A 55155-nucleotide genomic window follows, 5' to 3' on the forward strand; every position below is an offset into this window, starting at 1 on the left:
GCATCTCTTACCATACGATAGGCAAAAGAATAGACGGGCTTTTCGTATCGGTCATAAAGCTTGGTCAAAGCATCTTCGTCTCTTGCCTCAATAAGCTTCATCAGCTCTTGATCGGGCATTGAATCATTCATGAAGAATCTCCTTTCAATGATTCTCCTCTTATCTATTTATTCGCAAATAAGCTCGCTCTGGATGTATCCCCCAAAATATTTATCAAACATCAGCGCTAGCAAGCCAAAAATAAGCGATTGTATAAGGGGAGATCGTCATTAATGCAATTATAACCTACAATGAAGCCTTCCTTGCCCACTAACAAACCCTTATCTTTTTATTGTAACAAACAGATGTTCGCAATTCAATTTTGTCTAGCCCAAAGAACTATTTTCACTCCTGAAATAATTAATGGTCTATTAAAGTGGTTGTTTTTACCCATTAAAAAAACCTAATAAAAAGGAAAAATATGCTTTTGTTCTCTTCCCATAAATTCATCAGGCAAAATACCTATTTTTTCTAAACTCTTCTTGGGATCTGTCATTTTTTACAACTTAAATTCCCATAATTAGCTATGTTATCATGTGTAAAAGAGATAGATGTTGAAAATAATGGATGGCCGGCCGGCAACCTCTATGTTTCATGCTATCACCCTTGCTACTTGCTCCAACATCATCGATAGCCTAATAACTATCTAATGGAGGTTCCATTCATGCCAACAAAGCTGATTTTCCTAATCGTTGCATTCGCCATCTCTCTTTCTTTATTACCCATGCAAGCTACTGTTGTCAGCGCTGCCGAAATTAAAGTTAATAGCCAGGCTACCTTTGAACCTAATGCTATTATCCTCAGCTCGGTTTCATTCCGGACTCAGCCATCAACCGACTCGCCACGGATTCGCTACTTGGTCAAAGGCGAAAGGGTCGCAGTGTTTGAAAGGGTCAACAGCTATTGGTATAAGGTTACAGATAGCTCCAAAGTCGTCGGATACGTTAGCACGGGATCACAATATATCGATACAACCTACGTTGAAGAGGAAAATCAGCTGGAAGCAGACTTTCCTTCACCTCCCAATGCAACAGCCGTCAGCTCCGTTTCGTTTCGCAAAGGACCAGACACCAATTCAACCCGGATCCGTTATTTGAAGAAAGGGGAGCAGGTGCTAATCCTCAACAAAACAAACCAATATTGGTACAACATCCAGGACCAGAACGGTGTTATCGGCTACGTCAGTACCAGCAGCTCCTACCTGACAACGTCGTATATCGAGCCCTACAAACAGCTAAGCCGGGCAGTCGCCGCGCAAAAAGTAATTGATGCCGGAAGCCGCTACCTGGGTGTTCCCTACGAATTCGCCTCCAGCCGCAATGATACCTCTACCTTCGACTGCTCTGATTTTGTTCGCCAAGCGTTCTTGGATGGGATCAAGCAACAGCTGCCTGGTGATTCAAGAAACCAAGCGGTTCTTGTCAAATCCATAGGCACGACCAGCAGTAATTGGCAGCAACTGAAGAAAGGAGACCTTGTATTCTTCATGGCTTACAAAGGTTATACACCTGCAAGCTATGCTAGTGTGAATAAGGCGACCGAAACCGTGACCCATGTTGGCATTTATCTGGGTGATGGAAGGATGCTGCACACTTATTCACAAGCCTCCGGAGGCGTACGGATCGATACGATTGCCGGCTCACAGTGGGAGCTTCGTTTCCTGTTCGGCGGCTCCACCTACTAGACTAAACATGTGCCAATAGGGCAACTGCCTCAGGTTCGGGGCATTCCTCCCCACTTGGGCATACCAAAAACCTCCATTCCCCTTAACAGGGGTGGAGGTTTTACCTATTTCACTTTATACGTTCACTTGTAGTTGCAGTAAATCGAAGCTATCCCCCGCCTGCGAGGTAATAAAGGGGCTTGGCTGTCCAAGCGAATAAATATGCAGTAAATGCATCGCCCGTGTACATGCCGTATAAAAGAGCTTGCGTTCATTTTCCCGCCGGTACCTCTCAGCCGAACCGTCATAAATAAGCACAGCGTCAAATTCGACGCCTTTGGCCAAGTAAGAAGGAATAATCTGCACACCCTTTTCAAAAGACGACGTTTGCTTCGTCACCAGCAGCAGCGGCAGCCGATGCTGCAACGCGGCATAAACGTCTGCGCTTTCGTTCGCCGTTTTGCAAATAACGGCGATGGAATCATAGTTTTCCGCTATAAGCGTTTGCAGATCGGCAACGATGCCATCGTGCAACCCTTCGCGATCCTCAGCCACCACCACCTGCGGCTTCTCGCCGCTTCGGTTAAACGGCATGATCTCTTCGCCGCCAGCGACCATCCCCCTCGTGAACTCCACGATTTCACGGGTTGAACGGTAGCTGCGCATTAGGCGAATCAGCTCAGTTTCCTCCACACCATACAGCTTGGCGATCGGGTCATTCTCTCCGAGTGCCGAAGCATGGGCATAAATGCCTTGGTTCACGTCGCCAAGTGCCGTCATACGGCAGCGGGGAAACAGGCGTTTGAGAAAATGAAGCTGGAACGGCGAATAGTCCTGCGCTTCATCGATAATGACATGGCGAATGGAGGTATTGGTCTGAAAGCCCTGCACCAGCTCCATTAAATAAAGGAAGGGCGTAGCGTCCTCATAAGCAAGCTCGGACTGCTCCAGCCGACCCGTCGTCTGTTTGCTAATTTCATCCCAATATTCGGGTAGCGCTTGTTCCCCGCCAGCCAAGCTGGCGAATAGCCCTTCCTTCTCGAACAGCTGCCGGTACAATGCACGTATCCCTATAAAGCGGAGCTGCTTGATCCGCCTGCGCATCGGCTTAAGCTTCTCATGCACAACCATCCGTGCTAGGTATTCCTTCTCCACGTCGGCATCGTCAAACGTGATCGATTCATCCTTGTGGACTCGCTGCTGCTCCTTAAAGGCACGCCGATAATCATCCGCATCCAGCAGCTCAATCTCGTCATCGACCCAAGGCATACTGCGTTCTGCCTTCTCAAAAGCAATAACCTCTTTGATCAGCCAATCCCGCAACAGTACAACCCGGTTAGCCAAACGAACCGAAGACTTGTAGGAATAAAATTGCTGCCTGATCTTCCGTGCAGATACGACCTCTCGCCCCTTAAAACGAATCGATAAAAAAATCATGCCCTGCTGCTCCAGCCATAGCTTATAGGCATCCATAACCGCCAAAAAGCTCGTGGATGATTTGTAACGAATTCCGGTAGTTCTGGCTACATAGGCTTCATCCTCGGGCGCGCTTAATACATATTCAATCTGGATGAAAGGATCCTCCAGCTGAAATTCACGGCCCAAGCGGCTCTCCAAATATTGCTGGAATGTCGTTTGCTGCATATTTTCTTCCCCAAGCTCAGGCAGCACCGTCGATACATAGCTATTAAACATCGGATTGGGAGAAAATAAAAGCATCTGGTCCGCTTGCAAAGTTTCCCGGTTTTTATACAACAGGTAAGCTACACGCTGTAGAGCCGAGGAGGTTTTACCGCTGCCTGCTGCCCCTTGGACAATTAGCATGCGGCTGCGGTCATTGCGGATAATTTGATTTTGCTCCTTCTGAATCGTCGCCACAATACTTTTCATCTGCGCATCCGAGCTGCGGCTGAGCACCTGCTGAAGAAGCTCATCACCAATCGTCACCCCAGTATCAAACATCAGGCTGACGCGCCCGTCACGAATCACATACTGCCTCTTAAGCGAGATCTCACCCTTAATTTCGCCGCTGGGTGTATCATAGGCCGCTGGCCCCGGCGGGTAATCATAATAGAGACTGGATACGGGAGCACGCCAATCATAGACCAAAAAGGTTTGGTCATCCTCATCCATGAAAGAAGCGATCCCCAAATAAATCGCCGCCTTGTCTTGGGTTCCCTCTTCTTCGAAATCAATTCTGCCAAAATAAGGAGATTTGACCATCCGAGCCAGCTTCTTAAGCGACGAGTACGCAAGCCTGTGGCTTCGTTCCCGCTCCGATAACATCTCCACCTGCTGCTTCAGGCTCGTATAGGTCTCCCCCATATCATCCGCGGTTCCCATGTATACCTTAACGTCGTCCCAAAAATGGGTTCGGATATCGACAACCTCGGATTTAACATCGCCGACCTCCAAAGAAAGCTGGTGGATTTGTTGATCCATTTTACCAACTACTCCATCCACACGCCGCTGTTCTTCATGCCATTGCTGATCGGTTATGTCCATTCAAGCCGCCCTCTTTCAAATATATGAATAAAGTATGAATATTTAAATAAACTATTGACAAATCGATCTGTTAAGTGGTATATTTATATTGATTTTATTTACATATGTATTATTTTAGATCCATTTCTTATTTTAACAGATATTGCTTCCAAAATCAATAAGGAAGCCTTTTTGCTGTCATTGCGGTAGTTCTTTCTTTTCTACATAAATAAAAGGCTGCGCTTTCCTAATGGGATAGCGTAGCCTTTTTTAAGTGTAAACCACTCGGGTCGGGCTGCTGGGTCGGGCTGCTGTCCAATCAGCATTATTCTCCCCTGCACATGGTTGAGTATGCCTTCTGAAAAGGGGATTTCGAATGAGCGCTGTTGGTAGATTGTACACCAGCACAGGTGTAATTCTTGCATGATTTATCTTGCTTGTAATTGTATCCCGTACTTTCATCCAAGGAATATATGAGCTATATCAAAAAGCCCCAGTCAAGCGATTACTGCTTGACTGGGGCTTTTTTGTGAGTTTTCCAACACGCTGATCCTAGGCGCAATTTACAAGCTGCAAATCGGCTCATTAAGCAGCAGCACTCGAACTAAATCGTCACGAGCGGCGCCCTTGCCACCTGCGGGTATGTATATCAGGCAATCTGCATCCTTGATCGAGGTCATGATGCTGGATTTGTCCTTGCCTGCCGGGTTTACATATACTTTGCCGTCCTGCATTTTCAACGTCCCTCTTACATACCTCGGGTAGGCAGAGCCTTTTGAATAGTCGGTTTGCAGGTAGGCTTTCGTTTCCGCATGTAGCTTTTCAGTTTGCCCCATAATTCCTTTTATGTAGGGTCGCACCAGCAATTCAAACCCCACGAAACTCGCTCCCGGGTTACCGGACAAAGCAAATAGCAGCTTCCCTCTCCAATAACCAACAGAGGTAGGGCTTCCGGGGCGCATCGCGATTTTGTTGAATAGCAGCTCGCCATCCCAGCGCTCGAATAAATCGACCAGCACATCCTTGTCGCCAACCGATACACCGCCAGTCGTCACAACCAAATCAACTTGCTCCAGCACCTGGAGCAAGGCTCGTTCCACCTCTGCCGGGTCATCCGGTAATACGGGCATGATGACCGGCTCCCCGCCTGCCTCAATCACCTGGGCAGCCAGCATATAGCTGTTGCTGTTGCGGATTTTGCCAGGTGCAAGTGGGCTATCCACCTCCAGCAGCTCGGAACCTGTAGAAAAGATCGCGACGCGCGGCTTGCGAAATACACTTACCCGAGCAAAGCCGAAGGTCGCCAGTACCGCTGCTTCACCGGAACGAATCGTTCGGCCTGGCAGCATGAGGATATCTCCTGGCTCTACTTCCTCTCCGATCGGCGTTATATTGTCGCCCACAGCCATTTGTTTACGAATATGTACTTGATGGTCTGGAAGCACTTCGGTCATTTCAATCATAATAACCGAATCTGCCCCATCAGGGACGACTGCACCTGTCATAATTCTTGCCGCTTGGCCTTGCCCTACTTGCATTGAAGGTATGGAGCCGCAAGGGATCATTTCCGTTACATCCAACTTAATTTCCTGATCCGCTGATGCACCGTTCGTGCCTGATGCCTGCAGCGCATACCCATCAACCCCAGAGCGGCGAAAGTGCGGCACTGGATGGTTAGCCGTTACGGTCATCGCCAGACGTCGCCCGAAGCAGTCGGCTAAAGCGACATCCTCCGTCTTTTGCATATTTATGTAATGGAGGACCGCTTGCTGCGCTTCCTCCAATTGAACCAGCTTGCGCTGAAATCTAAACCTCGACACAGCTTTCGTTAGCCCCCGATCTGCGACATTCTACGTAATGTGGGACTATGGCTTTGCTGCTGATCCAGCAGCGCCTTGGCCATTTCATGGCTTTCCGGCTTCGCCTCCAGCGCCTTCAAGAACAATGCCGCAAGCGCTTGGTCATCCCCTATACGTGAACGCACATTAAACTCATCCGACCAATACAGGCAAGGCTTAATATTGCCATCAGCGGTTAACCGCAGCCGGTTACAGGTTTCACAGAAATGGTCACTGATCGGATGGATCAAGCCGAATGACCCCAATGCGCCTTGAATCCGAAAGTTTTGCGAAGGCCCGTTGCCGTAGACCTCTCCAGAAGGCTGCGCATCCCAGCCCATTTCTGCACAACGCTCCATAACTGTCGTTAACGGAACATACTTGCTCTTCCAATTGGAATCATCGTGTCCAATAGGCATATATTCAATAAACCGCACCTGCACATCTCGGGTCATAGTCATTTTCAAAAAATCGACAATCTCGTCTTCATTCAAGCCTTTCATAAGCACTACATTTAATTTTATCGGATAAAGACCCACTCGGTATGCCGCTTCAATCGCAGCAAGCACCCGTTGAATATCTCCTCCCCGCGTAATAAGCGAAAACCGGTCCGCGCGCAAGGAATCCAAGCTAATATTAATACGTGTCAGTCCTGCAGCACGCAATTTATCTGCCCTTTGAGCAAAATAAATGCCGTTAGTCGTCAACGCGATATCATCAATGCCGGGAATGGACGAGAGGCGCGCTATTAATTGCTCCAGATTTTTTCTGACGAGCGGCTCTCCGCCCGTAATGCGCAGCTTTCTTACACCTAAGCTTGCCATCACACGAACGACTTCATAAATTTCGTCAAAGCTTAGCATATTCTCCTCAGGCTCGAATTCCATCCCTTCCTCTGGCATGCAATAGACACAGCGAAGGTTGCAGCGATCTGTAACCGAAATACGCAAATAATCATGGATACGTCCGAAACGATCTTTTAAAATATCGGTCATGTTCATTCACCCCTTTTCCAATTAATATCCCTGATTTATGGGTTATAGGAATGTTTTGCGTTCATAAAGGTTTAGAAGTTTATAAAAATGGTTATGAAAATAGAATTATTTCTTACCCATTATCTCACATTCAACAGCAAAAAAGTAGCAATGTAAGTTTAGTTAACACTGGGAATTGTTCTTTAGCCCGGCCAAGTCGGACGGCTCATTAACATTGCCCACAAAATCCAAAGCAATCTGACGCTCCAAAAAAAAGCGTTCCTCAACTGCTATAGCATCCATCTGCTCAACCAGCTCCATGATCCGATAGCGCCCTTCGGCCAACTGCTGATCTATAGCCTGCAGGCAGCGCCGATGATAAATCGCATGCAAGGGCTGCAGCCTGCCGGCGATCAGCGGCAGAGCAAGATCATGGCCGCCGTGCCTTGCTCCGCTGCGCAGCTGCCCGAGGAGCACCTGGGCCGCTTCAGCGGAGGCATACGGCATATCGCATGCGACCACCCACAGTTCCTCGCTGTGGGTGACGGCTGCCATGGCTGCCTGCAGGCCAGCGAGCGGCCCTTTGCCTAGCTGCTTATCAGGCACAATGCGCATTTGTGCGTGGGGCCATGCGAGCTGCGCCTCGAACAGCTCAGGCTCATTGGCTACGATAATAATTTCGCTGCATAATTGGCTTAATTCGGCAAGCTGCCGTTCAATGAATAGCTGGCCGTCAAGCCGCAGCAGCGCCTTCATCTTCCCGCCCATACGGCGGTTTTGGCCGCCTGCTAGTATAGCTCCGGAGATCATCCTCCCTACCCTCCTTCTCCATGGGGGATCATCCTCCCTACCCTCCTTCTCCAAGGAGGGTTCCAAAGGGCTGTGCCCTCTGGACTCCCCTGTGGTATGGTGACTTTAGTGTTCTCGGGGCGCTTTCGTCCCTGCGGGACACGCTTTACTGTAGTGGCTGGCGAGCTGCCTGCATGGGAGTGAGAGAGGTGACCATGCAGGCGTGGAGCATTTCCCTAGCGGGACTTGCTCCGCGGCGGCGAGTTGGCGACCCTGTGGGCTGGGTGCACCGTTCCTTGCAGGATTCGCTCCGCAGAGATTAAAGGCTAGCTTGGTCTAAACGTTTTTGGAATGATTCTCGCCAGCTTTCGGCTAGCTCGTTGACGGTTAATAAATGGCGAATTGCTTCGGTATTGGATTTGTCGACATATTTTAAAAGATTCGTCTCAGCAACTGTAATTGCGAGCGGATGGTTAGTTTGTAAGCGGAACATTTGGCCGGAGGCGACCAAGCCCTCTTTTAACACGCGGAAGTAATAACCTGTATAGCCGGTTTCTTGCACCTGCAAGACAAGGTCGCTAACTTGATGCTTTAAAGCCAGCTTAAAGCAAGGCTGACGTGGCTGGCTGACCTGAACAATGGCGGTGCCTATTTCGTAAACATCACCAATATGAATGGTTGTTTCGGTTAGCCCGGCAATGGTGAAATTCTCACCAAACGCACCAAAAGGAAGCTTGCGCTGCAGCTTTTCCTCCCAGTAAGCATAGTGCTCTGCACAATAGGCACAAACTGCTTTATCCACTCCCCCATGATTGATTAAATCAGCCTGCCCATCGCCATCCAATTGAGTATGTGACAGGTATAGGGTTTGGTTGACAGGATTTTTAAAAATTCCCGTTTCCACCGGTCTCCCTTGATGGTTTACTGTAATCGGCTTACTAATATTGAGTGAAAGCAGCTGCATTTCCTTTTCCCTCCTACCTAACATTTGTTCGTCTAAATAGCATTAGATCCTTTACCTATTATATACAATTTAAATACCTCTTGAATAAAAATATTCGGGAAGCGTAAAATTCCACTAAGCTTTAGACCGCTCCTTTTTGTAACGACAAAAAAAGAGCCACGCTGTTCATCACAGCGTGCCCTTACCATTGACCCAAGCATCATTATCGTAACCACGAACCTCCCAATAGCCGATATGCTCTTTATCGATCAGCTCGATGGCTTGCAGCCATTTGACTGATTTGTACGCATACATTTTGGGAACCACCAGCCGCACCGGGCCACCCAATTTATCCGGGATCGGCTTGCCATCCATCAAGACAGCAACCATGACATCCTCCATCTTCACCTGCTCCAACGACAAACAATCCGTGTATACTTTGTCACCCGAATACATTTTGGCATAGCCTGCCGTGCTTTTCACACCAGCCATCTGCAGCATTTCGGAGAGCGGAATGCCCTCCCATGTCACTTGATACACCGACCAGCCCGTTACACAGTGAAAATCACTCACCTGAACCTTGCGCTTTAGCTGCATAAACTGCTCCCAATTCCAGGAAATCGGTTTATCAACCAATCCAGATATCGCAAACTGCCAGTTTTCGCTTGAAAAGCTGGGAATTTCCGTAACCGTATAAATGCGGAACTCCCCTTTGCCACCGCCACCAATCGGTGGATTCGAATCCGCTAGTGCGACCGGCGCTGGCAGCATACGATTGGCATCGGCTGCATAAATTTTGTCCAATTGGGTGCCGCCTGTATCCGATATTGTTTTCATCCAACGGTAAAAAGCAGGCCCAATCCCGAACACCAGCAGCAGCCCTACTAACGTCCTTAAAAAGGTTGCACGGGAAATCGGTGCACTTTTCAAAAATTCAACAAACCTTTGCGGGCTCATCTTGCCATCTGCCCCTGCTACCGCCCCCACATCTACTGCCGCTATGCCGCCAGCCATTCTTTTCTCCGCTTGCTGCAGCCTTGCTGCCTTTTGCTCGTCAGCCTTCATCGATTTCAGCCAACGGCTTCTCGATATGGAATGATAGAGGGCATAAGGAATCCCGACCCATGTGAACAGGTCATGCAGCACTAGAGAAGCATTCGCCCAAGCGGGAGGAAGGCTGCGAAATTGCCAGAGCACAAGCCCCGTTAAGCTCCACCCCACCAGCAAAAACACAACAATTCCTAAATTCCAGCGCTGCTTCATTTTATTTTTAAGCTGCTTCCAATGCTTCGGGATCAACGGCAGGTATAGAGCAATAAGAAGTACCGATGCAATTCCGAATACAATATGCGCCTGCTTCAGAAATACGCGAAACGCCCCGAGGTCTCCCCGAATCGAAGGGACATATAAAATAACACCCGTGAGAGCCAACAGCAAGACAATCCAAGCATTCCATTTATGGAGTCTTAAGAGCTTTTTCCCATATGGCTCCTTCAACCATTCCCTTACCCTATCCATACCAGCACCACCTTTAATTAAGTATACGTATACATGGGGAACATCAGTTTCATGTCCATTCGCTACCTTTTCACTACAGGAACCGTAAACCAAAAAAGGCTGCCCTCACCCAGCTTGCTGCTGACCCCAACCTCTCCGCCGTGAATTTCCACGATCGACTTCGTAATCGCCAGCCCCAGCCCTGAGCCGCCACTTGCCCTGCTGCGTGACTGGTCCGTCCGGTAAAACCTTTCGAAGAGCCGCACCTGCTCCTCCTCCGCAATACCTTCACCTTGATCCTCAACGGTCACCTTCACGTATCCGTCCTCAGGCATTAACGCACGGATCACAATTTTGCCACCATCGGGCGAGTGGCGCAGTGCATTGTGCAGTAAATTCGAAACGACCCGCTTAATTTCGCTGGGCATGATCGATACGGGCGGCAGGTGCTCGGGAATATCCCCCTCTACCTCGATGCCCTTCTCCTCAATCTGCAGCAGATGGCTTTGCAGCGTCTCCACAATCAGATTATCCAGATGGTATGCTCCCGGCTCGAAGCTTTCAGCGCCTGCCTCACGGCGGGATAGATCAAACAGATCATTAATAAGCCCGCTAAGCCGCTGGGTTTCCAAACGGATTGTGCTCAGGTACCGCTTATAAGTAGCAGGATCGTCGATCAAATCGTCCTGCAGCGCCTCAACAAACGATTGGATGGAAGCAAGTGGAGTACGCAAATCATGCGACACGTTGGCGATAAGCTCCCGACGGGAGGCTTCCGAGGAATGCAGCTGTTGGAAGCTTTCATTTAACTTACGGCTCATCTGGTTGAAATTACCCGCCATCGCCTGAAATTCCACAGGACCGATTAAGGGCAGCTCCCCGCCAAAATCACCTTCTGCCACCTGCTGTGATTGCTTGGTGATTAATTGAATCGCCCGCTCAATCGGTCGCGTCATAATCCAATGAACAATTAATGACAAAATCGCTGCGCCTACCGTAACAATAGTTAACCACAGCACCTCATCCAACGTCAGGAACATCTTCCTGTAGCTAATAAACAAGCTAAGTAATATGGCGCCAATACTGACCAAGCTTGTTACAAGTAAATACGTGCGCAGACCAACTGAGCCTACAAAGCGGTTCATTCCTGTTCGCTTCCCTTCCCGTCAAGCTTGTAGCCGATTCCCCAGACGGTTTTAATTAATTTGGGGGTGGAGGGGTTTTGCTCGATCTTTTCCCGCAAACGCCGGATATGAACGGTAACGGTAGTCGTGTCGCCATAATAATCAGTATCCCATATCGTATTCAATAATTGATTACGTGAAAAAACTTGGTCTGGATGATTTGCGAACAGCCAAAGCAGCTCAAATTCTTTAACCGTTAGCCCGGCTTCCTTGCCGCCCACGTGGACCGTCCTTCGCAGGCTATCGATTTGCAAGCCCATTCTCGTAATCGTTGAGCCGGCCTTCGTACCAGCCTCCGCTACGGATAAACCAGCTGTACCATTCTGGCCCGAGCCCTTGCTGGGGCTTGTCGTACCCTGGCTTTGGCTCGGGCGCAGCCTCCGCAAAATCGCTTTGACCCGCAGCACCAGCTCGCGAGGGCTGAACGGCTTGGTCATGTAATCGTCTGCGCCCATCGTCAAGCCCATCAGGCGGTCCATCTCTTCGCCTCTGGCGGTCAGCATCAGAATCGGGACATCGCTGCTATTGCGAATCTCCTCGCATACCTGCCACCCTGTTTTGCGCGGCATCATCAGGTCCAGCACGATAAAATCAGGCGCTTCCTGCTCCCATACATACAAGGCCTCCTCGCCATCCTTGGCGCATACCACCTCAAAGCCTTCCCGCTGCAAATAGCGGGCGCATACATCGGTTATATTATCTTCATCATCTGCAACCAAAATTTTAACCATGCATGCGCCCTCCATTCACTCGATATCCCCCATTTAATATAACCATTTTATCCATGGATTCTAGTTTGTAATTCTATATGACTATTCTAACATAAGCTTCTGCGGCAAATATTACGTAAACCTTAACAAAATAAATAATACGCCTGATCCAAATAAAACATGCAGAGCTTATCAACCCCGATGGATTGACACACTCTGCATCTATGACTACTTATTATAGTTTATTATTAGACTACTTTTGGGATGATTACTTAGTTATGATTACATATTAATATAACGCTCGAACACATAACCAAAATCTTTGATCTTGTATTGCTTACGGGTTTCCATCATCCAGTGAAAGGAGGATTCCGTCAATTCTTTAAAATGGTCAACGATGTTGCCTTTCTCACTAACTGTCCGGTTCAAAGTATTTGAGGCCAGATGCACACTTTCTTTGGCATATTGCAGGGTAATGTCATTCTCGTAAGAAATTTCAGCAATTTTGAGCAACGATTTATACAGATCCTTTACCTCTAAAATATGCTTTTTGTGAACGTCTATGGAATAAGAGACAATACCAATTGTAAATTTAATTTCCACATCCATATCCACTGTTCCCGCTGTTTCGAGCATTACATCGGAAATGGTGTGGGCGCTATAGTTAAAGCGGCGAAGTGTACGTTTCTTGCTCATCGCGCTTGTGCCATCCAAATGGATCAGACCGAGGTTGGTGAAGCAGTATTCATCTGCTTTGGATTTGATCAAAAAGAAAATTTTCTCATTATCTTCATTCATCACATAATCGTCAGCATCGACTTTATCATAATCAGCCGGTTTAATTACTGTTCCGATATCACTTAGGCCTAATGCGTCTGCAGCAAATTTTTTGAACATACTATCAATCCTCTCTAATATTAAATAAGCTTTAATCTAGTTCATATAACCGAGAATAATGCCTGCTGTCTCCTCAATTGCTTTGTCAGTCACATTAATAATCGGACAACCGATTTGCTTCATTAAGACATGTGCATAATCCAATTCCTCGACAATACGGTCTAATGTGGCATATTTGGCACCATTAGGTAGACCTACCGCCTTCAATCGCTCAGTACGGATTTTCAATAGCTTCTCCGCATCCATAGTTAAACCAATTACCCGATTTTCTTGAAGCATAAACAATTCCTTGGGCGGCTTCACCTCTGGAACCAGCGGCAAATTGGTTACTTTATGGCCTTTATGCGCCAAAAAAATGCTAAGTGGCGTTTTCGATGTTCGCGAAACGCCGATTAACACGATGTCTGCCTTCAGCAGAGAGCTGGTGTCGCGGCCATCATCACATTTTACGGTAAATTCAATCGCCTCAACACGCCTGAAATAGTCATCATCCATCTCATGCTGCAAGCCCGGCTTGCGTTTGGGGGAGTCATTGAAGGTATCAATAAACGCCTCCATCATAGGCCCCATGATATCTACGGCCCTGACGCCCAGCCGGATGGCTTCTTCCTTCATCATTTCGCGAAGCTCAGGCTGCACCAGCGTATAGGCTACAAAGCCTCCCCGCTTGGCCGCTGCTTCCATAATTAAACGAATCTCATCCTCGTGCTTGATATGGCCGATTCGCTTAGTGATCACCTGATGGGCATCGAATTGCCGCATCGTTGCTTTCACTACCGCCTCCGCCGTCTCGCCTACCGAATCTGAGCAAATGGTTATTTCATAATGCTGATCGTTCATCATCCACGGTTCTCCTTTGCTCATCATGATACGACTAGGATTCGGAGGCAAGCTCCAGCAATAGTTGGGTCATCATCGTTTTCGTGATGCGTCCAACAACCTCCCAGCGGTTACGGCCATTGGGGATATCTTGTTTGATGGGAATAACCACGGGCAGTCCGTCTACTTGGTGGTGGATCATTTTTCTGGCGGCATCTAATACATTATCCTCGGGCCCAACATGGATGACATTCGGCTCCCTGGTCATTACCATACTAACAGGCATGGTGGCCGCAGTCGGATTGCCCAGTGTAAATTTCAGCAAATCCTTGCGGGAAATAATACCGGACAAACAGCTTTCCTCGTCCACTACGACCAAACTCCCTACATTTTCCATAAAAAGTGTAACTACCGCATCATGAATCGAAGCCGATTCCCTCACAACGACCGGCATCGCCTGTATATCTTTAATTTTCAATGACTGCAGCCTGCGTGCTACTTGATTCTCTGCTGATATGGAAGAGCCCGGCGTATAGCCAACCTTAGGCTTCGCATCAACCAACCCCAGCATAACAAGTAGAGCCAAATCGGAACGCAGTGTCGGGCGGCTGAGCCCCAGCATTTCTGCGATCTGCTCACCGGTAATCGGCGAGTGCTGCTTAACCAATTCCACAATATGCAATTGACGGGCTGACAATTCGATAATCTTGACCTCCCTATCCTTTTCTCTAAAATTCTCTGGATGTATTTAATTATACCAAAGATAAAGCGTAACTTATAGAAGAGTGCGTTATTGATCTATTATCACAGTTATATGCTGTATATATTTAGTTATCAAAATATATTTGTTGTTTACATCTATATATTGCACAATTAGTATGTAATAATTATACTATAATCATGATACATTGTAACTTATTTAATCTATTATGAGTGCGGAGGCGTAACTAATGGAACGAGAGCTGGCTATGGAAATTGTACGTGTGACCGAATTAGCAGCATTATCCGCAGCCCAATGGATGGGCAGAGGCAATAAGATTGAGGCAGACGGCGCTGCAACTACTGCAATGAGGGCGATGTTCGATTCAGTCTCCGTGCAAGGCACTGTCGTGATCGGCGAGGGCGAGATGGATGAAGCCCCTATGTTGTACATAGGCGAAAAGGTAGGGAATGGGCAAGGTCCGGAGGTCGATATTGCAGTTGATCCGTTGGAAGGGACCGAATCGGTTTCCAAAGGCTTGAATAATGCATTGGCGGTTATCGCCATGGCGAACAAAGGCTGCCTGCTGCATGCTCCTGATATGTATATGGATAAGCTTGCGGTGGGTCCTGCATTAGTCGGGAAGCTGAGTCTGGATGACCCATTGGAAACCACACTGTTAAAAGCCGCCAAATACCTCGATAAGCCGCTGAGCAATTTGACGATCATGATTCTCGACCGCGAGCGCCACCAGGATAAGATCCAAACCCTGCGCCGCGTTGGCGTTCGGATCAAATTATTAAGCGATGGCGATGTCGCCGGGGCGATGGCTCCTGCCCTGAATGAATCGGGCATCGATTTATATGTAGGCTCTGGGGGCGCACCGGAAGGTGTATTGGCCGCTGCTGCGCTGCGCTGCCTCGATGGCGAGATCCAAGGGCGCTTGATGCCTGCGGATGAAGAAGAGATGGAACGGTGCCGCCGTATGGGCATCGGCGATCCGTTGAAATTGTTGACGATGGAGGACATGGTCGGCAACCAGGATGTGTTTTTTGCTGCAACCGGCATCACGCCGGGAGAATTTCTTGGAGGCGTCCAATATATCGGCAACCATCGCGCAGAAACCCATTCAATTGTGATGAGAGCCAAGACGAAAACCGTCCGTTTCATCCGAACCGTACATTATTTGCCGAATAAACCGCTGATCGGCGATTTATATTTGAAGTAATGGCACAGCTCATGCATTAACCCTCTCCTCCAATATGATACTATGATGGGGAACCATCATACATTCATATAGAATGCTTACGTAGCAGCTTGCTTCGCAAACTTAAGATATGCTTACGTAGCGGTTTGCTTCGCAAACTTTTAGGAGGAAGGTACTTGCATGAGCTTTTTATTTTTCACAGCAGTTGGGCTGCTCGCGGCAACACTTGGGAGCCTTGTTGGACTTGGCGGCGGGATTATTATCGTCCCTGCGCTCATTTATTTGGGGCCGTATTTTATCGGCAAAGAAGTCTCGGTCGCTACAGCGGTGGGGACTTCTTTAGCTGTGCTTATTTTCACAGCCTTCTCCTCCACCTGGTCCTTCCATAAACAACGCAAGGTCGATTTCCGCAGCGGCTGGCTTTACTTTCTTACCTGCGGCCCCGGGGCAATGCTTGGGTCTTTTCTTACCCAATTCGTCGATGCCACTACCTTCCAGCTCGCCTTTGGTATTTTCATGCTGATTATGGCTCTCCTGCTCATTTTCAAAGGCTATCTAAAGCCTGTGAATGTGCGCTGGGCCATTCAAAGAACATACACTGATGACCATGGAGCCGTCCATACCTATGGCTATGGTGCCCTCCCTGCGCTGGCGATTGGCTTGGTCGTGGGCATTATATCCGGCTTATTTGGTGTTGGCGGCGGCTCCTTATTCGTACCCGCCATGATGCTACTATTCCGCTATCCGCCTCATGTCGCTACCGCAACGTCGATGTTTGTGATCTTTTTGTCCTCCATCATGGGCACAGTTACGCATGTAGCCTTAGGCGAGGTTGATGTCTGGATGGTGCTGGGGCTTGCCCCAAGCGCTCTCGTCGGCGGCTGGATAGGTGCACGAATCGCCAGCTCTTTAAGCAGCGGCAAGCTGCTGTGGGTGCTAAGAATTACCTTTTTCCTTGTCGCGGTCCGGATGATTTGGGAGGGCTTGGGTTAATGCTTGTTTCAGCCTCTGCCTAGAGAGTGTAATAGATGGTACTACAGTCTAACCATTTATCCTAAGGAGGCGTTACTATGTCAGAGTATAATCATGTGGTCGACAAACAGGACAATTTCACCGTAGATAAGGTAAATACTGCACTGGATAAAATAAACCCAGACAAAAAGGAAGAGATTTTGAAAAACTTCGAATCCTTTAAAAGCTATCTGGGCAAGCGCATTGAATTAGCTGAGAAATTAGGCCTAAGCGAAGAGCAAATAGCGGTTACTGCCGAAAAAATAGCCAATTATTTGACAGCAAATGAAGAGCCACGCAATAGCGAGGAAAAGCTGTTGAGTGAATTGTGGAAGGTTGGCACTCAAGAAGAACAGCACAAGCTGGCCCATATGCTGGTACGCCTTGCGCAGCAAGCTAACTAAGCAGCTCTTGCACATGTAAATTAATGCGCTGCCTTTACTTGGGCATCGACATCTGAATAGACAAGCAGTATCCTAACCGTTTCACGGAAGGGTACTGCTTTTTTTGTTTTCCCCTTTGCGTAAGCGCCGCCGCTTTACCGTTTTCACCCCATAATGATATAATCCGAAGATACACGGCATCAACAGCTTTCGGAATGCTCCATGACCTTAGGTCTACGGGTTAACGCAGGTCTATTTTAAAATTCAGAAATTGAGGTGTTTGTTCTTGGCTTATAATTTTGATCTTTTAAATGAAAGACGAAATACCCGTTCTTATAAATGGGACCAGCGGGTTAAGCTGTTCGGGGGCTCGGATGTTCTGCCGTTATGGGTAGCCGATATGGATTTCTTAAGTCCTCCTGCCGTGCTGGAGGTACTGAAGCAGCGTGCTGAATTGGGCATTTACGGCTACGCCGTCCGGAGTGACAGCTACCTGGATGCGATTGTCAATTGGTTTGGCCTTCGCCACGACTGGTCGATCAAGTCCAGTTGGATCACGGATTCGCCTGGTATTGTAACATCGCTTAGCCTCGCTGTAGAACTGTTCAGTGAGCCCGGTGGGCAGGTCGTGATCCAATCGCCCGTGTACTACCCTTTTTATGATGTTATTGAGGGCAATGGGCGAGTCGTAGCCAAAAATTCGCTGCTGATTCGCAACGGTCGGTTTGAGATGGACTATGACCATCTGGAGTCACTTTTCCAAGGCGGAGCGAAACTGCTGCTGCTGTGCAGCCCTCATAATCCAGGCGGACGTGTATGGGAGCGAGATGAGCTTGCCAAGCTCGGAGCGCTTTGCCTCCAGTACCAAGTAACCGTCATTTCCGATGAGATTCATTGCGACTTAACCTTTCCAGGACATACGCATATCCCTTTCGCTTCCGTATCGCCAGAACTTGCAGATATTACCGTCACATGCTTAGCCGCTACCAAAACCTTCAATTTGCCGGGCTTGCATACTTCATTTATGGTGACATCCAATACTAAGCTTAAGCGCGCAATCGACCAACGGCTCAAAACGCTTAGTTTACATATGGCTCAGCATTTTGCCCAGGATGCCGTTGAGACCGCTTATAATGAAGGTGCCGTTTGGCTTGATGAAATGATGGCCTATGTTAAAGGAAATCTGGACTATGCGCTCGCTTATTTTTCGGAGCATTTGCCAGAAGTGAAGCCGCTTGTCCCGGAAGGCACCTATTTATTATGGATAGATTGCCGTGGGCTCGGCTTAGACATTGCGGGACTAAAGGATTTAATGTTCCGTCAAGCAAAAGTCGCCTTCAGCGAAGGCTCGGTATTCGGAACCGAAGGTGAGGGCTGGCTGCGAATTAATCTAGCCTGCCCTAGATCGATTGTCGAGCAGGCCATTAGGCAGTTTTGCGATGCCGCCCGCAAAAGCCTCCAATAGGCTTGAAGCCCTTTAGCCCCCTACCCTTGGTGAGTGAGCAAGGTAAACAGGAAAAAGCACCCTTATCCTACTGGTTACGTAGGATAAGAGTGCTTTCTGGGGTTAAGGCGCTCAGATCAAATCAAGTTCAATCATCATCGAATTTCGTCTAGCACCCATTATTTGGTTGGTGTCGCTGGGCTTGTAGACTTGGACTGGCTCATAAAGGATTGAACCTTGCTCATTAATTTTTGTCGAACCTGCGGGTTTTTGTACAGATAGGCAGCTCCCAATCCAACTGCAGTCAATAACGCTTTTTTCATAGTACTCTACCTCCTTCAGATTGATACTTATATAATACCCTTAAAGTGTCCTTGTCTAAACATTTGCTTTTTTCCCCATACCTATACTCCGATTGAATTAGATATGAATTTTCCAGCCATTTCCGCGTATTTAACCCAAAGCGATAATCTCATGAAGTGGATTTCCCATTCTCGGGATCAATCCAATAAATTCTGGCTCCCAGATCTAAACTTTCAGTATAACGAAAAAAATCCACAAAAGTTACATGCAGATTCGAGTCCCTATAACAGGAAATGAGCATACAGCTAATTAATTAATAGCAAAGGCATTGGTTATTAATTATGTATCTTATTCATACATTTGTTAAGGATGTTTTCTACAAAAATCAGCTTATGCTCCAAGGTAATTTTCTGCGAAAATTTTCAGGAGGTGACCCAATGCCAGATGCTTTTGTAACAAGATCTATAGATGAAATCCGCTTTTGGTCCCGCATTATGAAAGAGCATTCACTCTTTTTAAGACTGGGCTTTCGCTGTGAGGATACTCAGCTCATTAATGAGGCACAATATTTTTACAAGGTGTTTGAAGGAATCGAGCAACAATCCCATGCTTATGGTCTAGATACAGACCCTTCAACCATCAAGCAATTCAATAAGGAAGTCCACGCGGCTGTTTCTCATATTTGGGTGTTTAAGCGAAAACTTTTAGGACTGATCTTATCCTGTCAGCTTCCCGGACAAAACAACTTCCCATTGTTAGTGGATCATGTCAGCAGAGAAGCGTATTATTTCAGAAACCGCTTGGAAGAGCTTAATCAAGGCAAACTAGAGCCGCTACAAGACGCCATCATAGATGAAAATGTATTTTTCTTGCGAATTATGGCTGACCATGCCAAATTCATCGGGCATCTTCTCGATCCCTCTGAACGCAAGCTTGTTGATCAAGCCCGGGAATTCAGCCATGATTTTGATCAGCTGCTATTTCAAGCCAAGGATCTGGATTCGATGCGTCCACAATCACAAACTAAGCCATTACTGGACCAATTCCTCGACCAGAACCGAGTCTCCGTGAAATCATTGCGCGATTTCAAGCAAACTGCCAGAGATCTCATCTATCAATGTAAAGTGAAAAGCATTATCCATCCTCTCCTAGCGGACCATGTATTCCGTGAAGCGGAGAGGTTTTTGGAAATTATCGATATGTTTGAAGGTGCTCTAACGGCTAAACGGGAGCCAAGCATCCACCTTTGACCCAAACCAAAACCATACATGACTAATAGAAGCCCTCCCGAAATCGTTCAGGAAGGGCTTCACAAGCGTACTTATTGCGTATAAACGGCTTTACTTAACGCCGGGAATATATTGCTTGATCCATGTCCCGAAGCCGGCCGGATTGCGGCTTTGGATGAGCACAATACCTTCGCCACGGAAACGGCATACAGCACCCTCGCCGCTGGTTACGCTGGATATCCAGCCTTTAGCTGCCTTTTCAATCTTATACTCCATATAATTCGGCCAAGCCACCAAATGGCCATTATCAATAATGAGCTCTTCTCCAGCCGCGAGGCTGATCGCGTGGATCGCTCCGTAAGAGGAGATGAACACTGTACCGCTCCCACTGATTTCAACGATGAAAAAGCCTTCACCAGAGAGGAATCCCTTCGTCAGGTTTTGCATTTTGGTATTGACTTCAATACCGCTGGTTCCTGCAAGGAATCCGTCCTTTTGCACTAAAAGCTTGTAAGACCCGTCAAGCTCAATCGCTTGAACATCGCCTATAGCCGCAGGTGCCAACAGAACCTCCCCTTTTCCTTTAGTTGCAGTCAGCTCCTGAAAGAAAAACTTCTCGCCACTCAGCATTCTCCCTAGCCCACGCATAATTCCCCCGTCTACGGTTCCTTTGAGGTCAATATTGGGTGTCATCGACACCATCGCTCCTGACTCGGCCTTCACGCTTTCCCCCGCATTTAATTCCACCTTTACTAATGGAAACGCTCCTTGATATAAAATTTCATAATTCATATTATCCCTCCAATGCTTTGATTAACAAATACTCCGAGAACTAGAACCATGGATAGACTTCGATCTTTCAGTTTTTTTAATAGCTCAAGGTTAGAATTAGATACTTACGAATGCCTGTACTCCTTCTATTATAATACAAATTACGACTATTATCACAATAGTACGCGTCCCCTTAGGCATCCACCAGTGATTCGGCCAGCGCTTCTATCAGAGATTCGCCCAGCGATGTCAGGCTTTCTCCAGCCAAATAACCCGATGCTTTAGCACCGGGTTTGAAGCTTCCTTATTGTTACGATATTCCCGCATCGGGGAACCCTGCTCATTTATAAAATCCCTGCGCCTCCGCATACCTGCCCCAATGGGGACGAGCGCCGTCCATATCGACAAAGCCATATTCATCGGAGAGATCCCATGAAGTGAGAATGCGACCCGTCTTGTCCATAATATTCGGATCTGCTGCCAAAGCCGCGGCGGCTCTGCCGACATAATAGGGGGTTTCAGAGATGAGAAAATGCGGTTCCTTCTTCGCCCCCTCCTGCCAATTGGCCTCCGTTACCCCAAACAGGTCAAGCATCGCTTCCGAACGCAGAAACCCGGGTGTCAAGGAAACCGCCGTGATGTGATGCTCACGAAGATCTGCCGCCATCGCTTGTGCCAAGTGAATCGCTGATACTTTGGCTAAGCTGTAATACAAATTGCCGCGGTACCGGTAATCGAAGCCATCGGTGATTTCGATAATGAGTCCTTGTTGCCGGGCTACTATCAAGGGAGCGCCATAATAGCTGGTAATCATATGTGCTTGTACGGCAGCCTCCTGTATTTTCAACCCTTTATCCAAAGAATGCTCCCAGAAAGGCTTGCCCCAATCCGTTAAGGAATCCCCGCCCCATATATCATTAACCAACAGATCCAGAGCCCCATCCTGCTCATCTTGCACCCGTTCAAAAAGCGCCTTAACCTCATCCTGGACCAAATGATCCACTCTTACCGGTATGCCCACACCTCCGTGCGCTGTCACCATTTCCGCTGTTTCCTCAATCGTTTCCTGCCTGCCCATCTCCGATAGATTGCCTCTCACACTACGCCCTGTCACATAGACCGTAGCGCCTGCCTCACCCAGCATTACCGCAATTCCTCTGCCTGCGCCACGCGTGCCACCCGCTACAACAGCTATTTTGCCTTCCAGAGCTTTCATAGTAGCCCTACCTCCTCTTATCAATGATGCATCTGCATAAGAAAGTATATCAGCCAACTATGTCAGTCTTTGTCTTAGTTATAGCCGCCAACCGCCCCTTATCTTGTGGACAAACGGTATTGCTTAGGTGACATCAGCACATGCCTCTGAAACGCGCGGTTAAGATTCCGCTCGGAATATCCAACCATACTGGCAATTTCCGTAATGCTATGGTCGGTCTGTTCAAGCAATTTTCTTGCCTTTTCCACCTTGTAAGCCATCAAATATTCGATAAAAGAAATGCCCGCCTCTTGCTTGAACATCCGGCTCAGATAAGAGGGGCTCATATTGACCAGCTCCGCGCATTCGATCAGAGATGGCAATCCCTCATTTGCTTCAATGTGGGAGCATACCTTTTGTACAGCCCATTTTGTTGTATTCGTACGGATTTCCTCAGTAATTTGCTTATGCATCGGAAATAAGGTCTCAACAAACCATTCATGAACCTCCTGATACGTTTGTCTTGCTTTTAATTGCTCGAATAAATTGTCACCGAGGTTGTCCAGTACCCCATAGCCGCTTTCCTCTAAAGATTGGATAATTGCTGAGAGCAGCACCAAATAGCATTGCATAGCGGTATTATAGGAATCAGAGGTTCGCACCCTCAACGAAAATTCGGTTAGAGCAAGCTCCGCCGAGGAAAGCTCGCCTTGAAGCAAATACTCGATCATCTCCAACTCGAAGCTTTTCGGGTAGCTGAACACCTTCAGCTTCTCCGTGGGTGCAGCCATCTGGTCGTAGAAAAGCACCCCTTGGCTAGTGCTGATCAGCCGGTATTGGAGCGCAAGCTTCGCTTCATTGTAGGTTTCCGACAGCTTGGCGAGACTATCACGCTTGCCGCCGACTCCAATAGAAACCGTAAAGGACAAATACGTTTTTAACGCCTCACAAATTTTGTCGCCATAGCGCTGTAGGGCTTGCTCCATTTCCAGCTCATCCGTCCCATGCTCAAAATGGATAACAGCAACAGCCTCTTTCTCGTCCTTTTCCACGACGAAGCCTTGAGCCGGGGCGCAATGCTCCAATAGCTCGACCATCACGTTTTTGATCGCAAATACGATAATAGCTCCCTCATTGGGCAAAAACCTTTTTTCCTTAAACAGGTTTTCCGCCTTGACGACCAGCGCCATATACACGCCTTCTAAAGGAATGTGATAAGTCGTGCAGGAAGTCTCCAAGGCTCCCTTACGGACTGTTGATGCGGTACCCAGCAGATTCAGCAAAAATTGGTCTCGCAGATCCGGCTGGATTTTTTTGACGTAATTGTCCAAGGACTCCGCTTGATCCCTTAAATAGGTCAGGCAGGAACGGATAAACTCAATTTCGTTTCCTTGGATACCAGTCGTCTTCGCTGTCCCTCCATTTCGCAGCTGCTCCCCATACTTAAGCAGCTTATCGATTGGACTGTAGGCCAGCTTGGAAAATACGATGGTCAGGACGACACCAAGCAGCAAAAAAATTAACACGGAAAGCGCGATAGAAAGGCGTAGCCATGATAATTGGCTTGTCATTTCCCGCTCAGGCATAAGCGAAATATAGGTTCTTCCTAGAGCCGTACGATAAAATACGGTCATCAGCTTTTCTCGTTGGTCATCCGTTTGGATAAAATAATCCGAGTCGTTCTCATCAGCTAGAACCCTAGTCAAAAGAGGCTGGAGCTTAGCTGGCTTGCCCAGCAGCGAATCGTCTGAAGAATGCAGCATAATATGGTTTTCTGAATCCAGCACCAATAAATGTTGCAGGCTTTGCGCCGATCCCGAGTTGAACAGCAGCTTTCGAATATCGGCTTCCTTCACTTGAAAAATAAGTATGCCCTGCGGTTTGCCAAAGCTGGTAGCCGGAAGGCGCCTTACATAAGAGATACTTTCATCCTCGGCAGATGAAGGCAAGTATAACCATTCCGCCTTATTGTCCATAGCTAAAAGCTTCTTAATATTATCCCGCTGTGGGGCATATTCCAATGCAGTAGCTCCATAGGAGCTGGATAACACGATATTGCTTGCACTCTCATACATCACAATTTCGCGTACCAGGCTCCCGGAGTTTTTTTGCACGATTAAGGTATCCAAAATCTCAGCCTGTTCTACGTATTGCCCAGCAAATTCGGGCTGGCCCAAGGCAGACCTGATGGAAGGCGAGAAGGAAAGCTGCAGCGATTGATATTCGATTTGCGTTAATACATTTTCCATCCGTTCCTTCAGCTGTAATAAAGAGGCATAGCTATCATCCTGGAACTGCTGGGTGAGCTTATTCTCGGACATATGCAAATAGGAGCTTCCTAGCAGGAAAATAGGCAAAGACACGGAAATACAGCCCAGCCAAACGAGTCGGCTTAAATAATTAGTCCTGGGGAGCAAGACACCAATTCGTGCAAGCCCCCAACGCATCCAATGTTTCATAGGCCCCTCCCCGGCAAAACTAGAGACCCTTGCTTGCCCAGTTATTTGCCCAAATAGCTTTTATAATGCTTAGCGAATTCCTGGTAGGCCTGCTTAGTCTCTGGCAAAGCATTGATTTTATCAACAAACTGCTTGTATTCGTCCATGGTGATTTGCCCAACGATCGCTTTGGTTACCATCGATTTCCATTCTTTTTCATATTTGGACCAAACATTAATCCACGAATCAGATATAAGGAAGCGGAAAGGGTCAACCTGCCCTATCTCGTCAAAGTTGGCAACTTCCTTGATTTTGGCATCGTTATAAGCTTTACTTCCCGAAGCACTGATCACTTTGCCCCACTTCTGGTAAGTAAGAACGCCCACACCCTTACTGGTTGTGTTCACCTCTTTGATCCCTTTTTCATTTAACACCTTCTGCCCATCGACTACGGTATGGTGGACGCCTTCCAAACCATAATAAGCGAAATCCGTAATGCTTTCTGAAGCCGATTTCTCAAAGTAATCCAGAAGCTGCCATACCTTGGCTTCAGGCACCTTTTTGGAAATAAAGAAGCCGCCGCCGCCGCCAATAGATAAATCGATGGCCGTCGCTTTTGGTCCTTTTAAAGTCAGATTAATAATTTGCGGATTTTTTTGCCCGGATTTCTCCATGGTCGTTTCCCACTGCTTATCCCACCATATGCTTCTTGGATAAGAAGCGGCGCGCCCGGTTTGGAATAGCTCCTCCGCTTGCGTAGTTTTCATCACAGCAAATTCTTTGGACAAAATTCCATCCTGATAAAGCTTCTGGAACCATGCCACCATCTCGGTATATTGTGGATTTAAGTTCGTATACATCAAGCCGCCATCAGCATCATACGTTGGCTGCGACGCGCCGAAGCCCGCAGCAAATGAGGCATCGCCATCATTAACAATCACTCCATGCCCGATCAGTCCCAGTGTATCCTTCTTTCCGTTGCCGTCGATATCCGCCTCAATGATTTTTTTCAAGGCTGCCGCATATTCATCGAGCGTTGTAGGCACTGGTATTTTCAGCTGGTCCAGCCAATCCTTGCGGATTTTGATGCCTGCATCCACCCGGGAACGTGAGCCTGGCAGCGAATAAATTTTGCCATCCACCGTCCGGTATTTAAAAGCATCCTGAACCAAATTATTTTTCATATTCGGATATTTGCTCAAATCGCCAAGAAATGGAGTAAGATCCCAGAAGGCACCGTTTTTAACGGCGCTTAGCAGGGTAGCCCGCTTGAAATCCGGTACAGCTACAACCTCGGGCAAGTCGCCGGAGGCCAGCAGTAAATCCAGCTTCGTATTTAAATCGCCGGATGGTACCCATTCCACATTAAGCTTGGAGTTTGTCCTTTTTTGCCATTCCGTCCAATAATCGTCGCTCATATTCGGCGCTTCGTTATAAAGCCCGGCAAACATTTTAATCGAAATCGCCTTATCGGCTTCCTTCGCTGCTGCCCCTGTTCCATTGTTGGCTCCATTCGCTGGTTCTGTCCCTGCTTGATTGGAGCATGCGGCTGTTGCGGCAAAAGTCAGCATTAATGCTAAAGTTACAGAAGACTTCGTAAGGTTACGTTTCATTGGTTTCATTTTATTGTAATCCTCCCCAATTGCGATTTAGGTACGCAGCGCCCATCTTTAATGAGAGCGGCTACATTCATCATAAACGGCATGGGAAAGGCAGGATACGGACAATACTTTTCTACACCCTTCGGAAAATAAATGTCCCTTCCAAATGCCATGCCTCTAGGGAAAAACCTTGCCAGAGCAGCAGTTGGAAAGAAAAGTCCGTTTTCTTCTTAAACTAAATGCTGTCGCTATCGATCGTTTTACCACTCATTGCTGCCTTGAACTCTCCGGGTGCACAATGGTTGTACCTTTTAAATAGCTTGTAAAATTGCGCCGTACTCGGTATGCCCACCTCGCAGGCAATTTCCATAATACTGAGGTCGCGTGTCAGCAGCAGCCGCTCGGCTTTTTTCACCCGCTTATAGTTAACGAACTCGACGAAGGACAGCCCCATGGCTGAACGAAAATACCGGATAAAATAGGCATAGCTAAAATTCATCAGACTGCAAACGTCCTCGACGGTAATCCTCTCTCCGAGGTTGCGTTCTACATAATCGATCACCGGCCGCAAACGGGTAACCTCCATTTCCGTGCCGCCCTGCATGAGCATCAAGGAATCATAGCGTAGCAATACTAACAGCAGGCGTTTGATCGCCGCCCCAATTGCCAGCTCATACCCTCGCTGCCGCACTTGGGATTCGAGGTAAATATCCTGGATCAGCGAGTAGGCTTCCGCGCGGCCCTCAGGCTGCTCCCTGAATATATAATTCAGCTTGCCCAGCGGATGCATAAATTCGGAAAAGCCGTGCAAATAAGGCATCGAGCTTTGGTCGAAATGCTGCAGCAAATCGACTTGCAGAACGATAAAACGAAGCTGCGACGGATGCGCTTTACGAATGCGGTGAAGCTGTGAGGAACCAAACAACATCAAATCCCCACGTTCCAGGGTCTGGTAGTCCTCCTTGGTCTGTATGCCAGCAACCCCCTCGGTGACAGCGAGAAATTCGACCTCTTTATGGTAATGCCAAGGCCAAACCCTTGGAATGTCTGCACGGGGATAATCGGATTGAACCTCCCAGACTTTCAGGAATAGGAGCGGGTTTTGGTAAATCACAACCTCTTCCCTGACGGGATCCAGCTGCGGCTCCATCGAAATAGTCATAAGCGGATGCACCTCGCTAATCCTAAAGATTTGCGTTCAGTATACCATAGCAATTTCGAAAATGTCATTTTTGGAGAATGAACGGGCACATTTAAGTCTATCTTTTGTGTAAGCGGTTGCTTATAATTCGAGGTGAATGATTGACGAAACACAACCATACAATGGAGGTTTTAACTATGAGCCAAAAGCTGCGCGTTACCGTCTGGAATGAATTTAGGCATGAGCAAATTAATGAAAAGGTAAGAGCTATCTACCCCGAGGGCATCCATCATGCCATTGGTGCCGGACTTGGTGAGGACTTTGAGATCAGTTATGCGACGTTGGATGAAGAAGAGCATGGCCTTACCGAGGAAAAGCTTAATCATACGGATGTCCTGATCTGGTGGGGGCATAAGGCGCATCGTGAGGTTACGGATGTGATCGTAGAACGCGTGCACAAGCGTGTACTTGGAGGCATGGGGCTGATCGTGCTTCACTCCGGACACTTTTCCAAAATATTCATGAAGCTTATGGGCACCACCTGCAACCTGAAATGGCGGGAAGCCGATGAAAAAGAACGCTTATGGGTCGTTTCGCCGGGGCATCCGATTGTGGAAGGCATTGGCCCCTATATCGAATTAGAGCAAGAAGAGATGTACGGAGAGCATTTTGACATTCCGCAGCCGGACGAGATTATTCTACTGAGCTGGTTTGAGGGCGGAGAAGTGTTCCGCAGCGGCTGCACCTTCCACCGTGGGCAAGGCAAAATCTTTTATTTCCGCCCCGGCCACGAAACTTACCCTACTTATTATAATGAGCAGGTTCGCCGTGTCATTCGTAACGCCGCCGCATGGGCAGCACCAACAACGCGCCCCGTTCCTGTCTATGGCAAAAGTGTACCGCTGGAGTCGATTAAGGGGGTTCAACCTCAATGAGTGCTGCTGCTGCTCCTTCTAAAGCATTTAGAGCCGTTCAGGTTGGCTGCGGCAATATGTCCAAGCGCTGGATTAAAAATGCGCTGTCGCGAGAGGACGTGGAGATCGTAGCCTTGGTCGATATTAACCCTGCCGCCGCTGAAGCCATGGCCGCTGAATATAACCTCACCTGCGCACGTTTCACCAATCTGGAGGAAGCGATCCGCTCCACCAACGCTAACCTGGTGATGGATGTGACGATCCCCGAGGTGCACAAAAGCGTAGTGCTGACCGCCACGGCGCTCGGCTGCGATGTACTGGGCGAAAAGCCGATGGCCGCATCCATGAAAGACGCGGCTGATATGAAGGCGTTCGTCGCCGAGCATAACCAAAGCTATGCCGTTATGCAAAACCGCCGGTACACGAAGCAAATTCGTGAGGCAAGGGGCCTCATCGAGCAAGGGGTCATCGGGCAACCCGGTTTTATTAAGGCCGATTTCTTCCTGGGGCCGCATTTTGGCGGCTTCCGCGATGCCATGGACAATCCCTTGATCCTTGACATGGCGATTCACACCTTTGACCAAGCTCGGTTTCTGCTAAAGGCCGATCCTGTATCGGTATACTGCCATGAATTTAATCCGCCCCATTCCTGGTACCGGGGCAATGCTTCAGCGATTTGCATCTTTGAATTATCCGACGGCAGCGTGTTTTCTTACAACGGTTCATGGTGCGCTGAAGGCGCCTCGACCTCCTGGGAAAGCGCTTGGAGGATCATGGGCTCCAAGGGAACCTTAATCTGGGACGGCACGAACACGCCTTATGCGGAGGTACTGCCTGCAGAGCTCGTGACTGGAGCCCACAGGAACGAATGCTTGAGGGTTGAGCCTACAGCCGAATGGACGGGCCGTGAAGGGCATGACGGCTGCTTCGATGAAATGTTTGCCTCGCTCATCGAAGGGCGCAAAGCGGAAACCGACTGTTCGGATAACCTAAACAGTATGGCCATGGTGTTCGGCGCGATCGAAAGCGCCAAACGCGGAGAGAAGGTGCTGATCAGCTCCGTGATGTAGTGATCAGCTGCCAAATGGATTGGCGTTTCCTTGAAGGTACAGTAAAAACGAGAATTTCCTTGGAGGGCGCATGCCCTCTTTTTACTTTTCTGAGGTTTTCGTTTGTGGTAACAGGGGTAAGCAAAAATCACTTCAAAGCCGCAAGCGGATCTGAAGTGATTTTTGTATATCAGTGATGCCGGTGAAGGGACTCGAACCCCCACTCCCTCTCAAGAAACGGATTTTGAGTCCGTCGCGTCTGCCATTCCGCCACACCGGCAAGTGTGTATGGCGCACCCTGAGAGATTCGAACTCCCGGCCTTTTGATTCGTAGTCAAACGCTCTATCCAGCTGAGCTAAGGGTGCGCATTATGAAATTAAATCTAATTCTAATATTTAAAACTCGCATAAAAACTAGCTTATTTTAGCCGTGATTCATGTGCGCAAGAAGTATAATACCACGAATGAAATGGGATTGCAAGCTTATCTGTAAATAAATTATTTCCACCCGTCTAAGCCTTCACTTTATAGGTTCTATAAGTCGAGCCATCTGTAATCTCCAACCCATTCAACTGTAGCCCTGAAGAGCAGCCCCCATCAATGCCAATCTTGTCACCGCCAAACCAAATATCCGCGCTTCCATGGATTTCAACCGTTTTTGTATGTCCAAAAACCACTGTTTTGTTCACGACCGTCTTATTCTTAATAAACAACTCCCTGATATACATAAACTCTTTCGGAGACTGGCTTTTCCAATCCAAATAGCTAGGGTCCAGCCCTGCATGCACATAAATATGGGTTTTATCTTCATAATAATATGGAAGGCTTTCCATAAAGGAAAGATGCTGCTGGTACCGCTCCACGACAACCCTCCTAAACTGCTGGATCGTTTCTGTTGCCCAAGTATCGTCCCAAAAGTCCAGATCCAGATAACTCATAACCGCCTGCTTACCACCATACTCCAAAAATGTAGAGGTCACCTTGGGATCCCCACTTCTCGCCACATGAATAAAACGCTGGTCATGATTCCCTCTTAACGCGATCACTCCATCCTCACGCACCATCCGCATGATTTGTTCAATGACCTCTTTGCTGCAAGGCCCTCTATCGACATAATCACCCAGCACGATTAATTGATCCTCTGTCCGGTTATATTTCATAAGCTCTAGTAGCTGATTAAAGGGTTCATAGCATCCATGAATATCACTTATCACTAATGTTCTTTTCAACGGCTTAGCTCCTTTTCCAAAGAAATACTTTGCTCATACATATTTGCAGCAGTTAAACACGATCTGGCATTTTTCCCTTATGGAATCATCCTAATAAAACGCTCAATCGCTCCATCAAATGGAAACTGCTTTCTAGCAATCCTTTCCTGTAAGCTGTCCAGCTCCATCCTTGCCCTTTTTACCAGCTCATCTGGATATCCAAACTTAAGCGTATTACTGGCAAATTCATCTTCATCAACGACTGCCCACTTACCATTTCTATAGACCAAATCAAGATCCAAATCAACGAAAGAAACCACTTGACCGTTAATCGTAGCTGGCTGATTGATATTACAATAATACTGAAGTATTTTCCCTTCAACAATATCTGCACTAACGGTGAACCAGGAATCCAACGAAAAAAATTCAATAGTCCAATTCTCCACCGTAAATATTTGATCCTTTGTATAATGACTTAATTTCCGCCCATATTCCCCCAGTACAAAAATATAGCTGTCCGTCTGCTCAAGAAGTATTGTATTCCACTCATAATGAAGGTGGCCTCCATACTTTAATGCTTGTATCGTTATCATTTGATTGCTCATGTACGTTGTTCATCCTTTGCACGATTCCCATTTTCAATTAGCGAACGAACACTCTTTTATGGTGCGGCTACAAACCTCTTATTTTACTCGAATGAATTACGTAGATATCCATACTTAGGGCTTGCTCACAAAGGTTTGCAGCGGGCCCTCATGATCTTCGCGCCTTCCTTGCTCATAACCATTATTGGTATAGGCTCCAATTACCTTCTTCCAAAAAATTTGGGAAGGCTCATTGCTTTCCAGTTGACCTACCTTCCATACACCCGGAAGCAGGTTGAATAAATGAACGGCTGTATGATCGCCTACGCCCATTCTTCTATACTTTTTCATTATAAAAAACTCAGCCATCGAATAAATAGTTTGATTTTGTTCATTCATGCCAAGTGTCCTTACCAAAGCGAAGCCTGCCAGCTTTTCATCCACCCTGACAAAAAATGCGAACCTTCCATCTTCCGTCCAGTAGTGGTCCAAATACTGGTATTCATATAAGCCTTGCTCATTAACATCATCTGCCTCATACTCACTAAAATCATATTTATATAGCTCTACTAAGTTCCGAAGTATCGATTTCTGATCATAATGAACCGTTTGTACAATAATATTCATAGTCAGCCCCCTTCTAACCCGCCATATCTCCATCTCTCCCTACCACGCAATGCCTTCTCGAAATGCCTCAGCATTAGCCTCCTACCCTAATCCAAAACCTCCTGACGATATGGCCACCGTCCTCTAAAAATTCGGATTCAAAAATACCACCATGCTTCAAAATTGTCTTCTCCGAGCCTATATTGCCTTTATTGCACACCAACAACACTTTATCCAAGCCCATTGCTTTGGTTATATGTAGCGCCTCAGATAACTGCACACTAGCATAACCTTTTCGTCTATGGGAAGGACTTATTCCATAACCAATATGTCCGCTGCCGTTCAGAAGCTGCTCGTTCAAACGATGGCGAATGTTTACTACACCTACAAGCTTGTTTTCCTCATTGATCAGCCAGTATGTCGAATGAGGCACCCAATTAGGATTAGTTAATTTCTCCTCGCTATCTTCTGAATAAAGAAATTCCAGCATCCTCTTGAAATCGCCAGGATCTTTTTGTACAACCCAAGGAATGATCTCTTCACCACTGTTGACCCAATCCTTATAGAACAGTAAATACTGCTCATGAAAGTCCAATGAAGGATTAACTAATCGGACTGTGCCCATTAGGTTCAACTCCTGCCTGTTTCCACCTTATCGGTTCATTTGCTATTAACAAAAATTACCTTATGTGCGATTTGGTCTAGTATAGGCTCTCTCTCCTGGAATTGGCAAATGAAATATTCATCATACCGCCAAAAGAGCGTTTTTGCCTTTGATGGCTGAGCGCTCTCTTAGTATATTTTAGCCCCTGCTGGCATGAACCGGATACCTCTTATATTGGCGACATATATCACCACTAGCTTAACGTATTTAACTATCCTGTCCTGTTAGCTGAATACTGAGAAGGAATCTCTCCATCCGAGTAGTAACGAATTACTTTCCCCTTCTTTTCTGCATACTTAATTTCTTTTCTTGTGCTGTTTCCTATGTAGCCATCAACGTTAATAACGAATATTTCGTCGGAAATATCAATTTTTCTAAAATGTATGCTTGCCAGCAATTCAGCTTGTTCTTGTGTTATTTCAAAACCTTCACTCTGTTCAAAGAAGGCTAAGCCAATAACTATATTTCCTTGAAGTGTAAGAAATGCATTGGCTTGTTCAAATTGATTCTTGAATTTTGTAGAACCGCATAAAGTTATAACTCTCATAATCATATCCTTTCTCAGTTAACTTGCCCGTTACTTCAGCGATACAAAGAGAAGCTGTTTGCGTAGCAAGCCCCTTAACTGTCGTGTTAGGATTATTGCCGCCCTCCAAGAAAGTGTTTAATCCGTTAGAAGGATATCTTTACTCATATTCACTTGTTCAATCATATGCCCAATATTTCCTTCACCTGCATATAAGGACATGTTAAAAAAATCTTTATTCAAATCAGACCAGTATAATTCATTTTCATCTCCTGAGACCATGACATCATGCTTCAGTTTGCCAACATACACTTCAACATAGCAATGTTGCAAATAGTATTTAAAATCCATTACATGATGCAAAGTAACATCCTCTTTTGAAATACTGGTTTCTTCAAATAGTTCTCTGTAAGCAGCTTCAATACCCGCTTCTCCAATCTCAATTTTCCCACCAACTAAATTACTTAATCCTTTATATGGATTCTTTAATCGTTTGCACATTAGCAATCGGTCCATATCTTTGCTGTATATCATAACAACATTATACCCTTGCATTACCTCACCCCCTTATTTATCCACTTAAGAAAATTACCTTACCCACTAAACGAGCAAGGTTGTTATTACCAAAAAATGCTATAGCTGCCATTCGTAAATCAGCAGTCTCCTTGCGTTGTTCACTATGCTTTGCCCGTTAGTCAACATTATTCAATCCACTGGCTCGACCCTATAACGTGAAATAGATGGTTCCCGTCATTACTTAAATCTTCCTGTATACGTTTACAAGTGAAGTCACTAATCGGTTTGGGCAGGTCATCTATAGAGCAATATTTGCATTCTAAAATCTCAAGTGACCTTGGCTGAGGTTCTTGATTATAGTCGTTTTTTTACCTCTCTTTGCGCAGTTTCCTGTGCTGACTCATTCTTTTCAGATTTACCTCCTGGTAGATCCCAAGAAAGATCAAAACTCCCTCAGATGATACAATACGTTTGGATAGGAAGGCCAGCCACTCCTTCTCCAGTGTTCAACTGCGTTCACATTCTCTATATGTGCAAATAGCACAGCCGTATCAATACCTTCTTGCTTAAGACATGATAAGCTCCGCTCCACCATTTGCCGAGCTACCCCCTTGCATCGATGTTCCTCGGATACAGCTACATGATAAAGGGTGCCGCGGCGACCATCGTGACCACACAGAACGGTTCCTACGACTTCATCATTGACCATTGCAACCGTACTCATATTGGGGTTGCGTTTCAAATACGCAGCTATTCTCTCCCACGAATCAAATTCAAGCGATACAGCAGTTCCCATAGCTTTACTCCACAGTTTCGCTACTCTTTCATAATGTTGTATCTCCATTGCACATATAATCTGCCCGTCCATTACTTCACCTCTTTCTGATTAAGATTCCTATTAACAGTAGGTATTTTCTACTTCCTACATAAGATTTCTTGAACAAACGGCGTAACCTCCATGTTGGGAATTTCATCGAGTGGAAGCCAGCTGGCTCCAAATGAATCTTCCCCATCCTCTTCGCTTTTCACCTCTATACTGGCGCCCTGTAGTTCCACATCGTATATAATGCCGATATGGTGCAGTTCCTCCAGTTCACCATCCTTATACGGGTAAATTAATGTGTAGGATGAAGCGCGATTGATAGTTCCGCTTATTTGAGTAAGTCCCGTCTCTTCAAAAAATTCACGTTCTAGGGTGACGAGAGGTTCTTCGCCAAATTCTATAGTGCCGCCTGGCAGATCCCATTTGCCTGTATGTGGCCCTCTGGATTTCTTAATTAATAGCACGTGATTATCTCGCAATAGCAGTCCATAAACCCCAATATGCGTATATCTGTTCATTATGGCCCCCCTCTATTTAGCTCCTTTCAGGACTGCAACTCAATCCCCGTTTAACCGTATAGCTTATTAAACTCATCCCTTGTCATGCCAAAGTATATCTCATCATAGTACCGTCCGTCCGTATACAACATATTACGAAGTTGTCCTTCCCTTTTAAACCCAAGGCTTTCATGCAGATGGATGGAACGCTCATTAAAAGAGTATACATGCGGGGTCACCTTCTGGTAGCCTAATTCCTGAAAATAATATCTCAGTACCAATTTGATCATCTCTTTGGCATACCCTTTTCCCCAATGTGATCTACCTAATACAATTCCGTATTTGAACGTCCCTTGTCTCGGAAAGCATGAAAATGTATCTATGGTTCCTACAACTTCTCCTTCCTTATTTTCCGCTATCCAACGAAACTTCTCACTTCTAATCTGGCTATCCCTTTCTATCCACTGTTTTACTTGCTCCAACGATTGCGGAAAATGAATGGCATCAATATTCCTGGATATTTCAGCATCATGATTCCAGTCATAAAAAGCAACTGCATCTCTTGCCTCTACAGCGCGAAGTTGGATAGTCTCGCCTTTCCAGTAGTTCAAGTTCATTGAATTTGCTCTCCTTTTTCCCAGAATGATTCGTTATCTTCTAATCTACCTCCAATGGTAGTCAAACTTGCTCCTATTTACCCCATACCATCATATCTCCATTGTCTAGGACAGGCGTACAATGCACGCCACCTACTCGTTGATCCGTTGGAATCTCAGTAATAAATGTTGTGAAACCCTCCTGCATGTCTATATTTCTTTGCTTATAGCTTTTTTGAAAAGCGATATCCTGAAATATAATATCCTTTGTTCTTGTAGAATTCATGTGCGGCAACTCGCTCAGGTTTGATACCGCTAGTTAAAGACATAGCGCTGGCACCATGCGTTGTGGCCCATTCCTCAGCATGTTTTATAAGCGCACTGCCCACACCAGTACCTCTATGATCAGCTCGCGTTACAAGTGAAACGATTTGCATAACCATGCTGTCATATTCATAATTGTTATTCATTAAAAGACCAATCATACCGACTACCTTATCATCAATCTCCGCTACGAAGGTACTGTTCATTGAACTGGATTCGATTGCTTCCATACGCTTTAGCATAGATTCTATCGATGTTGGGTAACCGAGCTCGCCCATTAACTCAGCTAATGCTTCAATATCCGATTGGCTAAAGTCTCTTATATTTACCATACATCGCCTCCTTACTATTTTGTTCACCTACATCCAACCTTTTGGAAGCTTCTTCGAGTAGAATACGATCCCGTAAAATCATAAACTTAGTGGAATGATCATCACAGCGCTGGGCTGAATGCTCCATTTCCCTTATAGCTTCTCTTAAGTGCATCCATCTCACTTGCATTCCAAGTTCGATCTCACTTTCAGTAAGCATTGTATCCGCACTATGGCCAAGTACTCTAGCGATAAAACAATAAGAGAGTTGCATGAATTGATTTCTATTTTTATGTTCTTCGATATACCCTAACTCATGAAGGATCTCAGAATCGAAACCTGTTTCCTCCTTAATTTCACGCAAAAATGCCTCCTGCTTGTCTTCACCCTCCTCTATACCTCCACCAGGTAATTTATAAAGATTGAGCTGTGACATAAACATCATGGCAACATTGAATTCATTATCAACCAGAACGCCCCTTGAAGCTTGTCGAGACACATGATCAATGAAAATAGGATCTCCACCTAAAAAATCATGGTCCGTTATTCTGCTAATCAGTCGCACTATTTTCACCAGCCTTCATTTGCCCACATTACGACAATTTTTCCATTAGTTTCTTAATTTGAATTATTGATGGATCCCATAGTTTTGGGAAACCCTTTAATTGGCGGCTCTGATAGAGCTAGCCCAGGAATCCGTTGTTTACTTTTCTAAACTCTCCATTTACAATCCTCTGGTTTCTTATCCAACAAAAATCCTCGAAACACCGTTGTTCTTAAATGATGCGTATCTGTTCTTTCGAGATATTCAATACGGCAACATAAACGCGGCTCCATCCATTGCGTTTTCTGATCCTTAACCGTTTGAAGATGCTTTGCCACCTCTAGGAACATTTGCATTTCTTCTGGCTTAAAACCAAACTCTACAACACCTACAGGTTTATTGGGCACAGTCCTAAAATTCAATCCTATAACGAGCCCAAACGGTTTGGTTCTGTATCCCAATATAATAACGTCAATCGTCTTGAAGTGCTTTATTTTTAGCCAATCAGGACTTTTAGTGTCCAGATAGTATTTGGATTCCTTGCGCTTTGCCACAATGCCTTCCATATCACGATCTTTAGTTAAATTAAACAAAGACCGACCTTGCGCTTCAATATACATCGTTGGCGATATAATGTTCGTTACAGAGACAATTTCATGCAACCGCTGTTTCCGCATCATAAGCGGCTCTTTCAAATGCTCACGATCCGTACATAAAACATCAAATACGACAAATGTTGCTGGATGCGTGTTGACTGCATTTCTAATTCTTGATGAATTACTTAATCTACCACGAAAGGAGAAATCATCAAATATGGGTCTACCATCACGCAGCACAATGCCTTCACAATCCAAAATTGCGGTATGTGCCTTTATAGCATTTGTCGCTTCCTTTAACTCTGGAAACTTGTTGGTAACATTATTTCCGTTACGTGTGTATGCCTCTATGCGATTACCCTGCTTATGTAAAAGTATTCTCCATCCATCCCATTTTGGCTCGAAGATGAAGCTTTCATCATTGAACGGCTCATTTCCTATGCTTACGATCATTGGCTTAATTGGTGTATAGAGCATCAAAATCCAACCCCCTCCTTCACCATTGTCACCATTACATTGCTAGGTCTAAACTCATCCCATAAACTACGACAATTCTGTCACTCATCAATGTACTACACCATTCTGAAGAGGATGAAAGACTGCTAGGATACCTCGATGATCTCAAAGATCAAACTCTCCTCAGTTATGTAACACATTTTTTTTGAGTCCACTCAACGCCAAGTAGATCTTTGTGAAGATTGAACTGAACATGTTGTCATTTTCCCCGCCTTCCAAAAGACATCCATCATCAAGCCTTGTCCAATATAAGATAATGACTGACATGCTCATCACCGTCTTTAACTGAAAAGCCTAATGAACGATAGAATTTGCCCCCGGCTGGACTATCTGTTTTCAATTCAATCATCTGATAATGCTGCTTCGCTTCTTCAATGATATGATTCATGATCATCCTGCCGATGCCTTGTTTACGGTAATCTTGTGAAATGTACAAGCGTCTAACGCGTCCAATTTGTTCTGTAAAGCTTTGGTTTAAGCCGCCAATTCCAATGATCCTAGTATCATCACAGGCTATGAACAGTGCCTCACCTTGCTTGTCGAATAGGTTAGTGCCACTCTCATACTCGTCCACCAACCGCTTCATATGTCGGAAACCTTCCTTAGAGCTTTCCGCAACTAAATGTGATATAGCCGTATGCACAAGTAAATCTAGCTTACATATTGAGATTTGATGCATGGTATTCACCCCGCAGCTAATTTTTATTCTCCCTTAGTTCCTCCAGCCAAGCTGAGGATTTGATGTTTTGATATCCGCAAGCTCGTCAATTTTCTTCATAAAATAGGTTTAAATACTGTTAATATGATCTTCTTCAGGAAGAAAATGAGTAGTTCCTTCGGTCCATTCTATACTATCCGTATTAATTTCAATTCTAGGATGAATCTTCAAATAATGCTTGGCTCTACTCGGAATGTAAGATCCGAAAACAAAAAGGATGCGCCCATTCAGGCAACATCCTGCTTATCTGCCTATAACGACTATAGGATAAGTCTATTAATTGAGGTGTATAATTCAACTCTTTTTACACCCTTTATTTCGGATTAAAGTGACAGTAACAACTCCAATAACTGCCGCCACGGCGAACTTATATGAACTGGCACCTTATTTAAAACGACTATTGAAACATCAAAATTACTTCAACAAAATGTAACCTATTCACCTTTAATCCTGTACGGCAGCAACTTTGCCTGATTGATTAAAATAATAGTAACTACTAGTTGAATCCCTCCATCTATATACCCACTGTTCAGCATATATATTCATCTTGGGAAACTAAACATCTCAACGTTATAAGTAACTTCATCTTCAAATGAATTATTTCCTCTACAAACCTCTTCATGATTTTTCCAGAAGGCCTCAGCATCCGCATCTAATTTCAACTTATCCATAGCCGCTTTAATTAAGTCATCAGTTCCCCACGATACTTCCTTACTAAAATCTGCTGCTGCGATGTCAATACGTATTTTCACCATAGGTTATTTGCATATCCAGATAATCGCTCAAAAATGTGAGGGGTGCATACAATACATAATCCTGCGAAATAATTGGATAGTCTAATCTTGTATTATGAATGTCCATTCTGCTGCCGAAATATGTCATCATACTTTGGTCTGATTGTATTTACAAAATCCGATATGGATGATTAATTCTTAGTACCCCATTTTACTCTTCTGCCGACATATTCAACTGCCCTAATATACTCCATAGTGGTACATAAATAGCGTTATCACTTCACTTATAATAGGTTCATTCTCAGTTTTTAAAGGTTGACTCCTATCTCCCATAACTGGTAATTATACCTAATGGATTTTACCATTTACAGGAATTATTATCCACTTTTATTTTCTGAGGAAGAAGTAGTAATTATCCCAAAAATAGATGGCTATCTTGATATCACCTTCACTATCAAAAATAAACATTCAAGAGTTTTCACTCGCAAACCTAGCATGAAGATAGCATGCGTTTACTAGATTCACCATTTGTGGAGGTATTGTCGTATGGAAATTCTACTTTAGCGTTGTGCAGGCAAGGATGTCCATCAAGAAACGATTGTCGTTTGTGTGCTAACGACAGATTTATCAGGCGAGGTCCAAAGTGTTCCATTCGGTGACCCATTTGTCGCAATGGAAAGCACTGGGATCTACTGGAAGCCCGTCTTCGATATCTTGGAGGGGTATTTCACCGTGGTACTCGCCAATCCCCAGAGAATTAAGATCGTACCCGTCGGAAAACGGATGTTTGTGATGCAGAGTGGATCGCTATATTGCTGCATGTGGGTCTCTTGAGCCTAACTTTGTTCCATCGGAAGATTTAAGAGAATTACGTGATCTGTGCCGACTTCGGAAGAAACGCATCGGAGGGCTATTTGCAAAAAAAACAGGATCGGAAAGTATTTCGAAGCCTGTAATGTTAAACTAGGGAGTAGTCATTCTTCGATTTTGACAACGCTAAGTTTTTTGCAGTACTAGTTTACGTGCTACAAGAAGGTGAGAAAATAGACTATAGACAGATAACAAAGCATGCAGACAATTGCGTGGTTGTGAATGGGGACTACTTCATTAAGGAGAATTGTAAGTTTAGAGTGGCATATTAAGCGGTTGAATTAAAATGAAACACCAAATTCACTGGGCAAGGATTAATGTAGTCCAAAATTTCAGGAAATCACTTTGAAAAGGCTTTCCCAAAAGATGCTATCTTTGGGAAAGCCTTTCTTTATATTTATCTCGTTGAGGAAACACCAACCATCCAATTGAGCAATAACTTTCACTTTCAGCTGATCTACTTATCTAATAATAACATAAACTGTTACAATTTATAAAAATCAGCACATTGTAAAATACCTCTACTTATAACTGCTTTCCAATAATTAATGCCATGATTTCTTTCATAAATTCTAATGTCTATTAAAGACAAGCGTTTTAAATCTACTTCTTCTAAACCTTCTTCCAAGCACTTTTTATTAATCTGATAGATCTCATTTACATATGTGTTAACTTCGTTTTCGATTCTTTCAAGGACATTTAACTCTTTATAATGTGATTGGACGATATCATAAAAAGCATTTGTATAAGCAACAGGTGGATTTATAACTACATTTACAACTGGTTCATCTTTATTCCCAATGCTAATGAAGGCTTCAATAAAAACATCATTTGGAATTTCATCATAATAAAAATGAATAAACATTCTCTTCTTTGTTAAATTATCTTTGAATTTTTTACCTTTGAGTCTATTGCAATCATCACAACAAGGAACTAGGTTATGACTCATTACAGCAAATTCAGGATATAATTCCTTTGGAAGATAATGATCTCTTGTTGATGGGGAATTTATACCACAGTATGGACACTTGTCTTTATTGTATGTATCTTGAATCTTAAAAAGTTCTGCATACATCCACTCAAAGGAAGTAGTACTAGAATCATAACAATTTTTAAGACAATCTTTTTCTGTTCCTATAAACTTACTATCATCTATGTCAAACAAATTATTACGTTTATCTTGGTACTCTTCATACCTCTCAAGCACTGAACTTTGAATACAACTCATAGGATTAAGGTTGGAATTATGTACATAAAGTAAGTCTTTACAAGGACTATTTTTACTCTTAGCTATTGCTAAAAATATATCTTCAGGACTCATTACAGTGATTGGCAATAAATTCCTCATTAATTTTTACCTCTATTTTGTTTGTTTTTCTCAATAACACTTATATAAGTCATAGCATTGTAACTTAATCCATTAGGGAACTTATTCAAGATAGCATCCAAATTTTTATTTTCTCTATTTACAGCGGTTCTAAATATTGTTTTGTAATAACTCTCAACATCTTTCACATTAAATACTTCTTCCGTTATTGAAGTTAAATTTTCCCCTAGTGATTCTAATGATAACTCTCTTACATCTAGAAGGTTATCTTCTCTAACAAATTTTTTAATATATCTTGAAGCTGTTTCCTGAACAATTAAAGGTGAATGTGTACAAACTATTGCATAAGAGTTATATTCCTTTAATAAATCAGATAATGTTCTCATAAGATTTGAGATTGCATTGGGATGCAGATGAAGTTCTGGTTCATCAAATAGCAATATTGACTCATATTCAATATTAGCTATCACATTAGTCATTGTATATAATAGTATGTTTTGCCCTGAACTTAATCTTGCTTCGAATATTTTTTCTGGCTCAGTTTCTTTTAATAAGACTTCAAACTCATTTTCTAAGACACTCATCATTGTTCGTTTCCAGAGTTGAAATTTTTCATCATTTTTTCTAAGTTCTTTAAATCTGATTTCCCCAATTTCCCTCATTTCCTTTAACGATAAAGTTTTTTCATCATTACCTTGGATACCACAATATATATAATTATTCATTGGTTCAGACCCTGAACTATTCCTTTTTTCATCTTGTTGCGGCTTTTTAAAATCATCAAATGCGCTAAAAGAAACAGCAATAACTTTACTAAATAACGGCATATTATCAAATGCTTCAATACTATTCTCTTTACTTTCACTACCACAAAGTGAATTTGCAAATCTTTCCATAAATTGTGTTTTTCCACAACCATTTTTCCCTACCAATACGAACATTTTGTTAGGCACAAAATCTTTCTTTGAATAGTCAAAAGTTATGTTTATTTTTTGATTAGAATATGGGGGGTTAAATTTATATGTAAAATTAAAAATTTCATCTCTTTTTTCACCACCAAAATATTGAATAGCTGAACTAAACGCTTTTTTAGCTTCGCTTGATCTAAAAAAAGAATCCCCAATCCCACCATGCCCCTTAAATTTTTCATAGTATTCCTTGTAAATGGCAACATCTTTCAAAGAATGCAATATATCCTCATATAATTTTTGTTCGAGTGTTCTTAAATCTCTATAGTATTCCATCGATTGACCTAATGAACAGAATTTACCCTCTTCTAGCGATTCAAAATTCTTATCAATAACATTTATTGTAAAATTATCAGTTATGTGTAAGATTTTTAAAGCCCCCATATCTAATGACTTATGATCATTTATATACAAATGTGCAGTAAAAGAAGTACAATAACCAAAATCATTCCACTTATCATAAAGCAATTCAATATAAGGATAATCTTTTTTTTCATGACCTTTTGAATTCGGATAATATATTATGTAAAAATTCATTTGTTATTCTCCTTATGAATGTTTTTAACATAGTTATGAATATAACCTTTTTGAGTAATTGTATTCTTCAAGTGGATTTATTAATTAATTTAATAATGCTTTGATCTCTTCCAATGTTGATGCGGCTACAGCACCAGTTCCCAATCCCATCAACAAAGTAGTTCCTATTACCCCTGCTAGTTATCTCTTTTTAATACCAATTCTCAATACAATCTAAAACTAATTCGATAAAACATCCTTTTTTCCTCCTTTTTACATGGTTGTATTTACCTAAAACAAAGGTTATTTGGTTATTATGTCGATTCTCAAAGTATAAATAAAGAAGATCTTATTTGTAATTATATAAAATAAAGCTTTCCCCAAGAAGTATCTTCGGGAAAGCTTTATTTATATTCATGGTGTTGGTGTTCTTCTTTTGTAATTATGTAAAATTCTTTTGAGTATCTCGCACAAGTCATACTGCTTACTAACTCTCCTAAGATATATCGGCATACCTAATATAACAAATAAAAGCTAATAAATTTTTATTTGCTTTTAAATAAATTAAAGTTAGGTTTTTTATACTTCAAAAAAAAGAATGCCTTAAAAATATTTAGTATTCTACCACTCTTAAATAAATGAGCATACTTGTAAAAGTTACGTTTTTGTTCTTCTGACCAACTTTCAAAAAGAACAGGACTTAGTACAATATTCTTATCTTGCGAAACAACCATTTTACTTAAATAATCTTCGATTTTATTAATTTGTTTCTTTTCAACAAAAGTTTTAAGTTGGTTACATAATTCTTCACCATATTTAGAACCTTTAAAATATGAAATAATAATAATTGACTTTTCATTTTGCGGGAAGATATTCAAAAAAATCTTATCTTCTACAAAGCCTCTGTATTTTTTATTCATATTAATATAGGGATAAAACCAAGAGCAAGAAATAAATTGTATTTTTTTATTTAATTGAATTGTATAGGTTTCTAAAGTATCCCAAATATCATTTATATAGCAATTCTTAAATTTTTCCAATGTATATGTATAATGATAGTTTACAGATACTCTTCCTTTAGTCTCAAAAATTTGATTCATATATGTTAGTTTATCTTTAATAATTTGTTCTGATAACCCAAATGTGAACGCACGGAGTGCAAATTGAAAGCATTGTTGCTTATTTTCCGAATCAAATACTTGTCCATTTTCAATTTTATTGAATAAATTATTGTCATGCTGTTTACAAAAAATATTATATTTATGTGTTTCAGCTATTTTACATGGCAATATTTGTCTTCCTAGACGATAATATTGTTTACTTTCAATATCAAAACACATAACCTCATTATCACTTTCAATACTTTTCAAATATTTAGCTTCTTGAATAAGATGATTGCCACTTTTCTTAGCTTTTTTATATTTGTGTTCACATTCAATTTTAAGATCTTTGAATAGACATTCGGCATTTTCCCTTTCTCTTTTAACAATTTCCAATCTTTCCTCTAATACCTTGTTATTTTTAAGTAAGTCTTGGTCTTTATTGTACAGCACACCTTTCATTTGAACCCTCCATAATATTATTCATTATATCTGCCACTCTAATTTAATCTCACCTGCATTGTTACCATCATTCCCAAATTATTCTAAAAATATATACTACTTCCTTTAAAGGTGACTAATCCTTGTACATGCGTTCAACTGCTTTCTGCTTATCTTTTTTAGAGCAAGGATGGAAATTAGATAATGTACATTTAGAAATTATGGTAATAGATGGAGCTAAGGAGCGATTTACTATGAAGATAGGGAATTACGGAGGAGATCATTCTAATTTCTCAAAAGATAGAACACCGGGTCTGGAAATAGTGGTAAAGTAAATTGTTTGGTCAAACTTTGAGATTAATTTAACGTAATCCTTACCCCCTTTGTAATTAATCTCCTTCTCAGTAATTAAATCTCCTGTAATGGCACTAAGAGTAATAATTTTATTTTGAACACCGTAAATTAGTTTTTCTTTGTGGTAAACAAAGGCTGTATTAATGGAGGAGTTTCCAACTTTTCGTGACCAAATTACATTCCCACTCTTAGCATTTAAAGCGAAACTGGTAGCATCATTGGAGAAATATAGTGTATCTTCAACTTTGATTGGAAAAGTAGAAATATATCCATTTGTATTTTTTTCCCAGACTAACCTGCCAGTTGATTCATTAACTGCGTAAAAGTATCCATCCCAACTACCAAAATAAATATGGTTTTCAGATATAATCGGTGAAGTTAGGAGTAAACTACCTATTTGATTTTTTGACCAATCATTATCCGCCAGATGTGTTCTATAAATCCAATTAACTTTACCTTCTATTTCATCAATTGAATATAATAATCCGTCGTTTGCATAAACAAATATATTACCATTGCTCTCTTTAATTACTGATCGAACCCCAAGTTTTTTTTGAGTACTAATTTCCCAAATGACTTTACCATTATATGCATCTATAGACATAATTTTTCCGTTGTCTGTGCCTATTATGACACGACCATTAGATACGAGTGGAGCTGCATTTACCCATTCCCTAATCTCATTCTTCCAAACAAGTTTACCTGTGTTCTTGTCAAGAGCATATAATCGAAAACTTGTTCCAAAATATAACTTTTCGTTGTCAGTCGTAAAATTATTTATTGAGTCGAACGCTTTAAGACCATCAATGTGATACTCAGGGGAATTGAACTCCCAAAGCGTTTTTTTTGTTTCAACATTTGTAGCAAATAACTGTCCGTTCACAAGACCAGTATACATCGTTCCCCTATCAACAAATGGTGTAGAAGTAATAGGATCACCTGGTGAAATAATAAATTCCATAGCGTTTTTACTTTTCTCAATCTCAATGTTCTTACTTTTGTCAATCTTGAGTTCTGTTGGTGAACACGAAGTTAATATTGTTGTTAATAAAATGAAGAAAATAAAAGCCAGTTTATGTTTCAATGAAACCATCTCCCCTTAAACCATTTGTAATTAGCCCCCTAGAAGTCTGACAACTAGCCCGATATACTGCTATGCGAATTTCCCATCCTTGTCTAACTTCTGATCGTGTCATGAAAAAATCCTCCTCGCTTCGTTCTGAGGAAGATTAACTCATTGACAAAATTAGGTTAGGTAGTATTTCACGCTTACGTATTAAGAATACCATATATTGTAACAACATAAATAAAATTTTGTTGAATATGGGACAAATATTTTAATTGAACATGTTACTAACAAATACAATTCTTGCAATTCGTACTGAATTATCAAAAATGTAAAGAGGGGATAAACGAGATCAAATGGAGGAAATTATTTTATATTCGGGCTATATTTGTGCCTACCGATATTAAGGAATATCAACCCTATTTAAATGTAATTAATACCCCCCTCCCCGTTTGATTCCGTATCAAAAAGTACACCTTTCTTAACTCTTTTCTAGTATCGGTATTATTAGGCTTGTTGTGTTTCTTTAAGTTGCAATTACATTTAGGGACGTATCAAAAATAATATTGACATTATGATACACTTTAACGGATAATAGCCTTACCCAAATAAAATTGGAAAGGCGTGGAAATATGAAGGTTGCATATATCAGAGTCAGTTCACAAGATCAAAACGAACAACGCCAATTAGAAATGATGAAGGAGAATGGGATAGAGAAGTATTATTCCGAAAAGATAAGCGGAGCCACAAAGGATAGACCAAAGCTTATAGAAATGCTCTCTTTTGTAAGAGAAGGTGATACTATATACATTGAATCATTTTCCCGATTAGCAAGAAACACGATGGATTTACTCTCAATAGTAAAGGAATTGTCCAACAAGGGAGTTGCTTTGGTATCCCTAAAGGAGAGAATAGATACTGCAAGTCCGCAAGGGAAATTGATGTTGACTATTTTTGCTGCATTATCTGAATTTGAAAGGGATATTATTAAGGAAAGACAGTCTGAGGGTATTGCTGTAGCTAGGATGAACAATAAGCAATTAGGTAGACCTAAGATCGAAATTACGGATAAATTCAAGAAGTCTTATACACAATGGAAGAATGGATCGATAACCGCTGTAAAAGCTATGGAGTTATCAAACCTAACCAAACCCACATTCTATAGGCTTGTTAAAGAGTATGAAAAAAAATGATAAATTGTCGGCAAAAAATACACCACCACCGCTTCAATAACAAAAACCACCTATTCAGATGGCTAATCTTTAAATATACGTGCAACTGCACAAGTAATACCTTTACAATCACCTTATCCAAATGATTATGAATTGTAGAGACGCCGTATCGTTTCCTCATTAACAAACTCTTTGAGCGAAAACCAACTGTTTACATTAAATCTTTCGCAAATCTCAAGATATTGCTCTTTACCCAGCGTTCCATATTCTTTCAACAACTGCGATCCCATGTATATCATGCCACTTCTTGAAATGTTTTTAGGCGCAAGATATGGCATTGGAAAGAGCTTAGCTATTGTATTAACCCTTCTATTGATAACAGATTTATCAACAGGACTAATCATATTTTCAGTTTTTGTAAAAGAACTTCTAATCAAATATTCATTTTTAACCAAATCAGTGTAATTCCTTACATTGTCAACTTCCTCCATTTCCCCATTTTTCTTATAGTACTTGGTTTGATCTGCGGCTTGACGCAAAACACTCATTGTTCTTTCATTCTTGATTTCAAAAATTTTTCTGTTAATAGGATTGTTTGTTAGATAAATAATGTTCTTGTCATAATCGATATCATTTTTCTTAATATGCCTGATTTCTTTGAATTCCTTGCCTGATAATCCCTCAAAAAATAAACTAATTAGAACTTTATCCTGTGCGTTCTCACAATATGCCTCAATATCTTGAATTTCAGACTTCGAAAAGTAAATTTTAAAGGTTTTATCAACAAATTTATCAAACCAAGCAGGAGAAGCAGCAACCAATGGATTAATTGTTTTTCTGTAACCATTATTCATTGCCCAAGTAATATAAGCGGTAACGATCCTTCCATTTGTTTGTGAAGCAAGTGGAGTTAAAGGAGAAAGATCATATAGTACTTCCTCAATCTCGTCTTTACTAAATGAATACAAATCTTCTCCAAAACGCTTTTCAGCATACTCACTTTTGTTAAAAATTCTCTTATAGGTTTGTCGTGTATCTTCATTGATGTACATAGAAAGGAACTTATCTTTGACTTCTCGGTTAAACAATATAGTTATTACCACCTTTTTTTATTATATAATAATAGGATTCTTAAACAGATTATATATTCATTTCCATTGTTTATTTTTATGGTGACAGCTTTATCAATATTCTTATCTTCCGTATTAATTATATTTCTATCGTATTATCGTAGTCATAACAAGTTTGTGGCGACTATATAGACACTAATTTCAACGTCATGTAGATAACACGTGCACGATTGGTTCTGTGTTCCTGCTCCACCTTTTCGAGCTGATGAGCGATGGATAGGTAGGGCTTAGGGCATGAAGGTCACACACAGGGCTTTCTCATTCGTCAAGCGATACTCTAGCTTAGATGAAACGAAAAATCATTAAATCAGCCGTCAATTTATAATATTAACTTTATCGAATATACGTTCGAAAAACTAAGTAAGAAATTGATCTCACTTGGCTTTTCGTTATGTTCTACTTTCCTCATGAATTGATACAGAATACCTTCTATTATACTGACATTCTCTTGATTATTGGATTAGCTATCGTAGTTTATAACGGGCTTGTGGCGAACAGACACTCCTTTTAAGGTCTCGTAATGAAACGTGCTGGATTGGTTCTGCGCTCCGCTCCACCTATGTAAGCCTGATTGGGTGATGGGTAGGGAATGAAGGTCGCTCAAAGGGCGTTCTCGTTCGTGAGACGTTGCCCTAGCTTCAAGATGAAACTAAAAATCACATAACATTATCGTAGGATTCATGTCCAAATAATCGCCCCCGCTTTGTACAATTAAGGATATTTATATTTTGGCTTCAAAACTTTTGTCAGCATTGCTTCAATAGCTTTCCTTTCAATCTCATCATCATATGCCATCCAATACACTGTTAATAGTCCTAAATTAGTTGAAAAGAAATCAAACCATTTCTTATATTTGTTTTTGTATTTTTCATTATGAGACTCGTTATAATGATCACGTATTCTATTGCTTATCATACCTTCTCCCACATATAAACAACCACCAGAAGCATTATAATAGACATATAAACCCTTAACCGTTTTTCCAGTTGTCTTTGTAATTTCTTGTTTCATTTTTACTCTTAATTTATTTTCAAGAATATCAATGTGGTTAACTTCAATACGCTCCCAGTAAAGACTAAAAGGAAGAAGTCTATTTTTGCTAAGAAATTCATGGAATTGTTCAGTTAACATGTCCGCACCTCATTAAAAGGTTTTTTTAGCTTCGTAAATTTCTTTTAGCCATTTTCATCAATTATTAATGTAAATAAGTGAGCAAAAACGGCTACACTTCCTGCATCTTTTGCAAGTGAATCTTCGTAAGTTGTAAATAAAAGAAGTCCAAGAGGTTCCTCCTCATGGACTTCTTTGCCGTATGCTTTTCGAACATCCTTATTATAAAATAAATGGTTATATTTGTAAACGTATTATTGTCTCAATCCTTTGGACTGCATCCAAAGAACTTTAGCGATTGCAGCTAATTTCCTTTATGAACCCCATATTAAATAACCTCCAACATGTCAACTTATACCGAGCCCTGAAGGGCTCGGGCTAACGCACAAATGCTTCGCAATTGTTTGTTAAAAACGGTAACTTCGTTACCGTTTTTCAACTCTCTTGGCTTTTACTCTACATGTCTTTGATTTAGTTACTATAAGTTCTATAATAATAAATACTTGGAATACTTATTATTATCTTTCCGTGTTGAAGATGGGAGCAAAGCGACCCAACCGAACGAAGCGAAGCGGAGTAAGGTTGAATGAGATATTAATATACCTCCGCTTCGCTTCGGTGGCTTCCTACAAGTATATGACTTCTACTATACAGCATCGTATTTTCGGATCATTAACACAACGATCAAATTGTCCAAAGTCGTCTGTTATTCTTCATGGTGTATATGATGAACCCATTTTACCCGAAAGTATGCCATAACTTATTTGAAAATCGTTCTATAAAAGCTTTAATATAGCTATCCTTTTTGAGCAAGTCATCAGCACATCTATATAATAGATAGAACTGATTACTTGAAGGATTGAAAATTTCTAAAGTTTTAAATGAATAAAAACCTAAACCCTCCCTTATTCGTCATGTTGGACAATCGGGTCAGTCAGCTTTTCAATGTACTTGTTATGAATATTAATCATACCTAAACCTGTTTCTGTGGGTAGTAAAGCTTTAACCTTTGCGTGAGTCAAGATTCTGTTGAAGTTGGTTGTTATGCCTACAGCTTGAGATACATCCTTCTTTTGATACTTTCCCTTTGGCAATCCATATACGTAATCAACAAATCTGTCAACGTTATCCCCTCTCTTTTCACCCTTCTTCTCTTGTTTGAAGTCCATTTCAATGATTCTAACATTATCAGCACCTTTGATTTGGCTTAGTACAGTAGACACAATCTCCTTCTGATCGCTGTTGATGATAAAAAATTCTCCCTCTGGCATTACATTACGTTGTATACGTTTGACACTCTGATAAATCTCTGAAGCAATATAGCCAATCTGTACAGCCTTAAACTCATCGTTAAGGAATCTGCCATGTACAATTTCTGTGGGCTTTTTACCCAAATCTGATTGCTTATACATCATGTAATGGACTAAATACTGCTCATATGGGATATTGGGTGTGCCAATAATCCAACTTTGATTGAAGTTAGAGTATTCATTTTTGCCAATCAGATTTCCAAACCAGTTAATTGCGAAATCTTCACTATCATAATCATCACCAATGCCAATTTTCGTAATATCAGCTTTGAATAGCTGTTCTAATATGGTTTTGTGATTGTCTTTATGGCATATGATTAGTGTCTTATCTTTGGGTTTATGGTTAGCTTTTATCTTTTCACAAATTTCAGGGTAAAATTTGTTATGGTTGTGATGTAAATGGCTTTTGCTTGAGTTAAAATTGATGATTGTGAATTGAGATTTATTATGGTCAACAATTCTCTCCTGACCAATAAGATTGAACTTACCAAGCTGATAAGTCGCATCTATTCCTGCACTAGCATCAAGAATGATGTTATTTTGCAACCCCCATAGCCTGTGCTTACGGTTGTAGGTAGAGATATTACCACCATTATAAACACATTTGGTGTTGTACCATTGGTCAAGCCCTGCCATAAAATGCTTCAATTTGTTTCTGGTCTTCGTTTCTATCTCTTTTTCAATGTTCACTTCAATGGTTTTCTTGAAGTTTTCAAGTGTTGCAGGGTGAATCTTTGGTTCACAACGTACAACTTTGTTCTTGTTCTTTTCAACTTCTTGTTTAAGAAGTTCTTTGTTAAGTTTATTGCAGACCTTATCGTATTCTGGCTGAATACTTGTGTGAAGGTAAGAACGTACTTCGTCATAATTTTTTTTGGAAAAAGTATATATAGGGAAGTTAATTTTCTCGTCAATGATAAGCACTTCCCTATTTTCCATAAATGCTTGTCTGAGTTCATCATCAAGGCATAAATTTATATAACGCTGGTGGCTGATGATCAGCACCTGAATATCTTTTAGTTCATCCTGTTTGAATTTCCACTCACCCCAATTATCTGCTGTAATACCTAGTACTTTGGTATGGAGTGGGTGGTTATGGCTTGCTAAGTATTTTTCGCTTCTTTCAATGTCTGATTTGAAGCGTTTTACGATTAAGAAGGAAAGTGAATGATGCCAATCGTTAAGATTGGCATCAATTATCTTTAAGGTCTGAAAACTCTTGCCAAGCCCAGCTTCCAGGCTAAACACGTTAAAGGCATTTCTGCCTGTACTTGATGCTGTAATAGCTTCTCTTAATTCATCTATCTTGGATATATACTGGTCACCGTATACCTTAGCATAATTATCCTCTGTAAATTCTTCGTCTTGTATTCCCTGCTCATCGTCTTCAAAAACGATATTATTAATTGAAGGCATTAGAAGAAGTGATTTGATTTCATGATTCTGAAAGAGACAAGGTGTAGATGGATACAAGCCTTTTAAGATAGGATTGCCTACGTTTACAGTAAATTGTGATTCAATGGTGAGAGAGCTATTTTGCTTCTTCCCTTCCAACAATTATATAATATATTAGGTAGTACGTCCCTAATATTTTCAAAAAAAACGAATGGTTTCACTATAACTGAATTCAATCTGCGTATAGCCTTTCATTATTTATGTTTTCAATTCGCACTGCAAAAACCCTCTTTCCTCAAAACAACAAAAGATCCAAAAGAAAAACAAGCCTCTAGAATCGCTTCTAAGGCTTGTTTTTACGTTTTAGGGAGAACTAAAACGCTACTTTTGTTGTGGGTCACCATTAGGCGGCTTGTCATTATCCCATTTGTTTACGAAGAATAAGACTCCGAGTATTTCAGACCTCTCTACTCTCAGGCGCTCCATTTCGGCTCTAATAGCTTGTCTACGTTCTGGCAATACAAAGTCACCATGCTCTTTAGCAAGTCGCAAAAGGTCTTGTGTGATGGCTAAGAGTCTGTTAAATGGATCATCGCCCATTATCCATAATAAACGGCTGAGTGAAATGGCATTGTCAAAAATTTCGTTTGTCATATGCTTACCCTTCACCTCCCATCGATTTTTCTTAATCGCTTCTTTGGAGGAAGAATTCGATGTATCGGAGAAGCCATAGCATGTTGCTCTTTAACATCATTATTAGTTAACCTTACATATCGTTTGGTCATAGTCATATCTACATGCCCTAACATCATTTGAAGCGCAAAAGCGTTTCCTTTACCACGCAAGAACATAATTGAGAACGCATGACGGAGTGCATAGGGATGGAATTTGGTTCCAAGCTTCTTACAATACATTTCAATGCGGTCACCCCATGTATGCCTGTTTATAGGCTTGCCTTCATTCGTGCAGAAAAGGGGGGCTTTATTCTTCCATTCATCGGGTCGAACGGAAATCAATTCATCAATTGCTTTTACAGATTGCGCCAGTATGTGAAGCGTCCTAGACGTTCTTGTTTTAGCTTTATCGGCGTCAACTGTTAGTTCATGAGCAGAACTGTTGTAATCAGACTCCATTAAACTGAAAGCTTCTTTAGGACGAATCCCACAGTCCAAAAAAATGAGCAATAATGCGTAATCACGTAAACCAGCATAGGTAGTTTGGTCAGGTAGTTGCAGTAAATCTGTTAATACTTTTTCATCGATCTGGACAATCCTGCCCTCATCTTTGCGTTTTTTAAAACCATCCAATGGATTATCGGACAATACGCCTTCTTCCACGCACCATTTAAAAAAGCTACGCAAATATACTAGGCGATTGTTATAAGTCGCTGGTTTAATCTTTTCTTGCCCTAAGTGTTCATATACGGATTTTTCTAATTGCACATAAGACTTCGTTGCATCAGGGAAACGTTTGAAAAGTAGATTAACATGCGTGGTGTAATCGAGAATGGTTTGCTCACTGAGGTTGTTCGCTTTCTTCCAACTAATAAACTGTGTTAATGCATCTTCCATTGTTGCTGGTGCGGCTTTTTTAACCTTGGTTAAGCGCATTGCCAATGAAAAAAACTCCTTTACTGCATCTGATTTAGTCAGATACTGCAAAGGAGGTATGTTCCACTTATACGTGAATCCTGTGTACCTAATTTAAACACACAGGATTTCCTAATTTTAAGGTTCGTCTTACCAAAGGCTTAACCAACAACCCTTGATAAGACTGGTATGCCGAAGACCAGACTTGAACTGGTACGGTAGTCACCTACCGCAGGATTTTAAGTCCTGTGCGTCTGCCGATTCCGCCACTCCGGCTAAATGTAAAACTTGTTGGAGGCGCCACCCAGACTCGAACTGGGGGTAGAGCTTTTGCAGAGCTCTGCCTTACCGCTTGGCTATGGCGCCAATAAATCTATGGAGCGGAAGACGGGAATCGAACCCGCGACCCTCGCCTTGGCAAGGCGATGCTCTACCGCTGAGCCACTTCCGCATATTAAGAATACTGGGGATCTAGGGATCGAACCTAGGAATGACGGAGTCAAAGTCCGTTGCCTTACCGCTTGGCTAATCCCCATTAAGAAAAATAATGGGGCGATCGATGGGACTTGAACCCACGAATGCTGGAACCACAGACCAGTGCGTTAACCCCTTCGCCACGACCGCCAAAGTTGTAAGAATGGCAGGGGCAGCAGGAATTGAACCCACACCAAAGGTTTTGGAGACCTTTGTTCTACCTTTAAACTATGCCCCTAAAATGGTGGAGGATGATGGATTCGAACCACCGAACTCAGAGAGAGCAGATTTACAGTCTGCCGTGTTTAGCCACTTCACTAATCCTCCATATTTAATTGTAGTACTTCTAAATCTGCATTAATACGCGCTTTAATCTAAAAAGTACTGGTGCCGTCGAGAGGACTTGAACCCCCAACCTACTGATTACAAGTCAGTTGCTCTACCAGTTGAGCTACAACGGCATATCTGGAAAAAATGGTGGCTTGGGACGGAATCGAACCGCCGACACGAGGATTTTCAGTCCTCTGCTCTACCGACTGAGCTACCAAGCCTTTTTTACTTACGGGTTCATTCCTTTGATGGAATGAATAATGGCGGAGCCGACGGGATTCGAACCCGCGATCTCCTGCGTGACAGGCAGGCATGTTGGGCCACTACACCACGGCTCCATAATTTCTTTGAAGTTAGCTTACTTCAAAAATAAGTTGCGGGGGCAGGATTTGAACCTGCGGCCTTCGGGTTATGAGCCCGACGAGCTACCGGGCTGCTCCACCCCGCGTCAATTGAATCATAATGTTTATGGTGGGCGCTGACGGGATCGAACCGCCGACCCTCTGCTTGTAAGGCAGATGCTCTCCCAGCTGAGCTAAGCGCCCTTACTTACAATGACCCGTAGGGGACTCGAACCCCTGTTACCTCCGTGAAAGGGAGGTGTCTTAACCACTTGACCAACGGGCCATATTGAAAAAAATACTACGGAGAGAAAGGGATTCGAACCCTTGAGACGCTTGTGGCGCCTACACGATTTCCAATCGTGCTCCTTCGACCAAACTCGGACACCTCTCCATAAATGGCTCCCCGAACAGGACTCGAACCTGTGACAACTCGATTAACAGTCGAGTGCTCTACCAACTGAGCTATCAGGGAATATAAATAATGTTTCAGGCTTTGCACCCTGAAAACTAGATCCGAAACCAACAATTTCTGCGTCGAGCAACGCCCCCCCTTTAGCTTGCGCTTCAGGGGGGACTTCCTTTGGATAAGCCCTCGACCGATTAGTATCCGTCAGCTCCATGCCTTGCGGCACTTCCACCCCGGACCTATCTACCTCATCGTCTATAAGGGGTC

General features: G+C 43.0%; 51 protein-coding genes, 17 tRNA genes, 1 rRNA gene and 2 pseudogenes (1 of these 71 cut by a window edge). 11 read left to right on the forward strand and 60 right to left on the reverse strand.

Annotated elements, in window-relative coordinates:
* On the reverse strand, nucleotides 1-131 hold the 5' end (the start) of the coding sequence (locus G9U52_RS32885) for an RNA polymerase sigma factor (protein ID WP_166155719.1). Its footprint begins 451 nt before the window's first position; the window shows 131 of its 582 coding nt (coding positions 1-131); the start codon lies at nucleotides 129-131; its stop codon lies beyond the left edge, outside the window.
* A gap of 572 nt (nucleotides 132-703) precedes the next feature.
* Between G9U52_RS32885 and G9U52_RS32890 the strand changes: the two genes are divergently transcribed.
* On the forward strand, nucleotides 704-1723 hold the full coding sequence (locus G9U52_RS32890) for a C40 family peptidase (RefSeq protein ID WP_243767699.1): 1020 nt from the start codon (nucleotides 704-706) through the stop codon (nucleotides 1721-1723).
* Nucleotides 1724-1837: 114 nt separating this feature from the next.
* Here G9U52_RS32890 and helD read toward each other — a convergent pair whose 3' ends face one another.
* The 4 genes from helD to mobA form a co-directional block, all read right to left on the reverse strand.
* Nucleotides 1838-4207 (reverse strand): RNA polymerase recycling motor HelD, encoded by a 2370-nt coding sequence (gene helD, locus G9U52_RS32895; RefSeq protein ID WP_166155725.1) that lies wholly within the window; start codon nucleotides 4205-4207, stop codon nucleotides 1838-1840.
* A gap of 542 nt (nucleotides 4208-4749) precedes the next feature.
* Nucleotides 4750-6006 carry a molybdopterin molybdotransferase MoeA gene (locus G9U52_RS32900; protein WP_166155728.1) on the reverse strand — a complete coding sequence of 419 codons (1257 nt, stop codon included), beginning with the start codon at nucleotides 6004-6006 and terminating at the stop codon, nucleotides 4750-4752.
* A gap of 8 nt (nucleotides 6007-6014) precedes the next feature.
* Nucleotides 6015-7019, reverse strand: a complete 1005-nt coding sequence (gene moaA, locus G9U52_RS32905; RefSeq protein ID WP_166155731.1) for a GTP 3',8-cyclase MoaA — start codon at nucleotides 7017-7019, stop codon at nucleotides 6015-6017.
* Between the two features lie 162 nt (nucleotides 7020-7181).
* A complete protein-coding gene (mobA, locus tag G9U52_RS32910) occupies nucleotides 7182-7808 on the reverse strand; it encodes a molybdenum cofactor guanylyltransferase (protein ID WP_166155734.1) in 627 nt (208 codons plus the stop codon).
* A gap of 173 nt (nucleotides 7809-7981) precedes the next feature.
* Here mobA and G9U52_RS41115 point away from each other — a divergent pair, with 173 nt between their 5' ends.
* Nucleotides 7982-8110: a hypothetical protein gene (locus tag G9U52_RS41115; RefSeq protein ID WP_279538787.1), complete on the forward strand. Its 129-nt coding sequence runs from the start codon at nucleotides 7982-7984 to the stop codon at nucleotides 8108-8110.
* On the opposite strand, the gene G9U52_RS32915 is transcribed toward G9U52_RS41115, so the two are convergent.
* The 7 genes from G9U52_RS32915 to G9U52_RS32945 form a co-directional block, all read right to left on the reverse strand.
* A complete protein-coding gene (locus G9U52_RS32915; protein WP_166155737.1) occupies nucleotides 8107-8751 on the reverse strand; it encodes an MOSC domain-containing protein in 645 nt (214 codons plus the stop codon). The two genes, G9U52_RS41115 and G9U52_RS32915, sit on opposite strands and share 4 nt — an antisense overlap.
* A gap of 168 nt (nucleotides 8752-8919) precedes the next feature.
* On the reverse strand, nucleotides 8920-10248 hold the full coding sequence (locus G9U52_RS32920) for a molybdopterin-dependent oxidoreductase (protein WP_166155740.1): 1329 nt from the start codon (nucleotides 10246-10248) through the stop codon (nucleotides 8920-8922).
* A 62-nt stretch (nucleotides 10249-10310) separates the two neighbouring features.
* Nucleotides 10311-11372: a sensor histidine kinase gene (locus tag G9U52_RS32925; protein WP_166155743.1), complete on the reverse strand. Its 1062-nt coding sequence runs from the start codon at nucleotides 11370-11372 to the stop codon at nucleotides 10311-10313.
* Nucleotides 11369-12142, reverse strand: a complete 774-nt coding sequence (locus G9U52_RS32930) for a response regulator transcription factor (RefSeq protein WP_166155746.1) — start codon at nucleotides 12140-12142, stop codon at nucleotides 11369-11371. Before G9U52_RS32930 ends, G9U52_RS32925 begins: the two co-directional genes overlap by 4 nt.
* 261 nt (nucleotides 12143-12403) lie before the next feature.
* Entirely contained in the window at nucleotides 12404-13018 is a 615-nt protein-coding gene (locus G9U52_RS32935) for a PH domain-containing protein (protein ID WP_166155749.1), read from the reverse strand.
* Nucleotides 13019-13054: 36 nt separating this feature from the next.
* Nucleotides 13055-13861, reverse strand: a complete 807-nt coding sequence (locus G9U52_RS32940) for a pyruvate, water dikinase regulatory protein (RefSeq protein WP_166155752.1) — start codon at nucleotides 13859-13861, stop codon at nucleotides 13055-13057.
* Nucleotides 13862-13892: 31 nt separating this feature from the next.
* Nucleotides 13893-14519, reverse strand: coding sequence for a helix-turn-helix transcriptional regulator (locus G9U52_RS32945; RefSeq protein ID WP_166155863.1), 627 nt, complete (start codon nucleotides 14517-14519; stop codon nucleotides 13893-13895).
* A 268-nt stretch (nucleotides 14520-14787) separates the two neighbouring features.
* On the opposite strand from G9U52_RS32945, the gene glpX reads away from it, so the two are divergent.
* The 4 genes from glpX to G9U52_RS32965 all read left to right on the forward strand — a co-directional run bounded on the left by glpX (nucleotide 14788) and on the right by G9U52_RS32965 (nucleotide 18603).
* The gene (gene glpX, locus G9U52_RS32950; RefSeq protein ID WP_166155755.1) at nucleotides 14788-15765 is read left to right on the forward strand and encodes a class II fructose-bisphosphatase; all 978 of its coding nucleotides are present in this window, start codon (nucleotides 14788-14790) and stop codon (nucleotides 15763-15765) included.
* 159 nt (nucleotides 15766-15924) lie between these two features.
* Entirely contained in the window at nucleotides 15925-16737 is an 813-nt protein-coding gene (locus G9U52_RS32955) for a sulfite exporter TauE/SafE family protein (protein WP_166155758.1), read from the forward strand.
* A 77-nt stretch (nucleotides 16738-16814) separates the two neighbouring features.
* Nucleotides 16815-17159: a DUF3243 domain-containing protein gene (locus G9U52_RS32960; RefSeq protein WP_166155761.1), complete on the forward strand. Its 345-nt coding sequence runs from the start codon at nucleotides 16815-16817 to the stop codon at nucleotides 17157-17159.
* 265 nt (nucleotides 17160-17424) lie between these two features.
* Nucleotides 17425-18603, forward strand: a complete 1179-nt coding sequence (locus G9U52_RS32965) for a MalY/PatB family protein (protein WP_166155764.1) — start codon at nucleotides 17425-17427, stop codon at nucleotides 18601-18603.
* 158 nt (nucleotides 18604-18761) lie between these two features.
* Here G9U52_RS32965 and G9U52_RS32970 read toward each other — a convergent pair whose 3' ends face one another.
* Nucleotides 18762-18905, reverse strand: a complete 144-nt coding sequence (locus G9U52_RS32970; RefSeq protein ID WP_166155767.1) for a hypothetical protein — start codon at nucleotides 18903-18905, stop codon at nucleotides 18762-18764.
* Between the two features lie 417 nt (nucleotides 18906-19322).
* Between G9U52_RS32970 and G9U52_RS32975 the strand changes: the two genes are divergently transcribed.
* Nucleotides 19323-20135, forward strand: coding sequence for a DUF2935 domain-containing protein (locus G9U52_RS32975; protein WP_166155770.1), 813 nt, complete (start codon nucleotides 19323-19325; stop codon nucleotides 20133-20135).
* A gap of 90 nt (nucleotides 20136-20225) precedes the next feature.
* On the opposite strand, the gene G9U52_RS32980 is transcribed toward G9U52_RS32975, so the two are convergent.
* From G9U52_RS32980 to G9U52_RS33000, 5 genes are all read right to left on the reverse strand, one after another.
* Nucleotides 20226-20906 carry a TIGR00266 family protein gene (locus G9U52_RS32980; RefSeq protein ID WP_166155773.1) on the reverse strand — a complete coding sequence of 227 codons (681 nt, stop codon included), beginning with the start codon at nucleotides 20904-20906 and terminating at the stop codon, nucleotides 20226-20228.
* 319 nt (nucleotides 20907-21225) lie between these two features.
* Entirely contained in the window at nucleotides 21226-22101 is an 876-nt protein-coding gene (locus G9U52_RS32985; RefSeq protein WP_166155776.1) for an SDR family oxidoreductase, read from the reverse strand.
* Nucleotides 22102-22199: 98 nt separating this feature from the next.
* Nucleotides 22200-24539 (reverse strand): helix-turn-helix domain-containing protein, encoded by a 2340-nt coding sequence (locus tag G9U52_RS32990; protein WP_166155779.1) that lies wholly within the window; start codon nucleotides 24537-24539, stop codon nucleotides 22200-22202.
* A gap of 41 nt (nucleotides 24540-24580) precedes the next feature.
* A complete protein-coding gene (locus G9U52_RS32995; RefSeq protein ID WP_243767700.1) occupies nucleotides 24581-26140 on the reverse strand; it encodes a type 2 periplasmic-binding domain-containing protein in 1560 nt (519 codons plus the stop codon).
* A 214-nt stretch (nucleotides 26141-26354) separates the two neighbouring features.
* Nucleotides 26355-27281 (reverse strand): AraC family transcriptional regulator, encoded by a 927-nt coding sequence (locus tag G9U52_RS33000; RefSeq protein WP_166155782.1) that lies wholly within the window; start codon nucleotides 27279-27281, stop codon nucleotides 26355-26357.
* Between the two features lie 176 nt (nucleotides 27282-27457).
* Between G9U52_RS33000 and G9U52_RS33005 the strand changes: the two genes are divergently transcribed.
* Together G9U52_RS33005 and G9U52_RS33010 are read left to right on the forward strand one after the other, a co-directional pair.
* On the forward strand, nucleotides 27458-28195 hold the full coding sequence (locus G9U52_RS33005) for a ThuA domain-containing protein (RefSeq protein WP_166155785.1): 738 nt from the start codon (nucleotides 27458-27460) through the stop codon (nucleotides 28193-28195).
* Nucleotides 28196-28251: 56 nt separating this feature from the next.
* Nucleotides 28252-29244, forward strand: a complete 993-nt coding sequence (locus G9U52_RS33010) for a Gfo/Idh/MocA family protein (protein ID WP_311764967.1) — start codon at nucleotides 28252-28254, stop codon at nucleotides 29242-29244.
* A 176-nt stretch (nucleotides 29245-29420) separates the two neighbouring features.
* Here G9U52_RS33010 and G9U52_RS33015 read toward each other — a convergent pair.
* The 17 genes and pseudogenes from G9U52_RS33015 to G9U52_RS33095 all read right to left on the reverse strand — a co-directional run bounded on the left by G9U52_RS33015 (nucleotide 29421) and on the right by G9U52_RS33095 (nucleotide 39007).
* Nucleotides 29421-29503 (reverse strand) — tRNA-Leu (locus G9U52_RS33015).
* Between the two features lie 9 nt (nucleotides 29504-29512).
* Nucleotides 29513-29589, reverse strand: a tRNA-Arg gene (locus tag G9U52_RS33020).
* Nucleotides 29590-29735: 146 nt separating this feature from the next.
* Nucleotides 29736-30452, reverse strand: coding sequence for a metallophosphoesterase family protein (locus G9U52_RS33025; protein WP_166155791.1), 717 nt, complete (start codon nucleotides 30450-30452; stop codon nucleotides 29736-29738).
* Nucleotides 30453-30529: 77 nt separating this feature from the next.
* Complete coding sequence (locus tag G9U52_RS33030; RefSeq protein WP_166155794.1) at nucleotides 30530-31036, reverse strand: DUF402 domain-containing protein; 507 nt, start codon at nucleotides 31034-31036, stop codon at nucleotides 30530-30532.
* Between the two features lie 114 nt (nucleotides 31037-31150).
* Nucleotides 31151-31642, reverse strand: a complete 492-nt coding sequence (locus G9U52_RS33035; RefSeq protein ID WP_166155797.1) for a GNAT family N-acetyltransferase — start codon at nucleotides 31640-31642, stop codon at nucleotides 31151-31153.
* Between the two features lie 73 nt (nucleotides 31643-31715).
* Entirely contained in the window at nucleotides 31716-32246 is a 531-nt protein-coding gene (locus G9U52_RS33040) for a GNAT family N-acetyltransferase (protein WP_166155800.1), read from the reverse strand.
* Nucleotides 32247-32496: 250 nt separating this feature from the next.
* Complete coding sequence (locus G9U52_RS33045) at nucleotides 32497-32832, reverse strand: hypothetical protein (RefSeq protein WP_166155803.1); 336 nt, start codon at nucleotides 32830-32832, stop codon at nucleotides 32497-32499.
* 117 nt (nucleotides 32833-32949) lie between these two features.
* On the reverse strand, nucleotides 32950-33366 hold the full coding sequence (locus tag G9U52_RS33050) for an NUDIX hydrolase (protein WP_166155806.1): 417 nt from the start codon (nucleotides 33364-33366) through the stop codon (nucleotides 32950-32952).
* Between the two features lie 315 nt (nucleotides 33367-33681).
* Nucleotides 33682-33756, reverse strand: a pseudogene (locus G9U52_RS41930) (NUDIX hydrolase); the annotation flags it as partial.
* Nucleotides 33757-33769: 13 nt separating this feature from the next.
* On the reverse strand, nucleotides 33770-34171 hold the full coding sequence (locus G9U52_RS33060; RefSeq protein ID WP_207953354.1) for a GNAT family N-acetyltransferase: 402 nt from the start codon (nucleotides 34169-34171) through the stop codon (nucleotides 33770-33772).
* A 71-nt stretch (nucleotides 34172-34242) separates the two neighbouring features.
* Nucleotides 34243-34668: an NUDIX hydrolase gene (locus tag G9U52_RS33065; RefSeq protein ID WP_166155812.1), complete on the reverse strand. Its 426-nt coding sequence runs from the start codon at nucleotides 34666-34668 to the stop codon at nucleotides 34243-34245.
* A 50-nt stretch (nucleotides 34669-34718) separates the two neighbouring features.
* A complete protein-coding gene (locus tag G9U52_RS33070) occupies nucleotides 34719-35264 on the reverse strand; it encodes a GNAT family N-acetyltransferase (RefSeq protein ID WP_166155815.1) in 546 nt (181 codons plus the stop codon).
* Between the two features lie 203 nt (nucleotides 35265-35467).
* Complete coding sequence (locus tag G9U52_RS33075; protein WP_166155818.1) at nucleotides 35468-35899, reverse strand: GNAT family N-acetyltransferase; 432 nt, start codon at nucleotides 35897-35899, stop codon at nucleotides 35468-35470.
* The gene (locus G9U52_RS33080) at nucleotides 35877-36452 is read right to left on the reverse strand and encodes an NUDIX hydrolase (RefSeq protein WP_311764966.1); all 576 of its coding nucleotides are present in this window, start codon (nucleotides 36450-36452) and stop codon (nucleotides 35877-35879) included. The genes G9U52_RS33075 and G9U52_RS33080 overlap by 23 nt, the downstream gene beginning before the upstream one ends.
* A gap of 137 nt (nucleotides 36453-36589) precedes the next feature.
* Nucleotides 36590-37495: an ATP-dependent DNA ligase gene (locus G9U52_RS33085; protein WP_166155870.1), complete on the reverse strand. Its 906-nt coding sequence runs from the start codon at nucleotides 37493-37495 to the stop codon at nucleotides 36590-36592.
* Between the two features lie 271 nt (nucleotides 37496-37766).
* The gene (locus tag G9U52_RS33090; protein WP_166155821.1) at nucleotides 37767-38213 is read right to left on the reverse strand and encodes a GNAT family N-acetyltransferase; all 447 of its coding nucleotides are present in this window, start codon (nucleotides 38211-38213) and stop codon (nucleotides 37767-37769) included.
* 581 nt (nucleotides 38214-38794) lie between these two features.
* The gene (locus tag G9U52_RS33095; RefSeq protein WP_166155824.1) at nucleotides 38795-39007 is read right to left on the reverse strand and encodes a hypothetical protein; all 213 of its coding nucleotides are present in this window, start codon (nucleotides 39005-39007) and stop codon (nucleotides 38795-38797) included.
* A 576-nt stretch (nucleotides 39008-39583) separates the two neighbouring features.
* Here G9U52_RS33095 and G9U52_RS40420 point away from each other — a divergent pair.
* A pseudogene (locus G9U52_RS40420) lies at nucleotides 39584-39973 on the forward strand (IS110 family transposase); the annotation flags it as partial.
* A 367-nt stretch (nucleotides 39974-40340) separates the two neighbouring features.
* Here G9U52_RS40420 and G9U52_RS33100 read toward each other — a convergent pair.
* The 4 genes from G9U52_RS33100 to G9U52_RS33115 all read right to left on the reverse strand — a co-directional run bounded on the left by G9U52_RS33100 (nucleotide 40341) and on the right by G9U52_RS33115 (nucleotide 45646).
* Nucleotides 40341-41204: an HNH endonuclease gene (locus G9U52_RS33100; RefSeq protein ID WP_166155827.1), complete on the reverse strand. Its 864-nt coding sequence runs from the start codon at nucleotides 41202-41204 to the stop codon at nucleotides 40341-40343.
* Nucleotides 41204-42688: an AAA family ATPase gene (locus tag G9U52_RS33105; RefSeq protein ID WP_166155830.1), complete on the reverse strand. Its 1485-nt coding sequence runs from the start codon at nucleotides 42686-42688 to the stop codon at nucleotides 41204-41206. Before G9U52_RS33105 ends, G9U52_RS33100 begins: the two co-directional genes overlap by 1 nt.
* 524 nt (nucleotides 42689-43212) lie before the next feature.
* Nucleotides 43213-44229 carry a hypothetical protein gene (locus tag G9U52_RS33110; RefSeq protein WP_166155833.1) on the reverse strand — a complete coding sequence of 339 codons (1017 nt, stop codon included), beginning with the start codon at nucleotides 44227-44229 and terminating at the stop codon, nucleotides 43213-43215.
* A gap of 259 nt (nucleotides 44230-44488) precedes the next feature.
* Nucleotides 44489-45646: a PQQ-binding-like beta-propeller repeat protein gene (locus G9U52_RS33115; protein ID WP_166155835.1), complete on the reverse strand. Its 1158-nt coding sequence runs from the start codon at nucleotides 45644-45646 to the stop codon at nucleotides 44489-44491.
* Nucleotides 45647-46260: 614 nt separating this feature from the next.
* Between G9U52_RS33115 and G9U52_RS33120 the strand changes: the two genes are divergently transcribed.
* The gene (locus G9U52_RS33120) at nucleotides 46261-46821 is read left to right on the forward strand and encodes a recombinase family protein (protein WP_166155837.1); all 561 of its coding nucleotides are present in this window, start codon (nucleotides 46261-46263) and stop codon (nucleotides 46819-46821) included.
* Between the two features lie 125 nt (nucleotides 46822-46946).
* On the opposite strand, the gene G9U52_RS33125 is transcribed toward G9U52_RS33120, so the two are convergent.
* From G9U52_RS33125 to G9U52_RS33225, 21 genes are all read right to left on the reverse strand, one after another.
* Nucleotides 46947-47888 (reverse strand): phage lytic cycle repressor MrpR family protein, encoded by a 942-nt coding sequence (locus G9U52_RS33125; RefSeq protein WP_166155839.1) that lies wholly within the window; start codon nucleotides 47886-47888, stop codon nucleotides 46947-46949.
* 753 nt (nucleotides 47889-48641) lie between these two features.
* Nucleotides 48642-49061 (reverse strand): hypothetical protein, encoded by a 420-nt coding sequence (locus G9U52_RS33130; RefSeq protein WP_166155841.1) that lies wholly within the window; start codon nucleotides 49059-49061, stop codon nucleotides 48642-48644.
* A gap of 884 nt (nucleotides 49062-49945) precedes the next feature.
* Nucleotides 49946-51904, reverse strand: coding sequence for a hypothetical protein (locus tag G9U52_RS33135; protein ID WP_207953355.1), 1959 nt, complete (start codon nucleotides 51902-51904; stop codon nucleotides 49946-49948).
* Nucleotides 51905-52126: 222 nt separating this feature from the next.
* Complete coding sequence (locus tag G9U52_RS33140; protein ID WP_166155845.1) at nucleotides 52127-52399, reverse strand: hypothetical protein; 273 nt, start codon at nucleotides 52397-52399, stop codon at nucleotides 52127-52129.
* 11 nt (nucleotides 52400-52410) lie between these two features.
* Nucleotides 52411-53355 carry a tyrosine-type recombinase/integrase gene (locus G9U52_RS33145; protein WP_166155873.1) on the reverse strand — a complete coding sequence of 315 codons (945 nt, stop codon included), beginning with the start codon at nucleotides 53353-53355 and terminating at the stop codon, nucleotides 52411-52413.
* Nucleotides 53356-53524: 169 nt separating this feature from the next.
* Nucleotides 53525-53610 (reverse strand) — tRNA-Leu (locus tag G9U52_RS33150).
* Between the two features lie 16 nt (nucleotides 53611-53626).
* A tRNA-Cys gene (locus G9U52_RS33155) sits at nucleotides 53627-53700 on the reverse strand.
* Nucleotides 53701-53710: 10 nt separating this feature from the next.
* Nucleotides 53711-53785 (reverse strand) — tRNA-Gly (locus G9U52_RS33160).
* Between the two features lie 12 nt (nucleotides 53786-53797).
* A tRNA-Gln gene (locus G9U52_RS33165) sits at nucleotides 53798-53869 on the reverse strand.
* 13 nt (nucleotides 53870-53882) lie between these two features.
* A tRNA-His gene (locus G9U52_RS33170) sits at nucleotides 53883-53958 on the reverse strand.
* 14 nt (nucleotides 53959-53972) lie between these two features.
* Nucleotides 53973-54046: transfer RNA gene (locus G9U52_RS33175), tRNA-Trp, on the reverse strand.
* A gap of 4 nt (nucleotides 54047-54050) precedes the next feature.
* A tRNA-Tyr gene (locus tag G9U52_RS33180) sits at nucleotides 54051-54135 on the reverse strand.
* A gap of 58 nt (nucleotides 54136-54193) precedes the next feature.
* Nucleotides 54194-54269 (reverse strand) — tRNA-Thr (locus G9U52_RS33185).
* A 14-nt stretch (nucleotides 54270-54283) separates the two neighbouring features.
* Nucleotides 54284-54359, reverse strand: a tRNA-Phe gene (locus G9U52_RS33190).
* A 40-nt stretch (nucleotides 54360-54399) separates the two neighbouring features.
* Nucleotides 54400-54476, reverse strand: a tRNA-Asp gene (locus G9U52_RS33195).
* A 36-nt stretch (nucleotides 54477-54512) separates the two neighbouring features.
* A tRNA-Met gene (locus tag G9U52_RS33200) sits at nucleotides 54513-54586 on the reverse strand.
* A gap of 21 nt (nucleotides 54587-54607) precedes the next feature.
* A tRNA-Val gene (locus tag G9U52_RS33205) sits at nucleotides 54608-54683 on the reverse strand.
* 10 nt (nucleotides 54684-54693) lie between these two features.
* Nucleotides 54694-54765, reverse strand: a tRNA-Glu gene (locus G9U52_RS33210).
* Between the two features lie 18 nt (nucleotides 54766-54783).
* A tRNA-Ser gene (locus G9U52_RS33215) sits at nucleotides 54784-54873 on the reverse strand.
* Nucleotides 54874-54878: 5 nt separating this feature from the next.
* Nucleotides 54879-54954 (reverse strand) — tRNA-Asn (locus tag G9U52_RS33220).
* Nucleotides 54955-55062: 108 nt separating this feature from the next.
* A 23S ribosomal RNA gene (locus tag G9U52_RS33225) occupies nucleotides 55063-55155 on the reverse strand; the annotation flags it as partial.

The sequence above is a fragment of the Paenibacillus agricola genome (genome assembly GCF_011440305.1).
Lineage (GTDB): Bacteria > Bacillota > Bacilli > Paenibacillales > NBRC-103111 > Paenibacillus_S > Paenibacillus_S agricola.

Excerpts from the sequence above, each read along its gene's own strand:
- G9U52_RS32915 (WP_166155737.1), bottom strand. The coding sequence starts at position 8,751 with ATGCAGCTGCTTTCACTCAATATTAGTAAGCCGATTACAGTAAACCAT.
- G9U52_RS32990 (WP_166155779.1), bottom strand. The coding sequence starts at position 24,539 with ATGAAACATTGGATGCGTTGGGGGCTTGCACGAATTGGTGTCTTGCTC.
- G9U52_RS32930 (WP_166155746.1), bottom strand. The coding sequence starts at position 12,142 with ATGGTTAAAATTTTGGTTGCAGATGATGAAGATAATATAACCGATGTA.
- mobA (WP_166155734.1), bottom strand. The coding sequence starts at position 7,808 with ATGATCTCCGGAGCTATACTAGCAGGCGGCCAAAACCGCCGTATGGGC.
- G9U52_RS33090 (WP_166155821.1), bottom strand. The coding sequence starts at position 38,213 with ATGCATCAAATCTCAATATGTAAGCTAGATTTACTTGTGCATACGGCT.
- moaA (WP_166155731.1), bottom strand. The coding sequence starts at position 7,019 with ATGACCGATATTTTAAAAGATCGTTTCGGACGTATCCATGATTATTTG.
- G9U52_RS33110 (WP_166155833.1), bottom strand. The coding sequence starts at position 44,229 with ATGAAAGGTGTGCTGTACAATAAAGACCAAGACTTACTTAAAAATAAC.
- G9U52_RS32935 (WP_166155749.1), bottom strand. The coding sequence starts at position 13,018 with ATGTTCAAAAAATTTGCTGCAGACGCATTAGGCCTAAGTGATATCGGA.
- G9U52_RS32970 (WP_166155767.1), bottom strand. The coding sequence starts at position 18,905 with ATGAAAAAAGCGTTATTGACTGCAGTTGGATTGGGAGCTGCCTATCTG.
- G9U52_RS32980 (WP_166155773.1), bottom strand. The coding sequence starts at position 20,906 with ATGAATTATGAAATTTTATATCAAGGAGCGTTTCCATTAGTAAAGGTG.
- G9U52_RS33120 (WP_166155837.1), top strand. The coding sequence starts at position 46,261 with ATGAAGGTTGCATATATCAGAGTCAGTTCACAAGATCAAAACGAACAA.
- G9U52_RS32975 (WP_166155770.1), top strand. The coding sequence starts at position 19,323 with ATGCCAGATGCTTTTGTAACAAGATCTATAGATGAAATCCGCTTTTGG.
- G9U52_RS33005 (WP_166155785.1), top strand. The coding sequence starts at position 27,458 with ATGAGCCAAAAGCTGCGCGTTACCGTCTGGAATGAATTTAGGCATGAG.
- G9U52_RS33060 (WP_207953354.1), bottom strand. The coding sequence starts at position 34,171 with ATGGAGATACAACATTATGAAAGAGTAGCGAAACTGTGGAGTAAAGCT.
- G9U52_RS33140 (WP_166155845.1), bottom strand. The coding sequence starts at position 52,399 with ATGACAAACGAAATTTTTGACAATGCCATTTCACTCAGCCGTTTATTA.
- G9U52_RS32920 (WP_166155740.1), bottom strand. The coding sequence starts at position 10,248 with ATGGATAGGGTAAGGGAATGGTTGAAGGAGCCATATGGGAAAAAGCTC.
- G9U52_RS33130 (WP_166155841.1), bottom strand. The coding sequence starts at position 49,061 with ATGTTAACTGAACAATTCCATGAATTTCTTAGCAAAAATAGACTTCTT.
- G9U52_RS33035 (WP_166155797.1), bottom strand. The coding sequence starts at position 31,642 with ATGAATATTATTGTACAAACGGTTCATTATGATCAGAAATCGATACTT.
- G9U52_RS33105 (WP_166155830.1), bottom strand. The coding sequence starts at position 42,688 with ATGAATTTTTACATAATATATTATCCGAATTCAAAAGGTCATGAAAAA.
- G9U52_RS33065 (WP_166155812.1), bottom strand. The coding sequence starts at position 34,668 with ATGAACAGATATACGCATATTGGGGTTTATGGACTGCTATTGCGAGAT.
- G9U52_RS41115 (WP_279538787.1), top strand. The coding sequence starts at position 7,982 with ATGGGAGTGAGAGAGGTGACCATGCAGGCGTGGAGCATTTCCCTAGCG.
- G9U52_RS33050 (WP_166155806.1), bottom strand. The coding sequence starts at position 33,366 with ATGCAAGGGTATAATGTTGTTATGATATACAGCAAAGATATGGACCGA.
- G9U52_RS32955 (WP_166155758.1), top strand. The coding sequence starts at position 15,925 with ATGAGCTTTTTATTTTTCACAGCAGTTGGGCTGCTCGCGGCAACACTT.
- G9U52_RS32890 (WP_243767699.1), top strand. The coding sequence starts at position 704 with ATGCCAACAAAGCTGATTTTCCTAATCGTTGCATTCGCCATCTCTCTT.
- G9U52_RS33030 (WP_166155794.1), bottom strand. The coding sequence starts at position 31,036 with ATGAGCAATCAAATGATAACGATACAAGCATTAAAGTATGGAGGCCAC.
- G9U52_RS33145 (WP_166155873.1), bottom strand. The coding sequence starts at position 53,355 with ATGCGCTTAACCAAGGTTAAAAAAGCCGCACCAGCAACAATGGAAGAT.
- G9U52_RS32940 (WP_166155752.1), bottom strand. The coding sequence starts at position 13,861 with ATGATGAACGATCAGCATTATGAAATAACCATTTGCTCAGATTCGGTA.
- G9U52_RS33040 (WP_166155800.1), bottom strand. The coding sequence starts at position 32,246 with ATGGGCACAGTCCGATTAGTTAATCCTTCATTGGACTTTCATGAGCAG.
- glpX (WP_166155755.1), top strand. The coding sequence starts at position 14,788 with ATGGAACGAGAGCTGGCTATGGAAATTGTACGTGTGACCGAATTAGCA.
- G9U52_RS33100 (WP_166155827.1), bottom strand. The coding sequence starts at position 41,204 with ATGAGGAATTTATTGCCAATCACTGTAATGAGTCCTGAAGATATATTT.
- G9U52_RS32960 (WP_166155761.1), top strand. The coding sequence starts at position 16,815 with ATGTCAGAGTATAATCATGTGGTCGACAAACAGGACAATTTCACCGTA.
- G9U52_RS33095 (WP_166155824.1), bottom strand. The coding sequence starts at position 39,007 with ATGGTGAAAATACGTATTGACATCGCAGCAGCAGATTTTAGTAAGGAA.
- G9U52_RS33085 (WP_166155870.1), bottom strand. The coding sequence starts at position 37,495 with ATGCTCTATACACCAATTAAGCCAATGATCGTAAGCATAGGAAATGAG.
- G9U52_RS33045 (WP_166155803.1), bottom strand. The coding sequence starts at position 32,832 with ATGAGAGTTATAACTTTATGCGGTTCTACAAAATTCAAGAATCAATTT.
- G9U52_RS33070 (WP_166155815.1), bottom strand. The coding sequence starts at position 35,264 with ATGAACTTGAACTACTGGAAAGGCGAGACTATCCAACTTCGCGCTGTA.
- G9U52_RS33000 (WP_166155782.1), bottom strand. The coding sequence starts at position 27,281 with ATGACTATTTCGATGGAGCCGCAGCTGGATCCCGTCAGGGAAGAGGTT.
- G9U52_RS32985 (WP_166155776.1), bottom strand. The coding sequence starts at position 22,101 with ATGAAAGCTCTGGAAGGCAAAATAGCTGTTGTAGCGGGTGGCACGCGT.
- G9U52_RS33075 (WP_166155818.1), bottom strand. The coding sequence starts at position 35,899 with ATGGTAAATATAAGAGACTTTAGCCAATCGGATATTGAAGCATTAGCT.
- G9U52_RS32925 (WP_166155743.1), bottom strand. The coding sequence starts at position 11,372 with ATGAACCGCTTTGTAGGCTCAGTTGGTCTGCGCACGTATTTACTTGTA.
- G9U52_RS33010 (WP_311764967.1), top strand. The coding sequence starts at position 28,252 with ATGTCCAAGCGCTGGATTAAAAATGCGCTGTCGCGAGAGGACGTGGAG.
- helD (WP_166155725.1), bottom strand. The coding sequence starts at position 4,207 with ATGGACATAACCGATCAGCAATGGCATGAAGAACAGCGGCGTGTGGAT.
- G9U52_RS32995 (WP_243767700.1), bottom strand. The coding sequence starts at position 26,140 with ATGAAACCAATGAAACGTAACCTTACGAAGTCTTCTGTAACTTTAGCA.